56 protein-coding genes and 2 pseudogenes (1 of these 58 running past the window's edge) are annotated in these 57,671 nt (G+C 40.7%); 4 read left to right on the forward strand and 54 right to left on the reverse strand.

Translation table 11 applies throughout. The annotated features are described in order from the left end of the window. Positions 1-78 precede the first annotated feature (78 nt). From FC36_RS09325 to FC36_RS09350, 6 genes are all read right to left on the reverse strand, one after another. Complete coding sequence (locus tag FC36_RS09325; RefSeq protein WP_051527949.1) at positions 79-1,002, reverse strand: YihY/virulence factor BrkB family protein; 924 nt, start codon at positions 1,000-1,002, stop codon at positions 79-81. Between the two features lie 14 nt (positions 1,003-1,016). Beyond that, a complete protein-coding gene (locus tag FC36_RS09330; RefSeq protein WP_025020644.1) occupies positions 1,017-1,535 on the reverse strand; it encodes a LysM peptidoglycan-binding domain-containing protein in 519 nt (172 codons plus the stop codon). A gap of 407 nt (positions 1,536-1,942) precedes the next feature. After that, on the reverse strand, positions 1,943-3,076 hold the full coding sequence (locus tag FC36_RS09335; protein ID WP_025020643.1) for an ATP-grasp domain-containing protein: 1,134 nt from the start codon (positions 3,074-3,076) through the stop codon (positions 1,943-1,945). A 91-nt stretch (positions 3,077-3,167) separates the two neighbouring features. Next, positions 3,168-3,773: an ECF transporter S component gene (locus tag FC36_RS09340; RefSeq protein ID WP_023860438.1), complete on the reverse strand. Its 606-nt coding sequence runs from the start codon at positions 3,771-3,773 to the stop codon at positions 3,168-3,170. An 88-nt stretch (positions 3,774-3,861) separates the two neighbouring features. Further along, complete coding sequence (locus FC36_RS09345) at positions 3,862-4,308, reverse strand: MarR family winged helix-turn-helix transcriptional regulator (protein ID WP_025020642.1); 447 nt, start codon at positions 4,306-4,308, stop codon at positions 3,862-3,864. 131 nt (positions 4,309-4,439) lie between these two features. Then, entirely contained in the window at positions 4,440-4,988 is a 549-nt protein-coding gene (locus FC36_RS09350; protein ID WP_023860436.1) for a TetR/AcrR family transcriptional regulator, read from the reverse strand. 79 nt (positions 4,989-5,067) lie between these two features. On the opposite strand from FC36_RS09350, the gene FC36_RS09355 reads away from it, so the two are divergent. Then, the gene (locus FC36_RS09355; RefSeq protein WP_025020641.1) at positions 5,068-5,484 is read left to right on the forward strand and encodes an acyl-CoA thioesterase; all 417 of its coding nucleotides are present in this window, start codon (positions 5,068-5,070) and stop codon (positions 5,482-5,484) included. Between the two features lie 100 nt (positions 5,485-5,584). Here the strand turns inward: FC36_RS09355 and FC36_RS09360 are convergent, their stop codons facing one another. From FC36_RS09360 to FC36_RS09435, 16 genes are all read right to left on the reverse strand, one after another. Beyond that, positions 5,585-6,313 carry a hypothetical protein gene (locus FC36_RS09360; RefSeq protein WP_156409578.1) on the reverse strand — a complete coding sequence of 243 codons (729 nt, stop codon included), beginning with the start codon at positions 6,311-6,313 and terminating at the stop codon, positions 5,585-5,587. Positions 6,314-6,456: 143 nt separating this feature from the next. Next, the gene (gene rplS / locus FC36_RS09365) at positions 6,457-6,810 is read right to left on the reverse strand and encodes a 50S ribosomal protein L19 (protein WP_023860433.1); all 354 of its coding nucleotides are present in this window, start codon (positions 6,808-6,810) and stop codon (positions 6,457-6,459) included. A 115-nt stretch (positions 6,811-6,925) separates the two neighbouring features. Continuing rightward, positions 6,926-7,663 (reverse strand): tRNA (guanosine(37)-N1)-methyltransferase TrmD, encoded by a 738-nt coding sequence (gene trmD, locus FC36_RS09370; RefSeq protein WP_025020639.1) that lies wholly within the window; start codon positions 7,661-7,663, stop codon positions 6,926-6,928. A 1-nt stretch (position 7,664) separates the two neighbouring features. Beyond that, positions 7,665-8,177 carry a ribosome maturation factor RimM gene (gene rimM, locus FC36_RS09375; protein WP_056986870.1) on the reverse strand — a complete coding sequence of 171 codons (513 nt, stop codon included), beginning with the start codon at positions 8,175-8,177 and terminating at the stop codon, positions 7,665-7,667. Between the two features lie 55 nt (positions 8,178-8,232). Further along, complete coding sequence (locus FC36_RS09380) at positions 8,233-8,478, reverse strand: KH domain-containing protein (RefSeq protein WP_023860430.1); 246 nt, start codon at positions 8,476-8,478, stop codon at positions 8,233-8,235. Positions 8,479-8,498: 20 nt separating this feature from the next. After that, positions 8,499-8,771, reverse strand: a complete 273-nt coding sequence (gene rpsP / locus FC36_RS09385; RefSeq protein WP_023860429.1) for a 30S ribosomal protein S16 — start codon at positions 8,769-8,771, stop codon at positions 8,499-8,501. Positions 8,772-8,912: 141 nt separating this feature from the next. Continuing rightward, positions 8,913-10,343, reverse strand: coding sequence for a signal recognition particle protein (gene ffh, locus FC36_RS09390; RefSeq protein ID WP_025020638.1), 1,431 nt, complete (start codon positions 10,341-10,343; stop codon positions 8,913-8,915). Positions 10,344-10,361: 18 nt separating this feature from the next. Further along, entirely contained in the window at positions 10,362-10,700 is a 339-nt protein-coding gene (locus tag FC36_RS09395) for a putative DNA-binding protein (RefSeq protein WP_056986871.1), read from the reverse strand. A 9-nt stretch (positions 10,701-10,709) separates the two neighbouring features. Further along, positions 10,710-12,089: a signal recognition particle-docking protein FtsY gene (ftsY, locus tag FC36_RS09400; protein WP_025020637.1), complete on the reverse strand. Its 1,380-nt coding sequence runs from the start codon at positions 12,087-12,089 to the stop codon at positions 10,710-10,712. A gap of 3 nt (positions 12,090-12,092) precedes the next feature. Further along, on the reverse strand, positions 12,093-15,647 hold the full coding sequence (gene smc, locus FC36_RS09405; RefSeq protein ID WP_025020636.1) for a chromosome segregation protein SMC: 3,555 nt from the start codon (positions 15,645-15,647) through the stop codon (positions 12,093-12,095). A gap of 21 nt (positions 15,648-15,668) precedes the next feature. Further along, the gene (rnc, locus tag FC36_RS09410; protein ID WP_025020635.1) at positions 15,669-16,358 is read right to left on the reverse strand and encodes a ribonuclease III; all 690 of its coding nucleotides are present in this window, start codon (positions 16,356-16,358) and stop codon (positions 15,669-15,671) included. Between the two features lie 109 nt (positions 16,359-16,467). Continuing rightward, positions 16,468-16,710 (reverse strand): acyl carrier protein, encoded by a 243-nt coding sequence (gene acpP, locus FC36_RS09415; protein WP_023860423.1) that lies wholly within the window; start codon positions 16,708-16,710, stop codon positions 16,468-16,470. A gap of 68 nt (positions 16,711-16,778) precedes the next feature. Further along, entirely contained in the window at positions 16,779-17,810 is a 1,032-nt protein-coding gene (gene plsX / locus FC36_RS09420; RefSeq protein ID WP_023860422.1) for a phosphate acyltransferase PlsX, read from the reverse strand. A 22-nt stretch (positions 17,811-17,832) separates the two neighbouring features. Next, positions 17,833-19,872, reverse strand: coding sequence for an ATP-dependent DNA helicase RecG (recG, locus tag FC36_RS09425; protein ID WP_025020634.1), 2,040 nt, complete (start codon positions 19,870-19,872; stop codon positions 17,833-17,835). A 48-nt stretch (positions 19,873-19,920) separates the two neighbouring features. Further along, a complete protein-coding gene (locus FC36_RS09430; RefSeq protein ID WP_025020633.1) occupies positions 19,921-21,612 on the reverse strand; it encodes a DAK2 domain-containing protein in 1,692 nt (563 codons plus the stop codon). A gap of 22 nt (positions 21,613-21,634) precedes the next feature. After that, entirely contained in the window at positions 21,635-21,997 is a 363-nt protein-coding gene (locus FC36_RS09435; protein WP_023860419.1) for an Asp23/Gls24 family envelope stress response protein, read from the reverse strand. 300 nt (positions 21,998-22,297) lie between these two features. Between FC36_RS09435 and rpmB the strand changes: the two genes are divergently transcribed. Both rpmB and FC36_RS09445 read left to right on the forward strand, forming a co-directional pair. Further along, positions 22,298-22,483, forward strand: coding sequence for a 50S ribosomal protein L28 (gene rpmB / locus FC36_RS09440; RefSeq protein WP_010580492.1), 186 nt, complete (start codon positions 22,298-22,300; stop codon positions 22,481-22,483). Between the two features lie 72 nt (positions 22,484-22,555). Further along, on the forward strand, positions 22,556-23,122 hold the full coding sequence (locus FC36_RS09445) for a M15 family metallopeptidase (RefSeq protein ID WP_025020632.1): 567 nt from the start codon (positions 22,556-22,558) through the stop codon (positions 23,120-23,122). Between the two features lie 57 nt (positions 23,123-23,179). Here the strand turns inward: FC36_RS09445 and FC36_RS12525 are convergent, their stop codons facing one another. The 20 genes from FC36_RS12525 to pyrH form a co-directional block, all read right to left on the reverse strand. Continuing rightward, positions 23,180-23,800, reverse strand: a complete 621-nt coding sequence (locus FC36_RS12525) for a C40 family peptidase (protein WP_025020631.1) — start codon at positions 23,798-23,800, stop codon at positions 23,180-23,182. Positions 23,801-24,040: 240 nt separating this feature from the next. Beyond that, positions 24,041-24,703: a thiamine diphosphokinase gene (locus FC36_RS09455; protein ID WP_025020630.1), complete on the reverse strand. Its 663-nt coding sequence runs from the start codon at positions 24,701-24,703 to the stop codon at positions 24,041-24,043. After that, positions 24,690-25,349, reverse strand: coding sequence for a ribulose-phosphate 3-epimerase (gene rpe, locus FC36_RS09460; protein ID WP_023860415.1), 660 nt, complete (start codon positions 25,347-25,349; stop codon positions 24,690-24,692). The genes FC36_RS09455 and rpe overlap by 14 nt, the downstream gene beginning before the upstream one ends. Before the next feature lie 15 nt (positions 25,350-25,364). Further along, a complete protein-coding gene (gene rsgA, locus FC36_RS09465; RefSeq protein WP_025020629.1) occupies positions 25,365-26,243 on the reverse strand; it encodes a ribosome small subunit-dependent GTPase A in 879 nt (292 codons plus the stop codon). Positions 26,244-26,341: 98 nt separating this feature from the next. Then, a complete protein-coding gene (gene ribF / locus FC36_RS09470) occupies positions 26,342-27,295 on the reverse strand; it encodes a riboflavin biosynthesis protein RibF (RefSeq protein ID WP_025020628.1) in 954 nt (317 codons plus the stop codon). 16 nt (positions 27,296-27,311) lie between these two features. After that, positions 27,312-28,214 carry a tRNA pseudouridine(55) synthase TruB gene (gene truB / locus FC36_RS09475; protein ID WP_056986872.1) on the reverse strand — a complete coding sequence of 301 codons (903 nt, stop codon included), beginning with the start codon at positions 28,212-28,214 and terminating at the stop codon, positions 27,312-27,314. Positions 28,215-28,223: 9 nt separating this feature from the next. Next, positions 28,224-28,892: a hypothetical protein gene (locus FC36_RS09480; RefSeq protein WP_025020627.1), complete on the reverse strand. Its 669-nt coding sequence runs from the start codon at positions 28,890-28,892 to the stop codon at positions 28,224-28,226. Positions 28,893-28,946: 54 nt separating this feature from the next. Next, the gene (rbfA, locus tag FC36_RS09485) at positions 28,947-29,306 is read right to left on the reverse strand and encodes a 30S ribosome-binding factor RbfA (RefSeq protein WP_023860410.1); all 360 of its coding nucleotides are present in this window, start codon (positions 29,304-29,306) and stop codon (positions 28,947-28,949) included. Between the two features lie 48 nt (positions 29,307-29,354). Next, positions 29,355-31,352: a translation initiation factor IF-2 gene (gene infB / locus FC36_RS09490; RefSeq protein WP_272944165.1), complete on the reverse strand. Its 1,998-nt coding sequence runs from the start codon at positions 31,350-31,352 to the stop codon at positions 29,355-29,357. A gap of 86 nt (positions 31,353-31,438) precedes the next feature. Further along, positions 31,439-31,744 (reverse strand): YlxQ-related RNA-binding protein, encoded by a 306-nt coding sequence (locus FC36_RS09495; protein ID WP_025020626.1) that lies wholly within the window; start codon positions 31,742-31,744, stop codon positions 31,439-31,441. Continuing rightward, positions 31,734-32,033 (reverse strand): RNase P modulator RnpM, encoded by a 300-nt coding sequence (gene rnpM, locus FC36_RS09500; RefSeq protein WP_023860407.1) that lies wholly within the window; start codon positions 32,031-32,033, stop codon positions 31,734-31,736. Before rnpM ends, FC36_RS09495 begins: the two co-directional genes overlap by 11 nt. Positions 32,034-32,056: 23 nt before the next feature. Continuing rightward, positions 32,057-33,211 carry a transcription termination factor NusA gene (gene nusA / locus FC36_RS09505; RefSeq protein WP_025020625.1) on the reverse strand — a complete coding sequence of 385 codons (1,155 nt, stop codon included), beginning with the start codon at positions 33,209-33,211 and terminating at the stop codon, positions 32,057-32,059. 16 nt (positions 33,212-33,227) lie between these two features. Continuing rightward, complete coding sequence (gene rimP, locus FC36_RS09510; protein ID WP_025020624.1) at positions 33,228-33,701, reverse strand: ribosome maturation factor RimP; 474 nt, start codon at positions 33,699-33,701, stop codon at positions 33,228-33,230. Positions 33,702-33,886: 185 nt separating this feature from the next. Continuing rightward, positions 33,887-38,242 (reverse strand): PolC-type DNA polymerase III, encoded by a 4,356-nt coding sequence (locus tag FC36_RS09515; RefSeq protein WP_056986874.1) that lies wholly within the window; start codon positions 38,240-38,242, stop codon positions 33,887-33,889. 49 nt (positions 38,243-38,291) lie between these two features. Next, positions 38,292-40,004 carry a proline--tRNA ligase gene (locus FC36_RS09520; RefSeq protein WP_056986876.1) on the reverse strand — a complete coding sequence of 571 codons (1,713 nt, stop codon included), beginning with the start codon at positions 40,002-40,004 and terminating at the stop codon, positions 38,292-38,294. 28 nt (positions 40,005-40,032) lie between these two features. Continuing rightward, a complete protein-coding gene (gene rseP / locus FC36_RS09525) occupies positions 40,033-41,307 on the reverse strand; it encodes an RIP metalloprotease RseP (protein ID WP_025020623.1) in 1,275 nt (424 codons plus the stop codon). 16 nt (positions 41,308-41,323) lie between these two features. Further along, on the reverse strand, positions 41,324-42,118 hold the full coding sequence (locus FC36_RS09530) for a phosphatidate cytidylyltransferase (protein ID WP_025020622.1): 795 nt from the start codon (positions 42,116-42,118) through the stop codon (positions 41,324-41,326). Continuing rightward, on the reverse strand, positions 42,119-42,895 hold the full coding sequence (gene uppS / locus FC36_RS09535) for an undecaprenyl pyrophosphate synthase (protein WP_025020621.1): 777 nt from the start codon (positions 42,893-42,895) through the stop codon (positions 42,119-42,121). A gap of 60 nt (positions 42,896-42,955) precedes the next feature. Continuing rightward, positions 42,956-43,510, reverse strand: coding sequence for a ribosome recycling factor (gene frr, locus FC36_RS09540; protein WP_023859665.1), 555 nt, complete (start codon positions 43,508-43,510; stop codon positions 42,956-42,958). Between the two features lies 1 nt (position 43,511). Then, on the reverse strand, positions 43,512-44,234 hold the full coding sequence (gene pyrH, locus FC36_RS09545) for a UMP kinase (protein WP_023859664.1): 723 nt from the start codon (positions 44,232-44,234) through the stop codon (positions 43,512-43,514). 195 nt (positions 44,235-44,429) lie between these two features. On the opposite strand from pyrH, the gene FC36_RS09550 reads away from it, so the two are divergent. Further along, entirely contained in the window at positions 44,430-46,196 is a 1,767-nt protein-coding gene (locus FC36_RS09550) for a DUF2207 domain-containing protein (protein ID WP_025020620.1), read from the forward strand. 234 nt (positions 46,197-46,430) lie between these two features. Here the strand turns inward: FC36_RS09550 and FC36_RS09555 are convergent, their stop codons facing one another. The 12 genes and pseudogenes from FC36_RS09555 to FC36_RS09605 all read right to left on the reverse strand — a co-directional run. After that, complete coding sequence (locus tag FC36_RS09555) at positions 46,431-47,141, reverse strand: glycosyltransferase family 32 protein (RefSeq protein WP_023859614.1); 711 nt, start codon at positions 47,139-47,141, stop codon at positions 46,431-46,433. Next, entirely contained in the window at positions 47,138-48,223 is a 1,086-nt protein-coding gene (locus tag FC36_RS09560) for a glycosyltransferase (protein WP_023859613.1), read from the reverse strand. The genes FC36_RS09555 and FC36_RS09560 overlap by 4 nt, the downstream gene beginning before the upstream one ends. After that, positions 48,223-49,200, reverse strand: a complete 978-nt coding sequence (locus tag FC36_RS09565) for a glycosyltransferase family 2 protein (protein ID WP_025020618.1) — start codon at positions 49,198-49,200, stop codon at positions 48,223-48,225. Before FC36_RS09565 ends, FC36_RS09560 begins: the two co-directional genes overlap by 1 nt. Further along, complete coding sequence (locus FC36_RS09570; RefSeq protein WP_035190585.1) at positions 49,200-50,189, reverse strand: glycosyltransferase; 990 nt, start codon at positions 50,187-50,189, stop codon at positions 49,200-49,202. The genes FC36_RS09565 and FC36_RS09570 overlap by 1 nt, the downstream gene beginning before the upstream one ends. Before the next feature lie 140 nt (positions 50,190-50,329). Then, entirely contained in the window at positions 50,330-52,465 is a 2,136-nt protein-coding gene (locus FC36_RS12725) for a glycosyltransferase (RefSeq protein ID WP_056986878.1), read from the reverse strand. A gap of 121 nt (positions 52,466-52,586) precedes the next feature. Beyond that, positions 52,587-53,072 (reverse strand): annotated as a pseudogene (gene msrA / locus FC36_RS09580) (peptide-methionine (S)-S-oxide reductase MsrA); the annotation flags it as partial. A gap of 323 nt (positions 53,073-53,395) precedes the next feature. Next, entirely contained in the window at positions 53,396-54,157 is a 762-nt protein-coding gene (locus tag FC36_RS09585) for a polysaccharide deacetylase family protein (RefSeq protein WP_025020288.1), read from the reverse strand. 490 nt (positions 54,158-54,647) lie between these two features. Then, complete coding sequence (locus FC36_RS09590) at positions 54,648-55,679, reverse strand: acyltransferase family protein (protein ID WP_161628289.1); 1,032 nt, start codon at positions 55,677-55,679, stop codon at positions 54,648-54,650. A gap of 23 nt (positions 55,680-55,702) precedes the next feature. Then, positions 55,703-55,963: pseudogene (locus FC36_RS11695) on the reverse strand (type ISP restriction/modification enzyme); the annotation flags it as partial. A gap of 292 nt (positions 55,964-56,255) precedes the next feature. After that, complete coding sequence (gene rpsI / locus FC36_RS09595) at positions 56,256-56,648, reverse strand: 30S ribosomal protein S9 (protein WP_025020289.1); 393 nt, start codon at positions 56,646-56,648, stop codon at positions 56,256-56,258. A gap of 17 nt (positions 56,649-56,665) precedes the next feature. Continuing rightward, the gene (rplM, locus tag FC36_RS09600) at positions 56,666-57,109 is read right to left on the reverse strand and encodes a 50S ribosomal protein L13 (protein ID WP_023859603.1); all 444 of its coding nucleotides are present in this window, start codon (positions 57,107-57,109) and stop codon (positions 56,666-56,668) included. A gap of 166 nt (positions 57,110-57,275) precedes the next feature. Continuing rightward, a protein-coding gene (locus tag FC36_RS09605; protein WP_025020290.1) for an SAM-dependent methyltransferase crosses the window boundary here: on the reverse strand, positions 57,276-57,671 show its 3' end. Its footprint extends 780 nt past the window's final position; only the last 396 of its 1,176 coding nucleotides appear in the window; the start codon falls outside the window, past its right edge; the stop codon is at positions 57,276-57,278.

Below are 57,671 nucleotides of genomic sequence, written 5' to 3' on the forward strand. Positions count from 1 at the left end.
ATGGGGCAATTCATCACCCGAACAAAGTTCGGGAGTCTTCTTGCCCCTGTGATAAATTAGTATAAAGAAAAATCAGCTTCATTTTTCCGAAGCTGATTTTTTAGTGTTCTTAATTTTACGATGCAGGTATGTTTTCCACCGGTGGGTTCGTGTCTTAACTTCACCAAAGCGCCAATACTCAAAAGTTGCATTAACCACGGCGCCAAAAATAATTGCCCAACAAGTAAAATTCAACCAAAACATTAAAACAATAAAGGTTCCAATTGTACCATAACTGAGGACAGAGCGCGCAATATAGGTAATGTAATAGGAAAAAAGTTGTGAAATCAAAAGCCAACTCAAGGTAGCTAAAAATGCTCCTGGTAAGATATTCACAAAATGAATTTTTGCATTTGGTAATAACCGATACAAGATACAAAAAGTAATGAAAATTACTAAGGTTGCCGTTGGCATCCGCAAACGTAAGAAAGTTGCTAACCAATCACTAGGTAAATTAAAAATAGGCGCAACGTTTTCTAAAAAGACTTGTCCAAAAGAAAAAGTCACAAATAAAATGAAAATTAACACCCCAATTAAAATCGTAAATAAAAAGGATAGTAAACGTGTAACAAGTGGACTTTGTTTCCGTCCAACACCATAAGCACGATTAAAAGCAACATTAATGGCATTAATCCCCCGCGAAACGGCCCACAAGGCCACAAGCCCACTCACAGAGGCAATCCCCCCTGATCCTTGGGTAAGAAACGTCTTAATTAATGGAGCAATCGTGCGATAAATCGTTTTAGGTAAAATTGGTTGTATATAAGCCAAAATTGTCGTCGCCGACAAATTAATCATGGGCAAAATATTTCCGACTACGATTAATAACGGTAACATTGCCAGTAAAGTGTAATAAGCAATGACGATGGCAATATTATTGATATCTGAATCAGTAAAACGTTCCACAAAAATTTTGACAAATTTCGTAAATGAGTCTTTAAAGCGCCTAAACGCTACTTTCATAGCCATATCCTCTGTTAGTAGGCGTCCCCAGTTGTAGCACTGGTGTCTGTATCATCTGAAGTGTCGCCGTAATAATTATCATTGCTACTATTGGTACTTGAGTTACGACTTGTTTGTGTGGCATTTTTAGGCAGTTTTAATTTTTGCCCTACACTTACAACCTTACTATCGAGCTTATTTAATTTCATAATTTCTTCCACTGTTAATCCATAGTCTTGAGCAATCGTGGATAAATAATCACCCGATTGTACGGTATAGTAAGTATATTTTGTCTTAGTTTTCTTGAGGGATTTTTGGCTTGTTTCACTAAACGAAGTAGCTTGTTGCCCATACTTCTTCTTCGCAATGGCTCTTTGTTTCTCATATTCTTGCTTTTGGTAAACTGCCACGTTACCTGTCGTTTGAGCGAGACGGTCCTTGACAAAACTTAATTGACTGACAAATACCACCACTACAATGGCAACTAAGATTCCTAGTAGCCATAACCAAACTTTGCTAAGTCTATGTTTTTTATGTTTACTTCTTGTCGACATATTATTATCCTCTCACATACAATCTCAACACATTTATATTTTATCGTCACCCCCTAATAAGCTCGGGGGGGCATAACTCACGACCATACAGTCAGTAGTTCAAGCGTTTCAAGGCAAGCCAGACACTCCTACCTGATGTGGTTACATTTGGGTGTTTGACAAGCACCCTTTATTACCAACAAGTTGAATATCAGTCGGTAATGTTATTTAACTTAATTTTTTGGTTTTTCTATACCTGAGTCTCCCTAGTTCTTGTGAGTTTGTAAGACCCAGTTACGTTTAATAACGAGGGCAATTCATCACTTGAACGAAATTCGGAAGTCTTCTTACCCTATATTAAAATTTCTTCCAATTTTAACCTAAAAGAATAAGTAAGTTTCTTTCTCAGAGATACCTACTTAACATCATTATTTCAAAATTCCGGTATTTTCAATCTGTTGTTGTGCTATTTGCACATTTTCTGCTAAAACTAAAACGTGCCCGATGTTACTAGTCTTGTGCTGCATAACTTCTGGGATACGATACATATCATAAAACCAATTATCCTTTAAAACCCACTGGGTACGGAGAGCATTTTCCATTTCTTTTGTAATAAAGAACAAAACTCCAGGATGCACAATTTCTGGCTGTACCAAAGGGATTTGTGCCAAAGCACGTAAATGTTGCTCAAACATGGTGACATTGACCGTTTTATTGAAAATATAGCCTGCATTACTCAGAGCCGGTGTTAGACGGTTAAAGTAGAGCGTCCCATTTTTAGTTAGATAAAAGGACAATTCAAAACAGCCCACATAACTAATCTTTTGTGCTATTTCTTGGGCTAAACGTTCAATTTCCTGCACGGTATCCGTATCTAATTGGGCCGGCATACTTGCTAAGGCTAAGGTTTGGTCTTCTTTTACCCGACATTCTACCAAAGGAAAAGATGTCACTTTTTGATCTTGAGTTTTTGTCATAATTAAAGAAACTTCACGTTCAAAATCAACATGTGACTCTAAAATATAGGTGCCTTTTTCCACTAATTCAGCACAGTCTGCAATGTCAGTTTGTTTTCGAATCACCCTGATACGTTTGGGGTTAAAATCCTTTTGGATAGGCTTGAGTACACAGGGATAACCAATTGATGGCATAGCTTGATAAATATCATCTAAATTAATAATAGTTGCGTAAGGGGCAATATTGACATTCATTTGTTCGAAAAAGGCACGTTCTAATAGCCGATCCTGTGTCAACTCTAATAATTCTGTATTTTGTGGTACCCGTGTAAAATGACTCAAATAACGAATCACTTGCACATCAATTTCATCAGATTCGTAAGTTACCAAATCACACCGCTGCGCAAAGTCTGCTAATTTTTCTTTATCATTTAACCTGCCCACTAAGGCTACATCTGCGTGGGCCAATACCGGACTGGATTCGTGTCTGCTGTAAGATACGACTTTAAAACCTAAGTGTTGCGCAGCTTGGGCTAACATAACTCCACTTGGGCTATCCCCAATAATTCCAATTGTACTTCCAGGAAATAAGACATTATTTTCCATTTTCCGTGACCTACCTTCGTCTACAACTTTATTTCTTAGCTACTATCATACCATAATTAGTCGCTTCCCCTAACTTTTAAGTCAGAAATTTTTATTTATTTTTTTTACTTTTACGATCTACTAATTTTTTTACCGGTATCACAATTACTGGCGTGATAACAGCCGATAAAAGTGCTTCAGGGATTCCATTAGTCGCTACAACGCCTAGTAAGAGGGGCAATAATTTGTCCGTTGAAACAGCATATAAGGCATGAGATTGGCCCCGGTAGAAGAGATAAATAGCCCCAAGGACTAAAATCGTATTAGTCAACGCCCCTAAAATAGCTGCCAAACTAAAGGAAAGACCTTCAATTTTAAGAAATTTGTTAAAAAATTTCCAGCTGTAAAAGGCCATCACGGCAATCATCATCCTCGGTACAACTGAAATAATCGGGTTTACAAAGACAATCGCTGCTAAAGGGCTCGTAGGTGCCACAAAAGCCCGAATAAAAGTTACCACGCCCCAAAAAAAACCTACCGTCACTCCTGGCCCTAAACCTAAAGTTAAGGCTGCCACAATTACAGTAATCTGAATAATAGTTAAATTCAAAACTCCTAAGGGGATGTAACCCAAAAAAGGAATTGAAGTCTGAACAAGCACAATGGCACAAAAAAGTGCCACCAATACTTGCTTAAATAAATTTTGTTTTTTCTTCATCACTTATACCTCTCGAACGTAATAGCGTTGTCATTGCAACTATACCATAACTTTACCATGCAAAAAAGCCCTGACATAGGGCTTTTGCTTATTTTTGTTCAAGTGTTTCCAAATTTTCCTCACTGATAATTTCAATGGCTTGGCGTAAAACCCGTTGGAAAATCGTAATGTCCGTAGGGTCAACTTGATCTTCTAAGCGTTCTTGAAAACTTTGCCAAAACTCTTGATCATCAGAAATTAAACTGGTGTACTTATTGGTTACCATTAAATGAGCTACCCGGTGGTCTTCTTCATCCACCTTCTTTTCCACCAAACCTATATTAATTAACTTCTTAATGTGATAGTTAGTGTTTGGCGTTGATTGCCCTAAAAGGCGTGAAATTGTCCCAACCGTTGGATCCTTTAATTGATAAATTGCTTCAAGATAGTACATATCAATCGCCCCTAACTTTTCCAATTCTGAAAAAGTACGATTGTGTTCACGTAGACGCATTAATTGTGTTAAATTAAGCATCATCTTCTGTAAAGAACTCATAGCTATCCCTCCATATCCGCATTGAGTCTCATTATAAATCACTTATGTTTTCATTACCTAAGGAGCTATCCTTATTAGAATCAATTTTACACCATATTTATCTTTATGTAAAATTTTTTTAACTCATTTTTTTAATTAAACTTGGCATTGAAAAGGGATTTTACCAAGTCTTCTACCTCTTGAGCTGTCATTTGATAGTTGCTATCAATCCACTCAAATAGTAGTACCAAAAAAGCCCCCGCAATCATCTTAGCAGTTAAAGCCGGTTGTGTAGAACCAGTAATCATAGTGGCCAGTACACATAATTCCGGTGCTTGAGCCAACTCACCTGACTTGGCTGCCTCTTCAAGCCGCGCTGCTACAATATCAATCATCAACCAATAGGCAAAACTGCGCTGGTTATTGATTGAGATGTTGCGAAAAATCTTTTTTTCTCGCAAAATAAGATGAATCACTGAAGTTACTAAATTTGTATTGTCTAACTGTTCAACAAAGTACGTTTCAAATAAAAAGCGAAATAAATCATCCTTATCTTGAAAATAACGGTAAAAAGTCGAACGGTGAATTTGAGCTTCTTGACAAATTTCTTCAATACTGATTTTTTCCAGCGGTTCTTGAAATAAAAGTTGGCGAAAACTTTGCACAATTTGTAGTCTTCTTCTTTCTCTTATTTTAGTCATCTACAATCCTCTTTCTTTTATTTCTAACATCAATAAAATTGCGCTATAATATGATTATCATACTGAAAGGAAACAATTTATGCAAGTCTATCAACACTATATCCAATACTACGAAACTGACCGCATGGGGATTACCCACCATTCCAATTACATTCGTTTCATGGAGGAAGCGCGGGTTTCCTTTTTGAATAAAATCGGCTGGAACTACGCCAAGCTCGAAGCCCAAGGTATTATCTCCCCTGTAGTCGCCGTTAAATGTAAATACCTTAAGCCTTCGACCTTTGCTGACACTTTAAGCATTGATGTGTCGGTCACTAAATTTTCCGGAGTTAAATTAACCTTAGCTTACAAGATGACTAACCAAGACGGAGTGCTTATTTGTAAGGGACAATCAGAACACTGCTTTACCACCATGGATGGTAAAATTTTACGTCTTAATAAAGACCACCCTAAATTTTCCCAAAGCCTTACTGCTTTAATTGTACAAGAAAACTGAGAAAAGACTCAAAGTAAAAAACCACTAAAATCACGCAACTTGAAAAGATGGCGTTAAATTTCAGCGGTTCTTTTTATATTTTTTAAACCTCTTCTTTGACTTAGCCCAAGTATTTCTTGCCTTGGTAGTGGTCAATAACCACCAATCCAAACAGAGAACTAACACTGACAAAACCCGCACCAACCATGACTAACTTTTGTCGTAAAATGTCATTATGCGGATCAAAAAGCGAATAGTTAGTTTTTTGCTTGACCGGACGACAATCAACATCAACTTTTTTGGTCGTTTCCACCACTGTTTCAGGCGGATTAGTAGTCGCATATGCTGAACCTATACTAGCCGTATTCATTGCTACCGACTTTGCCACAACCGGTGTACTTACAACCGCCTTTTCCACCACAGTCTTTTTTTCAGGCACAGCACTCACTAACATCGAAGTTTTTGTTTCTCCTGTCGTTTCAGTTGCATCACTGCCTGTTTCACGTATATCATCAGTTTTTTCAGTCACTGCTTTAGTATCATCGAGCTTAACCGCTGCCTTGACAGTTACTTCAACTGGCTCTCTGTCATCTTCTTGACTATCACGATCAACATCCACAGCCTTCTTCGTTTCTGAACTTACTAACGCTTTGTCATCAGTAGTAACTTCTTCGGTTTCAACTTCCGTAGAACTCACCGACTTAGCGCTATCGTTTAACTTAGTAGCTGAAGCTGTAACTTTAATCACCGGCGCATTGTTAGTGTCACCACTGTCTGCTCGGGCGTTAGTTGCAACAAGCATCCCCGCACTTAAGGCAACAAACATCAGCCCCCATCGTCTGTCTTTCATATATTTTACCTTAGTTTCTTAATAATATCTTACTTATCCATTTTACCAAACTAATGACAACTTGACTAGGTGTTTAATCTGAGAGCCCAAAATCTATACAAAAAAAGCCTAATCCATATAAGATTAGACTTTTCGAGTCTATATTAACGGCGACGTTCTGGGATACGAGCTGCCTTACCGTGCAATGCACGTAAGTAGTAAAGCTTAGCACGACGAACCTTACCGTAACGTACAACTTCAATCTTATCTACACGTGGTGTGTGCAATGGGAAAGTACGTTCCACACCGATACCACTTGACATCTTACGAACAGTGTAAGTTTCTGAGATACCTTCACCACGACGCTTGATAACAACACCTTCGAAAACTTGGATACGTTCACGTGATCCTTCAACGATACGTGCGTGAACACGAACAGTGTCACCAGCGCGGAATTCTGGAATATCGTTACGTAATTGAGCTTGTGTAAGCTTTGCGATTAATGGGTTTACTGACATTAATTTTTCTTCCTTTCACTGATAATCATGTCCAGGTGCAGCGGATTATCGTTTTTATAGCATTAATATGCCAAAGACTAATTTACCATGATTTAGCACTTAAGTAAAGCTTTTTTTAGGATTCTTTGCTTTCAGTTTGAAATTCCCGTAGCCACTTAGCTTCTTGCTTAGATAATTCATAATTTTTCAACATATCAGGTCGGCGTTCAAAAGTCCGCCTTAAAGCCTCTTTATTACGCCATTCAGCAATTTTAGCGTGGTTCCCACTAGTCAAGACCTCAGGAACTTTCATCCCCCTAAAATCAGCCGGACGTGTGTATTGAGGGTATTCTAAGAGACCACTTGAAAAAGAATCACCTGGTGCAGATTCACCATTGCCTAAAACCCCAGGTAACAAGCGAACAGTCGCGTCAACAATGACCATTGCCCCTAATTCACCACCAGTTAAAACGAAATCACCTAGGGAAATTTCATCGGTTACTAGCGTTCTAATTCGCTCATCATACCCTTCGTAATGACCACAAATAAAGGTTAAATGCTCTTCGTTAGCTAAATCCTCGGCCACACTCTGATCGAACTTCTTACCAGCTGGATCTAGCAAGATAACCCGCCCCTTAGTTTGAGCCTTAGCTTGAGTCGCGGCTAAAGCATCAAAGATGGGCTGAGCTTGAAGTAACATCCCGGCTCCCCCACCGTAAGGGGCATCATCAACGTGGTTTTGTTTTTGAGTGGTATAGTCACGGAAGTCTGTAACTTCAATATCTAAGAGTCCTTTTTCTTCGGCTTTACCTACAATCGACTCTCTGAGGGGTTGGAACATGTTAGGGAAAAGACTTAGTATATCAATCCGCATCTTAAATCAGTCCTTCCATCATTTCAACTATAACTTGTTTTTGGTCCAGGTTAATTTCCTTGATGACATCGGCAATTGCCGGCAATAAGATATCATCTTCCCCCCTACGACCTACAACCCAAACGTCATTTGCCCCCGGTGATAAAATTTCTTTGATAGTCCCGTAAACTGTCCCATCTTCTTGGTCAACTACTTCTAAACCGATAATTTGATTGTAATAGTAGTCACCTTCGTCCAATTCTGCTTGTTGGTCCTTGGAAACCTTTAGATCAGCTTGCTTGTATTGTTCTACTAAGTTGATATTTTCTAAGCCTTCAAAAACTAATAGATCCAATCCCTTGTGTTGACGGTGAGACTTCACCTTGACTTCCACGGGTGCCTGCTTTCCCTGGACGATGTAAAGAATTTGTCCTGGTGCGAAACGTTGGTCATTAAAGTCAGTCGTAGACTTCACCCGCACTTCACCCCGGATACCATGTGTATTAACAATTTTTCCGACTTGATAAAATTCCATGTTTTCCTCCTTGATTCTAAGAAAAAAAGCCTCAAAGCTAGGCTTGGAGGCTTTTTTATTCCACAATGTTTAGGCGCATCCGAGCCGGTTGACTCAAATGGACACCGTAGACAATGGTCCGAATCGAGGAAACGACCCGACCATTTTTTCCAATTACCCGCCCCATATCAGCGGGGGCAACTGTTACATTGAAATTCAGAAAATGTGCATCTTCAACCACAGCAACTTGTACCACATCGGGTTCGGTCACTAATGGCCTAATGATGGTTAGAATTAACTCCGTCACATCTGCTGGTGTCATATGTTTCAACTACCTTTTAATTACTTGGAAAATTTTGCTTCGTGGAACTTCTTCATTACGCCATTCTTTGAAAGAATGTTACGAACTGTGTCTGATGGTTGTGCACCGTTGTTCAACCAGTTCATGATTTCTTCTTCCTTAAGCGTAACTGTTTCAGGTTGTGTTAATGGGTTGTATGTCCCAACAGTTTCGATGAAACGACCATCACGTGGTGAACGTGAGTCAGCAACAACGATACGGTAGAAAGGAGCTTTCTTAGAACCCATACGCTTTAAACGAATTTTAACTGCCATAAATTTTTGCACCTCCTATTATCTTCTCAACGTTTATTAATATACCAGTAAATCAATCTGGTGTAAAGGAAAAATTCTTGACAGTCTCAAAAAAATTTCTTTTCCTCCAATAAAAGCCCATTTTATCGGCTTTTTACTATTTTATTTTTTCCGCCGTCTTCTTAATTTATCTAATTTACGTTTTTTGTTTTTGCGCATCATACGGTTCATGGACATCTTAGCTAACTTACCAGTCATTCCGTTACCCAAGAGACCTTCCATACCGGCAAAGTTACCTTTAGACATCTTTTGCATCATGTCTTGCATTTGCTTAAATTGCTTAATCATGCGGTTAACTTCTTGAATCGGCCGCCCAGATCCCGCTGCAATCCGTCGCCGGCGACTTGGGTTTAAAAGGTCAGGATTTTCTCTTTCCGCAGGAGTCATGGAGTAGACCACGGCCTTAGTTCTTTCAATATCTTTGGGATCAACATTAACATTCTTTAAGGCTGGGTTGTTAGCCATTCCAGGAATCATCTTCATGATATCTTCCAATGGTCCCATTTTTTGAACCTGTTCTAATTGGTCGATAAAATCATTGAAGTCAAAGGTGTTAGCCCGCATTTTTTCAGCCATTTCCTCAGCCTTTTGTTGATCGAAGTCACGCTGCGCCTTTTCAATCAAGGTCAACATGTCCCCCATCCCTAGGATTCTTGAAGCCATTCGGTCAGGGTAGAAAACATCTAAATCGGTCGACTTTTCCCCTTCCCCTATGAACTTGATTGGCTTACCCGTTACCGTTCGGACAGAAAGGGCCGCCCCACCACGGGTATCCCCATCTAACTTAGTTAAGACAACCCCCGTAACATCTAATTGGTCATTGAAACCTTGGGCCACTTCCACGGCGTTTTGTCCCGTCATGGCATCAATTGTTAAGAGAATTTCGTTAGGTTGAGCTAATTCCTTAATGTTTTTTAACTCATCCATCAATTTCTCATCAATTTGCAGACGCCCAGCCGTATCAATGATGATATAGTCGTTTTTCTTTTCTCGTCCTAGAGCTAAACCTCGGCGTACAATTTCAACAGGGTCAACGTCGGTCCCCATTTCAAAAACCGGCACGTCAATACTTTCCCCCACTACCTTTAATTGATCAACGGCAGCAGGTCGGTAAACATCAGCAGCAATCATTAACGGCCGTGCATTTTCTTCATTTTTGAGTTTGAGGGCTAATTTACCGGCTGTAGTTGTTTTCCCGGCCCCTTGGAGCCCAACCATCATGATAATGGTAGGAATCTTAGGAGACTTGTTCAATGGGGTCGCTTCATCCCCCATCACCTTAATTAATTCTTCATTTACAATGGAAACAATTTGTTGGGCCGGAGTTAAACTCTCGAGCACTTCCGATCCCACCGCACGTGTCCGCACAGTCTTTACAAAGTCTTTAACAACCTTAAAGTTAACGTCTGCTTCTAATAAAGCCAGGCGAATTTCGCGCATAACTTCTTTGACGTCAGATTCTGTAATTTTACCTTTTTTTCTCAGTTTGCTAATCGCATTTTGGAGACGTTCTGTTAAACCTTCAAATGCCATATTACAACACCATCTTTCCTATTCTTCCAGTCGAGCTAACTGCTCAATCATTGCCAAGAGTCTTCCATCTTGAGAATAATTTTCCCGCACGTAATTTTCGAGTTCATCGGTTTGCTTGCTTTGAGCTTGAAAACGCTGAAAAAGTTGAAGCTTAGTTTCATACTCCTCCAAAATTTTTTCCGTACGCCGAATATTATCATAAACTGCTTGCCGAGAAACTTCATAGTTTTCAGCAATCTCACCCAAGGAATAATCATCCCGATAATAAAGGGCAATATAGTTCATTTGTTTTTCAGTCAAAAGCGGTTCATAAAACTCAAACAAAGCATTAATCCGATTGGTTTTTTCCAAAGCCATATGCCACCTCTACTTAGGAGTAACCAAGCCTTGGAAAAGACCATAGACGTATTCTTCCGGATTAAAGTCCCGTAAGTCGTCCATACCTTCGCCTAAACCCACTAACTTCACTGGCAGATGCAATTCATTACGAATGGCTAAAACAATCCCTCCACGTGCGGTTCCATCAAGTTTAGTCAAGGCAATCCCCGATACCTTGGTAACTTGACTAAATTCCTTGGCTTGGTTGAGGGCATTTTGCCCGGTTGTGGCATCCAAAGCCAAAATAACTTCATGTGGCGCTTCCGGAATTTCACGGATAATCACTCTTTGAATTTTTTCTAATTCCTTCATCAAGTTAACCTTGTTTTGCAAACGACCGGCTGTATCGACGAATAAAATATCGTAATCTTCTGCCTTTGCTTTTTTAACGGCTTCAAAGACCACAGCTGCGGGATCACTTTTTTCTGGTTTAGCCACAACTTCAACATTGGTGCGCTTTCCCCATTCAACTAATTGTTGAATAGCCCCGGCTCTAAAAGTATCCGCCGCTGCTAATAAAACCTTCTTACCTTGACTTTGGTAACGGTGGGCTAATTTCCCAATCGTAGTGGTTTTTCCTACCCCATTAACCCCAACAAAGAGGACAACGGTTGGTCCTTGCGTGGCAAAATGAAGTTGGTTGTCCTCTCCTTGACCTTCAGCTTCATACATGTCCACCAATTTTTCAATGATGGCATCTGAAATATCAGATTTCTTCTTGGCATTGCGGAGCTTAACTTCTTGCCGAAGTTCTTCCGAAATTTGCATAGCCGTTTCAAAACCCACATCGGCCTCGATTAAGGTTTCTTCTAATTCTTCAAAGAAATCTTCATCCACCCGCCGGAAATTGGCTAAAAGGGCGTTAATCTTAGCCCCAAAGCCGGTCCGTGATTTTTCTAAACCTTTGGTATAACGCTTGGTTTCTTCATTTTCTGAACTAACAGTTTCTGCTTGAGCTAAGCTTTGACTTTCGCTGAGGCTTTCACTTTCGCTGGCGCTAACACTCAGGCTAACTGATTCACTCAAGCTCGTACTAGTTGATGCGCTTAGACTGGTTGCTAAACTTGTACTTTCACTCAAACTTTGACTGGTCATTGCCAAGCTTAAGCTTTCGGATTCTGCTTGGCTTTGACTAACACTAGTACTTTCACTTGCCGCTAAACTCAGGCTAACACTAATACTGGCACTTTGAGCCATACTTTGATTGACGCTGGAACTTAAACTTGCTTGATCAGAGCTCCCAACGGTTGTGGACGCTTGGCTATCAACTTGACTACTCGCAACTTCTGAAGTTGACTGACTTTCACTTTGACTGTCTTCAGGATCCTTGGCCCCGAAGGCTTTTCTTAATTTATCAAAAAGTCCCATATTCTAATTCCTTTCTTCTTGATCATCTTTGACCGCCACAGAGACGACGGACGAAACTCCTGATTCTTGCATGGTAACCCCGTATAAAACGTCAGCATTCATCATCGTTCCCTTACGGTGAGTAATCACGATAAATTGGGTCTTACTATCGAAGTTTTGCAGATATTGGGCATAACGTTGCACATTGGCATCATCCAAAGCCGCTTCCGCTTCATCCAAGATAACAAATGGTACCGGGTGAACCTTTAAAATGGCAAAGAGCAAGGCCATAGCCGTTAAGGCTTTTTCCCCACCAGACAAGAGACTTAAAGTTTGGAACTTCTTGCCCGGCGGTTGGGCCATAATTTCAATTCCCGTCGTCAAAGGATCATCGGGATCGGTTAACTTCAGTTTGGCATATCCGCCACCAAACATTTGCGGGAAGACATTTTCAAAAGAAGCCGAGATAGCATTAAAAGTCGCTAAGAAGCGCTTCTTCACTTCGGCATCCATTTCATCCATACTTTGAATCAATTGTTCCTTGGCATTCAAGAGGTCATCTTGTTGCTTGGTTAAGAATTCGTAACGTTCATTGATCCGGTCAAATTCTTTAATAGCCCCTAAGTTAACCTCACCCAGATCTTCTAAACCTAGTTTCAAAAGCCGTATTTGCTGGTTAACGTAAGCTAAATCCCGATTTAAATCGGAATCTTGGCTAGCAGCTTCGTAAGTCATGGCATAGCTATTGGCCAATTCATCCAGGTCATTTTTCAACAGGCCTTGAATTTGACTCTTACGCACCGCCAAGTTAGCCTGTTCATCTAAGGCCGCTCTTTGAAGGTCACCTAAACGGTTGACTTGCAGTTGCGCCTTAACTTGTTCATCTTTACCACCGGTTCTTGCTTCTTTCAGTTTAGCAATTGTGGCCTGTAAATCAGCTTGCTTGGCTTCCAATTCATCTAACTGTACTTGCAATTTTCCCTCGGTTGGACCGGGACTAACTTTTTCTAAGTTGGCCACTTCAGTCTGGTTAGCGGCCAGGGTGGTTTCGAGTTGTAGTTTTTGCTTACTCAAATCAGCCAAACGTTGACTTTGACTAGTCAAGCGTTCCTTAACGACCGCTAACTTTTGTTCAATTTCCCCTTGCTTCTTTAAAGCACCTTCATAAGAAACACTGCTTGCTTGTAAATTAGCTTGTAATTGGTTAGCTTCTTGACTAAGTTCTGCCTTAGCTTGCTTAGTTTGAGCCAATTGGGCTTCCAGGTCATGCAATTTGGCTTCGTAGTCATTCAAAAAGTCGTCACTTAAATTGTTGTTAGCCAGCAATTTGGCTCTTTGTTCTGCTTGATATTTCAGCCGTACACTAGCTAATTGATGTTCTTGTTGAGCTTGGGTTAATTTTTGACTCAAATCAACTACCGTCAAGGTGGCTTGCTTGCTTTGGGCTTGTTGAACTTCTAATTCCTGACGCGTTTTTTGCCCCATGTTTTGCATTGTGGCTAATTTTTCTTGCATCAAGCCCACATCTTTTTGTAGCTTTTCCAACTGATTTCGTTGTTCCAAAAGCCCCATCCCAGCTTGCTTATTTTGTCCTCCGGTCATGGCTCCCCCACTAGCTAAGAGATCACCTTGAAGAGTTACAATCTTCACGCTGTGGTTGAGTTTTTGGGCTAAAATCGTCGCAGCATCTAAGTTTTCCGCAATCACAGTAGCCCCCAAAAGATACGATGCCACGACAGGATTAGGTATCTTAATTTGGACTAAATCGCTAGCCACCCCAATAATGCCAGGTGTCGTTGCCACGACTTCCAGTTGATGAGCTGACAAACGCTTAGGCTTTAAGGCATCGCATGGTAAAAACGTGGCTCGCCCTAATTTTTGCTTACGCAAGTAATTAATAGCTTGTTTGGCGGCTTGAGTGTCCGTTACCACCACGTTTTGAAGTTGGGCTCCCAAGGCTGTTTCCAAAGCAAGGCTATAAGTCTGGTCTGCTTGTAATAATTGAGCCACAGGTCCAATAATGCCGACCAACTTCTTTTGAGCCTGCATGATATTTTTGACTCCCTGGTAGTAACCTTGATGACTCAAAGCCACCCGTTTAAGAGTTTCTTCTCTAGTTTGAGCTTGCTTTAAAACATCATTAGCTTGATAGTAGCGCTTTTCTTGTTCTTCCAAACGCCGTTGGAGAACTTGCGTCGCTTCTAAGCTCGCCTTTTCTTTTGCCTTGGCTTGAGCATGTTGGCCCTCAATTTCAGCTAAGTTGGTCTGCGCTTGAGCTTCCTTTTGTGCTTCGGCTTGATAAAGCGCATCAATTTCTTTAAGGGCTGCCTGATCAGCCACTAAATCATCTGATTGCTTGGCTTGTTCGCGCTTGAGGTATTCTAGCTGGCTAACCAAGTTAGCTTCAGTTTGCATTACTTGCAATGTTTTTTGTCGGTTAACCTCTTCTTGGCGACGTAAGTCTGTCGGCGAAACCACTGCTTGGGCTTTGAGATTCGTCAATTTCCTTTGCAAATCACTAGCCTGAGCTTCGAGATCTGTCACCGTGGCTTGAACTCGGGTGATTTCCGCCGTTATATCCCTGACTTGCGCCTGCAAATTGGTTTCTTGTTGACTTAATTCCGCCAATTTTTCCTGCTTGTAAGCCTGGTCTTGTTGACTTATCTTTTGTTGACCATAAAGGCGTTCCATCTGATTGGTCACTTCGAGAAGCTGATTTTGTTTTTGATCCAAACTTTCTTCGAGCTTACTTTGCTGAGTTTGCAGGTCCTGCATGGCTTTATTAGCCTTTTGACTTTGGATTTCATAATCCGCCACTAATTTTTGATTGGCTTCAACTTGCACCAAAACATCTTGGTGCTTAGCTTGATTACTTTCGATATTTAACACTAACCGACTCAAATTAAAGTGATCGTAACGTTTCTTTTGATCTAAGTAATCCCGTGCAATTGAAGCTTGTTCTTCCAAAGGTTGTCTTTGTTGATAAAGTTCGGTGATGATATCAGCCACCCGTTGAAGATGATCGGAAGTTTCGTCCAATTGCTTTTGGGCATGTTGCTTTTCTTTTTTGTATTTCAAGACCCCTGCCACTTCTTCGACTAAGCCTCGACGGTCCTGAGGTTTACTGTTAAAAATTTCTTCCACCCGGCCTTGGGAAATAATCGAAAATGATTCACGCCCAATCCCCGTATCCATGAACAGTTCAGTAATATCGCGCATCCGTACAGTTTTATTATTGAGGAGGTATTCTCCGCTACCGTCCCGGTAGAGACGGCGAATAATTTCAATACTCTCGGGTTGTTTGGCTAAAAAGCCATCACTATTATCTAATTCAATACGAACTTCAGCCCGGTTTAAAGGCGAGCGCTTGCTGGACCCGGCAAAAATCACGTCGGCCATACGTCCACCCCGTAAACTTTTAGCGGAGTGTTCCCCAAGAACAAATCGTAAAGCTTCCACGACGTTACTTTTCCCCGATCCATTAGGCCCCACAATCCCGGTCATTCCCGGCTGAAATTCAATCCGTGTCTTTTGTGCAAAAGACTTAAAACCGGTGATGGTCAATGCTGTTAATTTCACTAAATTTCCGCCTTTCCCAGCTTAACGTAATTGTTTTAAGGCTTGGTGGGCAGCCGCTTGTTCTGCAGCCTTTTTCGAGTGTCCTTGCCCCTGACCAACAGCTTGACCATTAACTACGACTTGCATGGTATAAATTCGATCGTTATCCGGGCCAACGGCGTCTAGCACTTCATAAACAATTTTGGCATCGCCATCTTTTTGAACCAATTCTTGTAATTCACTCTTGTGGTCTAAGAGGTGGTCAAACCAACCTTGGTCTAACTTAGAAAAGACCACACGACTGATAAAATCCACCACGACCTCTTTACCTAAATCTTGGTATAAAGCCCCGATAAAACTTTCAAAAATATCACATAAGAGTGATGGGCGCTTGCGGGCATTGGCCTTTTCTTCCCCATTTCCCAAACGAATGTATTCATCGAAGTGACACTCTAAGGCTAATTTAGAAAAACTATCCTCACAGACCATGGCCGCTCTAAGCCGAGTTAATTTCCCTTCTGGTAAATTAGGGTAACGTTTGAAGAGGTATTCTGACACACACAATTGCATGACCGCATCCCCTAAAAATTCAATTCTTTCGTAGTAACGCAGGTTTTCTTTTGGGTGCTCATTAACATAGGAAGCATGGGTAAATGCTTCATCATAGTAATCATAATTTTTTATCTTGATGTTAAATTCTTCACGTAACATCTTAGCTAATCCGATAATCAAGGTCTAAACCTCCCATTTTAAAATTTTATACTCTTTAATTATAACAAAGAGCCGCCCCGTATGCCACGAGGCGACCCGACTTTTCGGTTAAAAAACCAATTTATTGTCTTTATTTTTGGTTAGCAACGATAAATTTTACCGCATCGCCAACAGTGTGTAATTGTTCCGCATCTTCATCAGAAATTTCGGCACCAAATACATCTTCTAATTCAAGTACAAATTCAACAATATCAATTGAATCTGCATCTAAATCGTTTTGAAAGTTTAATTCGTTAGTCACCTTGTCAGCACTAACTTCGAAGCGTTCTTCGATAATTTCTGCGATTTTTGCAAAAACTTCTTGTTCAGTCATTTTCTATAACCTTCTTTCGGATACTTTCCAGTGTACCAAGGTATTGTAGCGCTTTTTTATGCGATTGTCTAGTCCTTGGATATGGCTTTTCCATCTTCCTTAAGCTCTTCTAAATAAGCGGTAAATTTCGGTACTACTTGGCCATCAATCATAGTCTTGATTTGCTTTAAAGTGTAGTAAACTGTCAAACCGTCGGAATCCCCATGGGCTTTCACAACTGGTGCCTTGGCCCCTAAAAGTACTGCTCCCCCGTATTGAGATTGGTCCATCTTACCCTTCAATTCACTAAAGACACCCTTTAACATAAGCGCCCCTAATTTCCCAGCAAAACCAGCCTCCATAATAGAATCTTTCAAAAGGTGTAAAGTAGCCGAAGCTGTGCCTTCAATCGACTTCAAAACGGCATTCCCGGTGAAACCATCAGCCACTAAGACGTCACAAGCCCCCGTTAGAAGGTCACGAGATTCGACGTTTCCGACAAAATTCAAGCTTTTGTCAGCTGCGATTAATTGGTGAGCTTCTAAAGTTAACTTGCTTCCCTTGTGGGGTTCGGTCCCATTATTTAAAAGACCAATCCGGGGATTCTTCAAGCCACGTACGTTTTCGGCATAGTATTTGCCTAAAAGAGCATATTGGTAAAGGTGTTCTGGCTTACTGTCAGCATTAGCTCCGGAGTCTAAAAGATTGAAAGTGCCATCCCCAATTCCAGCCTTCAAAATTGGCAAAGTAGAGAGTAAACCAGGCCGGCTCACGCCCTTGACCCGACCAACAATTAAGAGCCCTGCTGTTAAAAGAGCCCCGGTATTTCCACAAGAGAAAAGTGCGTCGGCTTGACCTTGCTTGACTGCTTGGGCTGCTTGAACTAAAGAAGAGTCCTTCTTACGACGAATGGCTCGGACTGGTTCGTCATTCATATCAATGACTTCAGTCGTATGGATAATTTCAATACGCTCTGTGTTGCTAACCAAAGCCTTTAACTGGTCTTGATCCCCGTATAAAAGGAATTCGACATCTTTAAATTCATCTCGGGCCTTTAAGACCCCGTCAACGACCGATTGAGGCGCGTTGTCGCCCCCCATAGCATCAATTGCAATTTTCATTTTTTATTACCTATTCTTTCTTTTAATCAAAATTTTCTTCTAGCGTACCACTTTCACGCAAATATTGCCACAGACCTTGATTTTCGGAATTTGTCGTAAAATCCGACTGTTCCAATAAGTCATGGGCTTCAATTTGGGCAATCTGGAGAATCTTGAAATCCTGGATGGGATCGCCAACCGCAAAATCCGGAATTCCGGCTTGTTTAGAACCAAGAATATCCCCTGGCCCCCGTAATTCCAAGTCTTTTTGGGCAATGACAAAACCATCCTGAGTTTGAACCATAGTTTCCATCCGCGCCCGACCATAGTCACTCTTCGGGTCAGCTAACAAGAGACAATACGAGGCCTTTTGCCCCCGACCAACCCGCCCGCGTAATTGGTGAAGCTGAGCAAGACCGAAACGGTCAGCATCTAAAATCAGCATCACCGTTGCATTTGGCACGTCAACCCCAACTTCAATCACGGTTGTCGAAACCAAAAGATCAAACTTGCCGTCCTTAAAATCTTGCATGGTTTGATCTTTTTCCTCAGCAGTCATTCGGCCGTGTAAAAGTCCCACTTGATAACGACCCGCATAATATTCCCGAAGTTTTTCATAAGTTTCCTGAGCATTTTGTAAATCCATCATTTCTGACTCTTCAATCAGAGGCGAGACCACATAAGCTTGGCTGTGAGTGGCCAGTTGCTGGTTAATAAACTGTAAAGCTTCATTTAGTTGGGATTTCTTAAGCCACATGGTCTTAATGGGTTGACGGCCTGCTGGTAAGGTATCAATAATCGAAACGTCCATCTCACCATAAGCTGTAATCGCTAAAGTCCGTGGAATTGGTGTCGCCGTCATGGCCAAAACATCAGGATTCTCACCTTTTTCCCGTAAAATCTGGCGTTGTCTTACCCCGAAACGGTGCTGTTCATCGGTCACCACCAAGCCTAATTTATGAAAGTTAATATCATCTTGGATTAAGGCTTGAGTTCCAACCACAACATCAATATCACCTTGAGCTAAAGCTGCCAGACTAGTTTGACGTGCTTTTTTGGTTTTTAAAGTTGAGGAGGTCATAAGAGCAATATTAACGCCCACCTTCTCAAAAAGAGCCTGAAGTTTTTCTGCATGTTGCTGGGCCAAAATTTCGGTGGGTACCATCATGGCCCCTTGATAGCCAGCAGTCACCGTTGCATAGAGCGCCAGGGCAGCAACGACTGTTTTCCCGGAACCAACATCGCCTTGCAAAAGTCGATTCATATGAAGGGGCCGGTGCAGGTCATGACAAATTTCATTAACTACCTTTTTTTGCGCCGTGGTCAACTCAAAAGGCAGGGTTTGGCTAAAAGCTTTGATTTTTTGGCTATCATAATTTAAAACCAAACCCGCTTCTTTTTTATTCACTTTCTTCAAATACTGGAGACGTAATTGAAATAAGAAAAATTCCTCAAAAATCGCCGATCGTCGCGCTAATTGTTCAGCCTTTTGGCTAGCCGGAAAGTGCATATCGTGAATCATCTGACGGCGACTTTCTAAGCGAAATTTCTGACGCAAACTAGTGGGGAGAATATCCACCAAACAGTCTTGATAAAGGTTAAAAGCTTGTTCTACGATTTTCTTGATGGTCAAAGCTTTAATATCCTTATTAGCCCGGTAAATTCCCGCAAAATCTTGGCTAGTTTGCCCTAAAATTTTCATGCCTGATAATTGTTGACGCTTAGCGTTATACTTGCCATAAATGATAATCTCTTGACCATTTTCCACCTTATCACGTAAGTAAGGTTGGTTAAAAAAAGTTACCAAAATTATATCATGCTCTACTAAAAAACGAAAATTTAGCCGATTTTTACTTCGTCCAAAGCGTGCAAAGGTTGGCTGGGAAGCTACGATGCCTTTTAACGTCACCTTCTGGCCATCAGCAACCTCAGCTAACTCCTTGACTGCCATATCATCATAGCGAAAAGGATAGTAAGTCAAGAGCTCTTCAATAGTATTAATTCCCAATTTATTTAAGGCCGTCACCTTACTAGGACCTACGCCTTTTAATACAGAAACTGAATCCTGGAGACTTTTTGTCATGACTTTTCCTCCTAACATAAAAACCGTGGTCTGGCCACGGTTTTTACTTTATTCAACGGCCACAAGGTATGGGTAAACCGGTTGGTCCCCTTGGTGGATTTCAACTTCTAAATCTTCATCGATTGCTAAAATAGCGTCTTCTATTTCAGCTGCTTCCGCTTGGGTTCCATCTTCACCGACAATAATAGTCACAATTTCACTATCATCGTTCAACATGGCTTTAACCATGTCAATGGCCGCTTGCTTACGATCTGGATTCGTAACTTTAATTTTGCCGTCAATAATCCCCATATAATCATCTTTTTTGATTTCTTGACCATCAATGGTAGTATCACGCACCGCAATCGTAACTTGTCCAGAAACCACATCGGCCATTTCTTCCGTCATAGTTTCCTTATTTTCTTCTAAATCAGCATCCTTATCAAAGCCTAACATAGCTGTCATCCCCTGAAGCACGGTCCGCGTTTCGACCACAGCCACATCAACTTCGCTGACTTCAGCAGCTTGGTTAGCTGCCATGAAGATGTTCTTATTGTTTGGTAAAACCAAAACCTTCTTAGCGCCAGTTTCTTGGATAGCATCAACAATATCCTGAGTAGAGGGATTCATAGTTTGGCCCCCACTCAAGACCTTAGTTACTCCTAAGCTCGTAAAGAGTTCCGCCATTCCGGCCCCAGAAGACACTGCAATCACACCATAGTCACCAGTTAATTCCTTGTTGACTTTTGGCTCTTTCTTGGCTTCTTCTTTGTCATGTTCCAAGATAGTTTCGTGCTGTAAGCGCATGTTATCAACTTTTACCTTGATTAGCGAACCATAACTTTGCCCCAATTCCATGACCGTTCCTGGGTGTTCCGTGTGCACGTGCACCTTGACGATTTCATCATCGGCAATCACCAAGAGTGAATCCCCAATTTCAGCTAAAGCGTTGTGGAATGCTTCATAATTAAATTCATCGTGAGTTACCAAACGTCCGGCGCCTAAACGTACCATAATTTCCGTACAGTAACCAAAGACAATATCTTCCGTGTTTAGCTGGCCTTGCACACTTTGGTGGTGTTGAGCATTAACCATTTCATCCATTTCAGCCATAGTTGGCGTATGTTGGTCGTCTTCAGACACATTACCAGTCAACGCATCGGCGAAGCCTTGATAGACAAAAGTTAAACCTTGACCACCAGAGTCGACAACTCCGACTTCTTTTAAGACCGGTAATAAGTCCGGCGTAGTTTGTAAAGCTTCATCCGCTGCTTGAGCCGCTGCAACCATAACTTCGACAACCGAGCCACCTTCTTTAGCGACTTTTAAGGCTTCTTCGGCAGCCTTGCGAGAAACTGTCAAAATAGTCCCTTCGGTTGGCTTCATCACGGCCTTGTAAGCTGCTTTAACCCCAGCAGATAGGGCGTGAGCTAAATCAGTAGCATCTAATTCACTTTTACCAACAACGTCTTTACTGAAACCGCGGAAAATTTGGGATAAGATAACCCCCGAGTTTCCACGCGCCCCCATCAAAAGCCCTTTGGCTAAGGAGTTAGCTAAAGTTTCAATGCTGGTTGCTGAGTCTTGGTTAACGTATTTTTCCCCACTAGCCAAGGTTAAACTCATGTTGGTCCCGGTATCACCATCCGGTACCGGGAAAACATTTAACGAGTTAATAAATTCTGCGTTCCGGCTTAATTTACGGGAACTTACGCTCACCATTTGTCGGAATTCTTTTTCGGTGATTTTTACAATCTCCACCATATTCCCTCCTAAGAAATAATTAATCTTCAATCACTCTAACGCCTTGCACAATTACGTTAACGGAGTCGGCTTTAACTCCTAACATCGATTGCAAGTTGTACTTCACGCGTTCTTGAACATTATGGCAAACTTCGGAGATCTTTGTTCCGTAGCTGGCAATAATGTAAACATCGATGGCTACGCCTTCATCTGCTTGGCGTACCACCACTCCTTTAGCGTAGTTGTCTCTTTTCAAAATTTCATTTAAGTTATCACGAATTTGGTTCTTGCTGGCCATACCGACAATTCCAAAAATTTCTGTGGCAGCTCCACCAACAACAGTAGCGATAACATCATTGTTAATATCAATTTGACCGTATTGGTTATTAATTTTGACAGCCATAATCCTGCCTCCTTAACTTCTTGGCGATAATCAATATCCTATTTTATCATATCCGCCCTTAAAATTAAACCTTTTCGGCTTTAGCCCGCCCTTTTCTTGCGTTTTCATTCATTTTCAGAAAAATAATTTCTGGAATTCTGACCGCTCCAAGCCCTGGCAGACACACTTTTTAGCTGACAAGTATTTTTTCTTTACAGGTTTAGCTTGCAATTATTGGCCATCTATGATAATTTTAATTAGTAATTGTAAAAACCTAATCTAGGTTTTATGAGCTAATTTTATCAAGGAGGACATTAAATCATGGCAAAAGATTTCATTACTGGCCGTAAGACTACTTTTGGTAAGAAGCGTTCTCACGCCTTAAACCAAACTAACCGTAGCTGGAAGCCAAACTTGCAAAAGGTTCGCATCTTAGTTGATGGTAAGCCAAAACGTGTTTGGGTTTCTGCACGTGCCTTAAAATCAGGTAAAGTTACACGCGTTTAATTTAACGTGATTGAAACTATAGAGGGAAGTTTTGGCTTCGCTCTTTTTTTGTACATTCAGGGAGGATTTTATATGACTTTAACATCTGCACAAACGGGCTTTACTAAATTACAAGCTCTTGATGACCAAATTATCGTCGACTTGCGCTATGCCACCCCCAACAATTTCACCAAGCAAGTTGTCTATGATTTCACTACGGGAATTGCACGCACCGGGACCGCCGAAAAACTAGCGCATGCCAGCCACCTGTTGCAAACACAAGGCTATCGCATTAAAGTCTGGGATGCTTACCGCCCGGTAAGCGCGCAAGAAAAACTTTTTGAAGTTTATCCCGATCCGACTTTTGTCTTGCCTCCTAATCCGAATATGAGTCACCAAAAAGGGGTAACTTTTGATGTAACTTTAACAGACCTAGCCGGCCAAGAAGTGGAAATGCCCACCGCCTTCGATGATTTTTCCCAACAAGCTAAGCGCGCCTCTTTTGAAACTTGGACGCCGGTGGCCCAAAAACACTACCTCATTCTTGACCAAGCCATGCAGAAAGCTGGCTTTGTCGGCTATGAAAATGAATGGTGGGATTATCGTGACAGCCAAATGGATGACTACCAACCACTGGCAGCTGATCCTAATAAATTTTAAATAAAAAATTAACTACTAAAAAAAGCGCCAGGCATATTTGCTTGACGCTTTTAGTAGCTAGTTGACACGCACGGCGAAACTTGGGTAGTAGTAAGCCATACTTTGAATAGAAACTGTTTGACCATAAGTTGGAGCAGAAATATATTGACCATTTCCTAAGTAAATCGCTACATGATAAGGTGAATCTCCCCAAAATAAAAGATCACCTGGTTGAGCCTGGTCCACTGAGATTCGGGTTCCAGCGTATTGTTGTTGATAAGTTGTTCGCCCGATGTTTTTACCAAAGTGGCTAAAGACATATTGAGTGAAACCGGAACAGTCAAAACCTGCCGGCGTACTACCGCCCCACTGATAAGGAGTTCCGATAAAATTTTGAGCATAGGCTAAAAGACTCGCTGTATCCATGCTAGTTGCTGGTGCAGAAGATACGGCCGCAACTTGAGGAACCGTAGTATTCGTAGTTGCAACCGTCGGCGTTACTTGGTTTGACACTTGTTCTGTTACTGTGGCAGTTTGCGCTGTTACTTGGCTACCACTTGGATTTTGATAGTTCACATTTGAACTTGATGTTTGACTAGGCGCTTGGGCTAAGTTTGCACTGGCCGTAGCTTGGGCGCCAATGAATAAAGCCGCTGCACTGGTTGAAGTTACAAAAATTTTCTTGGCTATTTGCTTCACAATTTTTCTCTCCTAGTTACTTTTTTGCATTTTTCTAAATGCCCTTTTATTTTAACTAAGTTCTATTGCAAGAAAACTGCATCTTTATTACCTATTCATAACAAAAATATTATACATTTGATAAACTTATCATGATGTTAACCTTTGTTGATAATACTTAAAAAACGCAAGGAAAACTTAAAATAAATTAAAAAAGGTAGCTCACTTTACTTGTGTGTGGCTACCTTTTAACTTTATTTTTTAATCTTTACTTTGAATCACGGCGATCATCCCACTTTCAAAAGCAAAATGGGCTGTTTGATCTAAAAATTCATTACTAGCCAGACTCACTGGATAAGCAAAATCTACAACTTGCAAGGGATACTTAACCTTCCCTAGAGTCAAAGCCTTAACCGGTGTTAAGAGAAAGAAACCCAGATACTTTTTGTCAGCTTCCTTGGTAATCGTATAACTCCCAGGTTGATAGAAAGTTACCGTATTTTGACAATCAATTAACCTAACCTTAGGCATCAAGTCCGCTAATCCCGGTCGTGTTGCCATAAAAATATTAGCTAGGAGATGATCTAAACGCCCGCCAGTGGCACCATAAATCACCACCTCATCCAAATCTGGATAAAGTTCATAAGCCCGTTTTAAAATTAATTCCGTATCAGTATAATCTTTTTCGGGCTTAAAACGTTGCAACTTTGTCTGGCTAAACCGACTGACCAAGGCCACTTCTTCAGCTGTCGAGGAATCAAAGTCTCCTAAGGCCGCCGCCATTTGACAACCAAGTTGCGCTAAGCGCACCGCCCCGTAATCTGCCCCGAGCCAAATAGCCTTAGGATTGGCCTGGATACGAGTAATAAAATCTTGCGGGAGATTTTCTTTAGGACCTCCGACTAAAATATTAATCTGCTTCAACTTGAGCCGCTCCTTCACGCAACGCTTGTAAACGCGCTCCCGGATTTTCAGCACCAAAGACATAAGACCCCGCTACTGCCACGGTTGCCCCAGCCTTTTTAGCTAATTTAATAGTTTGGTCATTAATCCCACCATCTACTTCAATTTCAAAATCTAAGCCATGAGCTTGCTTATAAATCGCTAACTGATTAATCTTCGCTAAGGTTTCTTCTAAGAAGGCTTGACCCCCAAAACCAGGATCTACGGTCATAATCAAGACCTGATCTACCAACCCTAAAACCGGCTCAATTACACTAACAGGGGTTGCTGGATTAATCACGACTTCAGCCTTCATCCCCAGTTGTTTAATCATGGTTAAGGTTCGATGTAAGTGCGGACAGGCCTCATAGTGAACTCCTACCAAATCCGCTCCAGCTTTTTGCAAGTCAACCAGCATGCTTTCAGGATTATCCACCATCAAATGGCAATCAAAAATTTGGTCCGAGTGGGGACGCAAAGCCTTAACGACATTAACCCCAAAGGTCAAATTATTCACAAAATGACCGTCCATAATATCAATGTGAATATATTCGGCACTGGCAACCTTTTTAATATCATCTGCTAAAGCCGCAAAATCGGCACTTAAAATTGAGGGCGCTAATTTCATAAAATCACCTTTTTCTTAACGATATTTAGGTTTTTGGTTAGCAAGTAACTCATTTAATTGGCAATAGTTATCATAGCGACTTTGCAAGATTTCCCCTGCGGCAACTGCCTCTTTAACCGCACACTTAGGCTCTTTGAGATGCAAACACCCCCGGTACTTGCAGTTCACCTGATACTGCCGGAACTCTGGGTAGAGAGTGGGTAAATCCGTCACCGTTACATCCAACAGTTCAAAGGATGAAAATCCTGGTGTATCGGCTAGTAAACTTTCGCGAATAGGAATCAAAGTTACTTTGCGTGTGGTGTGGCGTCCCCGGCTCAGGGCCTTGGAGATTTCGCCGGTTTCTAATTGTAAGTCTGGTTCAATCGCATTTAAGAGCGTTGATTTCCCGGCTCCCGTTTGGCCCATAAAAACCACCACCTCATCCTTGAGGTTAGCCATTAAGCTAGCTACCACCTGGTCTTGATTGGACATGTAAGTGTGATAATATCGGTCATAATAAGTTGCTAATTCTGTAAATTCGCTAGCTTCATCCTCTGATAATAAATCACACTTGGAGAAGTATATAACAGGACGAATACCATGATTTTCTAGCATCAATAACTGCCGATCTAAAAGATTAGCCGCAAAATCAGGTTCCTTAACCGCGGTTACCACCACGGCCGTATCGATATTGGCCACTGGTGGTCGCACCAGCTGATTTTTTCGAGGGTAAATCTTTAACAAATAGCCCTGATCGACCTTTTCTGCTTTAAGTTCCACCAGATCACCGACTAGCGGGGTTTGTCCTTTTTTGCGGAAATTCCCGCGGGCCCGTGTCCGGTACTCAACCCCATCTTCTCCCATCACATCATAGTAGCCACTTAATGACTGGCGAATTTGTCCTTTTACCAAGTTAACCATAACCTACCTTTTTTTAAATTTAATCCCTTACATTATAACATAAAAAAACTGCCAGACTGAAAAAGTTTAATCTAGCAGTTTTTATTAATTTAACTCATTTTTTCATCAAGGCGCGCAAAGTAGGCCTTGATTTCTTGGCGATCCGTATCAAGTTGGTTTTGGAGTTCATCAATTCCGTTAAACTTAATCATCCCGCGTGTTTGGCTATACCAGTAAATCGTTACTTCTTGTCCATAAACATCTTGGGCAAAATCAAAGACATTGACTTCCACCGTCAAAGCCAAATCATCTCCGAAAGTATCATTATGCCCAACCGAAGCCATACCATTGTAGAGCTTGCCATCAATCTTAACCTTCACGGCATAGACGCCTTCTTGAGGCAAACGTTGGTCCATGGAAGTTTGGACATTAAGTGTCGGGTAACCAAGCGTTCGGCCCCGAGCAAAGCCGTGCACTACGGGACCATAAGTGCGATAAATGTAGCCCAAAAGTCGGTTAGCATCTTCCACCTTACCTTGGTCCAAGTCTTGACGAATCGTGGTCGAACTAATCTTACGACTGGCATTTTCGTCGAGATGCGCCACCTGGTAAATCGCAAAACGTCCGTGAGCAAATTGTGGTAAGTTGGTCATATTTGCCAGCTGTTTAGGACCGTAAGTGTAATCTTCGCCAGCCACTACAGCGACAACCTTTAAGCCCACCAAGTATTGATCCACAAAGGCTTGCGGAGTTAAGGTCTGCATGGCCTCATTGAACTCTGCGATATAAACAACATCCAAACCCAAGTTTTCAAAGCGTTGAATCTTTTGGCGGCGATTGGTCAAGTAATGAATCGGCCCTAAATCTTCAAAAGCACTGCGTGGTAAGCGGTCAAAAGTCAAAACCCCCACCTGAGCGCCTATTTTGTGCGCGACTTCCTTAGCCTTGGCGATGACACGCTGATGACCACGATGAACCCCATCAAAAAATCCTAAAGCTAAGACTAGCTGATCTGCTATTATTTCGTTTGGTCCTGGCGGGCCACTTAATTCATATACCTGCACGCGCTTTTCCACTTCCTTACGTTAAATCAATCATTTGTTCCGGTTTAAAACAGTTTCTAACCTTATCATATTTGTACACGGCGCGCAACTTTTGCTCATAAAACAGCAAGGCCTGAGCGCTAGCGAGGCCCAGATTACCTGGTAAAAAGCCCCCATTTTTAACAATTTGCCATTGCGAGTCAGTTAAGTTAACTTGAGGCACGTCATGAAAGGCGTGTTCTGGCGCAAACAGGGTTGCCTCTAATTGCGCTTCATCCATTTCCGCTAATTGGGCTAAGCTCACCGCTTGACCTATCACAAAGCCTCCACTCTTGAGGCGGGTCAAGTCTGACATGACAGCTGGTAAACCGAGCTTTTGCCCTAAATCAACTGCCAAGGTTCGTACATAGGTTCCCTTACCACATCCCACTTCAAAGCGGAACTTTTGATAACCGGTCTCTGGGTCAAAAGTACTCTTGCCTTGCATCTTAAAGTAATCTACATGAATTTGGCGCTTGGGCCGGTCCACACTTTCACCATTGCGTGCATAGTCATAAAGACGACGCCCATTAACTTTGACCGCAGAATACATGGGCGGAATTTGAATAATATCTCCGACTAAAGTTTCCATGGCAGCTTGAATTTCTTGGTCACTCAATGCTTGACTCAAAGGTTGGCTGGCTACGACAGCCCCATCTAAATCTTCGGTTTCCGTTGCAAAACCTAAGGTAATTTCGCCATGATAAATCTTGCCAGATTCCATGAGGTAGTTAACGACCTTGGTCGCCTTCCCAATACAAATGGGTAAAACCCCATCTACATTAGGGTCTAGAGTCCCAGAGTGACCGACCTTACGGGTTTTAAAAATTTTACGGCATTTGAAAACCGCATCATGACTGGTCATCCCCCGGTCCTTGTAAAGTGGTAAAATTCCATCCATGGTCATCACCTACTTTACACGTGCAATGAAGCAAATTCGATTCAAATCGTCATCTTCACTCCCTAAGGCATTCACATGGTTGATGAACGGACCACCCACGGCAAAGACTTCAGTTTGGGCTACTAATTGACCCGCCACATCTAAACCAAAGTAGCTTTGAGCTAAAGCAGCCATCGCCTCTAAAAAGGCCGCGTTATTTGCATAGTATTGACCATTTTCACCAGGTTCAAAGACCTCACTCGTGAAATTCAAATCATTTAAAACCGCTTCTAGCATTGGCGCTCCGGCCACTAAGACCAGGTAAGTCCCGGTTTTTTCAGAATGATATTCCACTAAACGTAACGTATGTTGAGGATCTTGATTACCCATATCACAAATGAATTCGGCCGCTTCCTGAACCACTTGCAAATCATTGATAATAGTATTGTGTAGGAGTTTGGTTAGTTGGGCCGTACTTGTCATATAGCGAGGTTCATCTAATTCATCCACTAAAGTCAAGGCTCTTTCATTCAAGACTTTACGGGCATGGTTGAACTGTTCCAAAGTTTTTTCAGTGGCATGTAATTGTACCAATGGTTTTTCAAAGTCTTGGGCCTGGCTATTAAAAAAACAACCATGAGCGTATTGCCCATCAAAAGTATATTTCAAGCGGTCATTTGCAAAAAAGTTTTCAGTCATAAATCCTCCAATTAAATAAAAAAGGAGCATTCCTTTAAAATGCCCCTTCAAGTTTTAAAAACGGTCTTCTTGATGTAATTTGCTTAATAACTCATCAATGCGATCCCCATAACGTACAGATTCATCTTGGGCAAAAGTTAATTCCGGTGTTACGTAAATACTTAAACGCTTGCCAAGTTCGCCTCGAATCAAGCCCTTGGCCTTGTCCAAACCAGCTTGAGTCTTTTGATGATCAGACGCTAAGTCAGATAAGATACTGTAGTAAACCTTGGCTTGTTGTAAGTCGCCAGTTACATCTACCCCGGTAATCGTTACTCCGGCCACTCGTGGGTCACGGACCCGTTTGAGTAAAATATCATTTACTTCGCGTTGAATTTCTTGTGATAAACGGTCAGCACGATAATTTTGAGCCATGCTTCCACCCCGCTTTCTATTTTATTTTAATTTAATTTATATTTCAGCCTAGTCAACAGGAACTTCTTCCATGACATAAGCTTCGATTTGGTCACCGACTTTAATGTCGTTGTATTTTTCAATCATTAAACCACATTCGTAGCCAGACTTAACTTGCTTTACATCATCTTTGAATCGCTTGAGGGAAGCTAAGTTACCTTCATAAATTACGATTCCGTCACGAATAATACGGACACCAGAATCTCGTTGAATGTAACCATCAGTGACGTAACCTCCACCGATAGTTCCAAGCTTAGATACCTTATAAGTTTCACGAATTTCAACTTGACCAGTAACTTTTTCTTCGTAAACTGGTTCTAGCATACCCTTCATAGCCGTTTCAATTTCATCAATCGCCTTGTAAATTACGTTGTGTAAACGAATATCCACTTGATCCGCTTCGGCTTGTGATTTAGCTTGTGGAGTAGGACGTACGTTAAAACCAACGATAATGGCGTTCGAAGCTTCTGCCAAAGTCACATCACTTTCGTTGATGGCCCCTACAGCTTGGTGAATGATGTTGACGCGAACGCCTTCAACTTCAATCTTCTTGAAGGATTGAGCAATGGCTTCAACAGAACCTTGCACATCGGCCTTGATAATCACGGCGACTTCTTTCATTTCACCTTGTTTCAAGGTATCAAATAAGTTATCCAATGTCACATGACTAGTTTGACTTCTTTCCTTCATCAAGGCACGCTTAGCCCGTTCTTCACCGGCTGCCCGCGCGGTCTTTTCATCTTCCATGACTAAGAAACGGTCCCCAGAAACCGGTACGTCATTTAAACCAGTAATTTCGACTGGTGTTGCCGGACCAGCAACTTCGATCTCATTGCCACGTGCATCGCTCATAGTCCGCACCCGACCAAAGGTGTTACCCACAACAATTGGGTCCCCAACCTTCATCGTACCATATTGGACTAAGACCGTTGCGACAGAACCTTTACCCTTATCCAGACGCGCTTCAATAACTGTCCCGGCCGCTCTTTGGTCTGGGTTGGCCGTCAATTCTAGAATTTCAGCTTGTAATAAAATCATGTCCAATAATTCATCGATATTCTTACCAAACTTAGCAGAAATTTCAACGAAGATGGTGTCCCCACCCCAAGCTTCTGGAATCAACTCGTATTCCGATAATTGTTCCATCACATGGTTAGGGTTAGCCCCTGGCTTATCAATCTTGTTAACCGCCACGATAATTGGTACCCCCGCTGACTTGGCGTGGTTAATAGCTTCAATGGTTTGAGGCATCACCCCATCATCAGCAGCAACTACTAAAATCGTAATATCGGTGATGTTTGCCCCGCGCGCCCGCATTTCCGTAAAGGCCGCGTGACCTGGTGTATCCAAGAAAGTAATGGTCTTGTCATTGTGTCGAACTTGGTAAGCCCCAATGTGTTGAGTAATCCCCCCGGCTTCACCATCGGTGATGTGAGAGTTACGCAACTTATCCAAAAGCGTCGTCTTACCATGGTCAACGTGACCCATAATTGTCACAACTGGTGGCCGTGGTTGTAAGTTGTCTTCACTTTGAGCTTCTTCTTCAAAGAATTTGTCAATATCAGCGACGTCAACTTCAACTTTTTCTTCGGCTCCAATCCCATAATCAGCGGCCAATAGTTCAATTGTGTCCTTATCAAGCGATTGGTTTTGGTTCACCATTACCCCCATCATGAAGAGTTTCTTAATGATTTCAGCTGGTTCACGGTGAATTTTCTTGGCAATATCTGCCACGTTCATCCCCACCGTGTAAACTAGGACTTCTGGCAACGGCTTGTTCTTACGTTGTGGAAGTGGCTTAGTATTTTGGTTACGCTTGTTATTACGGTTATTCTTCTTATTGAAGCGTCCCTTGCCACCCTTGTTGTTGCCGCCAAAGCGGTTATTGTTGTTATTATTGCGGTTACCACCGTTATTACGCTTGTTATTGTTGTTGCGGTTATTGCTACTGTTACGATTCCCGCCGTTATTACTTGAACGTCCTTGATTATTATTTCTTTTTTCCATCTTACTACCTGCGCCTTTCATATTTTAACTCACCAGGCAAAAGACGACCTCTCCTTAACATAAAAGCTTTTATGCCTCTGAGCAACTTAGTCCAAAAGACTGCGCATCTTTTTGGCAAAGCCAATGTCGCATACGGCTAATACCGTCCGCTTTTGTCCAATTGCTATGCTAAGTTCTGTTTGGGTGAAGCTTTCTTTGTCCAAAACAACGTGAAAGCTTGTACACTTATCAGCCATCCTTTTTTGAATATCTTTGCCACTATCGTTAGCAACAAAGACTAAGTGAGCCTTATTGTTTCTTACTTCGTTGAGGACTAGTTCTGAACCAGTCGTAATCTTACCCGCTCGACGAGCAAGCCCTAATAAATTTAAAACTTTTTGTTTATTTTCCATTTCCGAATAATTCCCGTCGTGCGACTTGGTGATCAACATAAGCCACTAACTCTTCATAGAAATCATCACTCAATTTTAATCCAAACGCCTTATCGAAAGTCTTTTCAGACCGCGCTTTTTCGGCTGTTGCTACATCAAGATGAATGTAAGCCCCCCGACCAGCCTTCTTACCAGTTGGATCGATTGAAACCTCATTTTCCTTGTTCTTCACAATCCGCACGAGCTCTTTTTTAGGTTGCATTTCACCCGTTACGATATCTTTACGCATTGGAACCTTACGTTGTGCCATCTTAACAACCTCCCTTAAAAAGCTTATTCTTCAACAATAGGCATATCTGCATCATCTGCAAGTGCTACCTCTTCAGTAACTACATCTACATTTTCACTGTTTTCACTAAGATTTTCAAGTGATTCGGCTTGATTTTGTAAAGCTTCCATGTCAGATTCAGATTTGATATCAATCTTGAAACCTGTTAAACGTGCCGCTAAACGAACATTTTGCCCACGCTTCCCAATCGCTAATGATAATTGGTTGTCAGGCACAACTACTGTACATGCCCGTTCATTTTCAGAATCAAAAATCACATTTAAAACTTCGGCCGGGTTCAAAGCGTTGGTAATGAAGTTGGCATTGTCTTCATCCCACTGCACGATATCCATGTTTTCGCCTTTAAGTTCATTAACGATACTTTGTACACGTTCCCCCCGAGGACCGACACAAGTTCCGACAGGGTCGATACTATCGTTGTTAGACCGCACCGCAACCTTTGCCCGGTCACCAGCTTCGCGTGCGATGGACATAATTTCCACCGTACCATCATAGATTTCAGGAATTTCTTGTTCAAATAAACGCTTAAGCAAATCAGGGTGTGAACGACTTACATAAACTTGCGGACCCTTAGTTTCATTCTTAACTTCATAAATGTAAACCTTAATGCGATCGTGAGGCTTATATTCTTCCCCAGCAATTTGGTCTTGACGTGACAAAACAGCTTCAACTTTTCCTAAGTTTACATAGATGAAGTTACGGTCTTGTCGTTCTACTTCCCCCATCACAATTTCTTCAGCATATTGACTGTATTCATTGTAAATATTGTTTCTTTCTTCTTCCCGCACTCGTTGCATAATAACTTGCTTAGCTGTTTGCGCAGCAATCCGACCGAAGTCACGTGGCGTAACTTCTAATTTAATAGTGTCTCCAACTTCGTAAGCCCTATTAAGTTCTAGGGCATCATCTAAGGCGATTTCTAGTTGGGAATCAAAAACTGTCCGCACTACTTCTTTAACGGCGTAAACGTGAATATCACCACGTACACGATCGAATTCAACTTCAACATTTTGCGCTTGACCGTAGTTACGGTTGTAGGCCTTAATCAAAGCTTGTTCTAAAGCTTCAATAATAATTTCTTTGTCAACGCCTTTTTCAGCTTGTAAGTTATCAAGCGCGTTTAATAATTCCTTACTCATGTTTATTCTCCTTAATTTAAAATTTAATTGCTAAGCGGGCTTTGGCGATTTGCTTACGAGGGATTTCAATAGCTTTTCTTCTCGTTTTATCCATATATTCCAAAGTTAAGCTATCCTCTTTTAAAGCCACTAAGTCACCTTCATAAATCTTGGCTCCGTTAAGCTGTTGGTATAAAGAAACATTAATGTACTTGCCCACAGCTCTTTGGTAGTCACTTTCTTTTTTTAGGGGCCGTTCTGCTCCAGGAGAGGAGACTTCCAAATAGTAAGCTTGTGGAATTGGATCTGGATCACAAGCATCCAAAATTTCACTTAGTTCATCACTGATTAAAGCACATTCATCAATGGTAATTCCTTGTGGTTTATCAATAAAAACCCGTAAATACCAGCTTTTACCTTCTTTCACAAACTCTAAATCCACTAATTCAAACTGATGTTTTTCTAAAAGTGGCGCCACCATTTGGGTCACAGTTTCAACAACACTGCTCACATGTCTACCTCCTTTATTTTCACTCGGCTTTCCAACAAAAAGAGTGAGCATCACTGCTCACTCTCACCGAGTATTAACATTACATAGTATAACACCACTACTGTTATTTTTCAACGTTTTTAATCCGTAAAAAGAAAATCAAGTTAACTTTTCATAAAAGTGGAAAACTACTAAGAAAACCAGAACTAAAAAATATCATCAAACAAACTCAATTGATTTTCATCTGGTAAGTTATCTAAGACATGATTGCGCGACATAAATTCAATCAACGTGTTCGAAACTTTTCCACGGTTAGAAAGATCTTCTTTGGATAAGAAGGCTTGTTCTTCGCGAGCCGCCACAATTTGTTTAGCCACATTCAATCCTAAACCGGGAATGGCTGTAAATGGCGCCAATAACTTATTATCTTCAATTAACCAGTCAGTGGCATCGGAACGCTCTAAATTCACCATTTCAAATTCAAAGCCCCGTTCCAACATTTCGTTAGCCAGTTCTAGAACCGTTAAAAGATTTTTATCTTTGGCAGTCGCATCATTACCCTGGTCATTAATTTCCTTCATCCGTGCCTTAACGGCTTCTTTTCCATGTGCCATGGCTTCAACATCAAAGTCGTCGGCCCGTACAGAGAAATAAGCAGAATAGTAAACCAAAGGGAAATAGACTTTGAAATAGGCAATTCGTAAGGCCATCAAAACATAAGCCGCAGCGTGAGCTTTCGGGAACATGTACTTGATTTTAAGACAAGCTCCAATGTACCATTCCGGCACGTTAGCTTCCCGCATTTGAGCTTGCCAATCATCAGGAATTCCCTTCCCTTTCCGCACACTTTCCATAATCTTGAAGGCGATATCGGATTCAACCCCCATGTGAATTAAATCCATCATAATGTCATCCCGACAACCAATAACTTCTGGCATAGTAACCGTTCCATTTTGAATTAATTCTTCGGCATTACCTAACCAAACGTCGGTTCCATGCGAAAGTCCGGAAATCTTTAGTAATTCCGCAAAAGTTTTCGGTTTGGTTTCTTCTAACATTCCACGCACAAAACGCGTCCCAAATTCTGGTACCCCTAAGGTCCCAGTCTTAGACTGAATTTGTTCCGGTGTAACTCCCAAAATTTCCGTACCAGAAAAGAGTGCCATCACCCCTGGATCATCTGTCGGAATGGTTTTAGGCTCAATTCCAGATAAATCTTGTAGCATCCGAATCATGGTGGGATCATCGTGTCCTAAAATATCCAGTTTTAAAATATTGTCGTGGATAGAGTGGAAATCAAAGTGCGTCGTTCGCCAAGTAGCAGTTACATCGTCAGCAGGATATTGAATTGGAGTAAAGTCATAAATATCCATGTAGTCTGGCACAACTAAGATACCTGCGGGGTGCTGCCCGGTAGTTCGCTTAACCCCAGTAGCGCCCATCGCCAAACGGTCCACTTCCGCCGCTCGAATGTGTAAATCATGATCACGTTCATAAGCCTTAACATAGCCATAAGCCGTCTTTTCAGCTACCGTACCAATCGTACCTGCCCGATACACATTGTTTTCCCCAAACAAGACCTTAGTATAATTGTGAGCAATCGGTTGGTAGTCCCCTGAAAAGTTCAAATCAATATCGGGAACCTTATTCCCCTTGAAACCTAAGAAAGTTTCGAAAGGAATATCTTGACCATCTTTAACTAAAGGGGTTTGACATTCGGGACAGTTCTTATCTGGCAAGTCATACCCCGAACCATACTCACCTTTTTCATAAAAGAAAGAATACTTACAATTTGGACAACGATAATGCGGTGGCAAAGGATTAACCTCAGTAATTCCTGTCAAGGTTGCTACTAAACTGGAACCCACCGATCCCCGAGAACCAACCAAGTAGCCATCTTTGTTGGATTTATGCACCAATTTTTGTGAAATCAGGTAAATTACTGAGAAACCATTTCCAATAACCGATTTTAATTCCTTATCAATCCGAGCTTGCACTAGGTCTGGTAATGGATTACCATACCATTCTTCCGCTTTATTCATTGTTAAATTGCGAATGTCATCTTCGGCCCCTTCCATCTTCGGTGTGTATAATTTATCTTTCACTGGTGAAATTTCTTCACACCAATCAACAACAATTTGGGGATTATCTATGACGATTTCATGTGCTAACTCCTCACCCAAATAGCCAAATTCGGTCATCATTTCATCCGTCGTTCTAAAGTGCGCATCTGGCAATTGCGGGAGACGATTTAAAATATTAGCTCCACCTTGGGAAGATACCAAAATCTCCCGGTAAATTGCATCTTCAGGATTCAAATAATGGACATCGCCAGCAGCAACTACCGGTTTACCCATTTCTTTACCAAGCTTGACAATATTACCAATAATTTCTTGCATTTGTTGGTCACTGTTAATCGTACCTGCATTCCAGTAATCGGCATAAAGCGCACTGGGGTGAACCTCCAAATAATCATAAAATTCTGCTACACGGCGGGCGTGTTCATAACCTTGACGAGCCATGGCATCAAAGACTTCTCCCACAGCCCGACCTTCACCATCACCAGTCCCTATAACTAGCCCTTCGCGATATTCTTCTAGAACTGAACGCGGAATTCTAGGCACTTGATAGAAATACTTAGTCATGGCTAGGGAAGCCAACTTAAAAAGATTCTTTAAACCGGCTTGAGTCTTAGCAATAATTGTGGCATTAAAAGGATGTTCTTTTTGATAAGAATCGTCCCGCTTACTATGGGCATTCAATTCGTCATGAAACTCCACGTGTAAGTTTTCCCGAGCATCTTTTAGCATCCGGTAGTAAATTTGACCAGTAACTTCCGCGTCATAGATGGCCCGGTGGTGACTTTCATTGACTAATTTGAACTTCTTAGTTAAGTTAGCCAAACCATAACGTTTCATATCAGGATAGAGAGCCCAAGCTAAAGTCAAGGTATCAATCAAAGGCTCAGTAATTCTTTCGATTCCGTAACTGCTGTAGGCGGTATTGATATAATCAATATCAAAGACCGCATTATGAGCAACCATAATCGTGCCCTGGCAAAATTCTTTAAAGAGCCGTAAAACTTCTTCTTCACTCTTGGAACCGCGTACCATTTCGTTGGTAATGTGGGTCAATTCTGTTGTCTGAGGTGATAATGGAAATCCCGGATCAATAAATTCTTCGAATTCCGCAATTACTTCGCCATCTTTCATCTTGACGGCCGCCACTTCAATTAATTTCCCGTAAGCCGCTGATAAACTCGTGGTTTCTGTATCGAAAACCACATAAGTCGCATCCTTTAAGGACACGTGGTCTTCATTGTAGGCAATCGGCGTCCCGTCTTCGACTACGCTGGCTTCCAAACCATACAAAATTTTAACACCATTTTTCTTACCAGCACTATGCGCTTCAGGGAAAGCCTGCAGATTACCATGGTCAGTTACAGCAATAGCTTTATGGCCCCACTTGGCAGCTTGAGCAACATATTCGGAAATCGAATTAGTCGCGTCCATAGTTGACATAGTCGTGTGGAGGTGTAATTCGGCCCGTTTTTCACCTTCTGGTGCCAGGTCCTTACGACTAGGGTGACCAACTTCATTAATATCGTAGGCCGTTACTGCCAAATCACGTAAAAATTCATCCTCTTTAACAGGCCCCCGAACTTTAACCCAGATACCTTTTTTCACAGTTTCAAAGATAGCGGCTTCTTCATCATTGTTAGAAAACTTCTTCACTACAAAAGATGACGTATAGTCCGTTACCTTCATGGTTAAAAGCTTCCGCCCAGTCTTAAAGGTCCGCACTTCCACATCAAAAACATACCCTTCCAAGAAGACATTTTTTTCTTCTTCGGTAATGGTATTCATTTGACGAATTTCGGCATTCTCATTAATTGGCTTTCCCAAAACCAAAGGCCCATCTGGCACCGACACACTATCAGCCTGTTTGGCCCGGGTTGCTTCTTTTTGTTTGATTGCTTCCAAAGCTTTTTGAGCTAATTGAGCATCGTTTTCAGCCCTTTTCTTCTTATATTCCGTAATCTTTTCTTGCGTCTTGGAATTATCAACGATGGTTTGAATATTAAACTTTGGGAAACCCATCCGTTGATAAGAGGCTTCAATCGGACCTAAAGCCGTTTTTTTGAGAAAATTTTGCACAATTTCATTATCCGCCAGCAACATGACCCGGTCGCCTTCTAAATAAGGAACTTGATTTTCTGCTAAAGAAATCAACATTGGCGATGAAACCCCACTAGTTTTAACTACCCATTGCCAATAGTCACCTAAATTTTGATTAGTTATTACCGGTTGACGACTAGTAAAAGCAATTTCGGTTTTAGCAATTTGTCCAAACGCCGCTCTTAATTGATGGCTAAAGGTTACAAAGGTCTGGTAAGGCATGATATCAGGAACATCTAAGAGAAATGTCCACCGCTTCGATTTGGTGTGTACAATTACTTCTTGGATCTGGATTTGCGCAAAATAATCCGTTAGTTCACTTTCCGGCTGCCAATCTATTTGTTCCATGAGATGCTGAAACAATTCATGCTTATCAATGGCCATAATTTTCCCCTTTCCTTAAGAAAAACCCCAAGCGAGTTGGGGTTTAAATTTAATCTTCTTGGTTTTGTAATAAAATTTGAATGGAGTTCAAAACTTCATCTTGCATAACTTCAATGGTTTCACCAGTTTTACGAAGTTTGATTTCAACGATTCCTTCACTAGCTTTCTTACCAACTGTCACACGAACAGGTAACCCAATCAAGTCAGAGTCAGCAAATTTAACCCCAGGGCGTTCTTGACGATCGTCTACCAAGACACTGTAACCAGCAGCCTCTAAGTTTTGAGTCAAGGCTTCTGCTAATTCAACTTGTTCTTGCTTTTTAGCATTGATTGGCACCACGTGAATGTCAAATGGCGCAATATTCTTAGGCCAAATCATCCCGTTTTCATCACAGTGCTGTTCCACAATTGCGGATAAGAGACGGGAAACCCCAATCCCATAACACCCCATAATAATTGACTTTTGGCGACCATTTTCATCTAAAACCTTACCATCCAAACTATCTGTATAACGGGTCCCTAACTTAAAGATGTGACCAATTTCAATCCCACGAGTAAATCGCAAATGACCTTCACCATCAGGAGAGAGTTCCCCTTCTTCAACAGTCCGCAGGTCTAAGAATTCATCAACACGATAATCACGATTTAAATTAGCATTCTTAAAGTGGAAACCATCTTCATTAGCGCCCACAACCGCATTTTCCAAACCTTCAACATCTAAATCCGCTAAAACTTTAATATCTTCCGCTAAGCCAATAGGACCTAGAGAACCAAAGTTGGCACCTAAAAGTTTGACTACTTCTTCTTCAGTAGCTGGGCGTAAATCACTAGCATCTAAAGCGTTAGTTAATTTCACTTCGTTAACTTGGTCATTACCGACCATCAAAACCACAACTGGTTGATCGTCAGCCATAAAGACCAAGGTCTTAATAGCTTTCTTGACGTCTAACTTCAAAAATGTCACAACTTCATCAATTGTCTTCACATCAGGAGTCGCTACTTTTTCTAAATTTTGGAGTGATTCGTGAGTTGTCTTACCTTGGCGCAAATTCTTAGCCATTTCCAAGTTAGCAGCATAATCACTTTCGTCTGAGTAAACTACTGTGTCTTCCCCGATAGGAGCAATAGCCATGAATTCCTTGGAATCGCTCCCCCCCATAGCACCGGCATCCCCGATAATAGAACGATAGTTTAAACCAACTCGATCAAAAATATTTTGGTAGGCTTGGTCCATATCTCGGTAGGATTGGTCTAAGGATTCATCATCCGCGTGGAAGGAGTAAGCATCTTTCATTAAGAATTCCCGCCCCCGTAATAAACCGAAACGAGGACGATTTTCATCACGGTACTTCATTTGAATTTGGTAAAGGGTTAAAGGTAATTTCTTGTAAGACTTAACCGCATCACGAACGATTGTGGTCATTGTTTCTTCATGAGTTGGTCCTAAGATAAAGTCACGATCATGGCGATCTTTTAACTTAAATAAGTTAGGACCGTATGATTCATAACGGCCAGATTCTTGCCACAATTCCGCTGGCAAGACTGCGGGCGCCAACATTTCGACCGCATCAATCTTTTCCATTTCTTCACGAATAATATTTTCAATCTTTAATAAAACTTTGTTAGCCAAAGGCAAGTAAGCGTACATCCCGGCAGAAACCTGTTTGATGTAGCCTGCACGCAACATTAATTGGTGGCTAATTGCTTCCGCATCGGAAGGCACTTCCTTTAAGGTTGGAATTAACATTTTTGATTGTTTCACAATAATTCTCCTTTTTTAAACCGCTCAATTAAAAGAAGAAGCGGTGTAAATCATTTAAAGTTACTAGAACCATTAAAATCAAGAGGAAAGCGACCCCAACCAAGGTAATCGTTAATTCCGCCTTTTCTTCTAATGGTTTACGTCGAATGGCCTCGACAATATTCAAGACTAGTTTACCACCATCTAAAGCTGGAATCGGTAGTAAATTCATAATTCCCAAGTTAACCGATAAAAGCGCCAAAAGTGAAACTACACTGGTTAAACCATAATGAGCGGCTTGCGAGGTAAAAGAATACATAGCTACCGGCCCACCAAGGTCATTTAAGCTAAACCCTTGCGTAAACATAGCCCCTAAAGCGCTAAATACAGCTGTAATAGTTGCCCACGTTGCAGTAAAACCGTAAGCAATCATAGCACTCACAGAAGAATTCAACTTTTGTTTGGATTGAATTCCAATAATCACGGATTTTTGGCCCGAGACCTCTTTGGTCTTCGGTGTTACCTGAAACTTTTGTAAGTGTCCCTGACGCTTAACCGTCACTGTTAATTCCTGATTAGCACTTTGGGATATTTTTTGTGTTAACTGACGCCAATTTTTAATCTTGGTTTGGTTGATTTGAACAATTCGGTCACCCTTCTTTAACCCTGCTACATAGGCTGGTGAGTCCTTTTGCACCGTGGCTAAAGTAGTGGTGGTCGTCACTACTCCCCCTTGAAGGAAGGCAACGACTGCAAATGCAACAATCGCTAATAAAAAGTTATTAAACGGCCCTGCAAAATTCGTTAGCATCCGCCGGGGTAAAGTTGCTTCTTGAAATTGGACATCTCGTGGCGCAATCTGTAAAGGTGTGCCGTCTTTTTCAACAATTAAAGCATCATGATCCACGACGTAACGCTTTAACTCATCTTCTTGACCATTTTCATAACCTTCCAGCCACAAACCATCGGTTAAATCCCAGTCGGTCAATTCCAAAGGAATTCCGTTCAAAAGGGTAACTTTTTGACTGGTATTAATCTGGGTCACTTGTCCCTCAGAATTTAACTGCAAAGTTAAAGGCATTCCCTTTTGAAGTTCTTCTTCATCATCTTGGTTACCAGCCATACGGACATACCCCCCTAAGGGCAAAATCCGAATGGTGTAGGTTGTTTCGTTTTTCCGATAGGAAAAAATTTTGGGACCCATCCCAATTGCAAATTCTCGGACCATAATTCCTGCCCGCTTGGCCATCACATAATGGCCTAATTCATGGACAAAAACCAAAATTCCGAAAACAACTATAAAGGCAATAATGGTAATAACCATCAACTCATCCTTTCTCTTAGAACAAACCTGCAAAGTGCATTAATGGTAAGACAATCAAAGAAGAGTCGAACCGATCAAAAATTCCCCCGTGTCCCGGTAAGATATTACCCGAGTCCTTGACTCCATAATAACGTTTCAAGGCTGATTCAACTAAATCCCCTAATTGTCCCCCAATTGAGAAAATAAGAGTTAAACCTAACATGGAAACAAAGCTGTAACCTTGCTGTACAGCCGGGAACAAATGAAGGTAGATAGCCAATAAGACCACGGCACTCACCGTTCCTCCAATGGAACCCTCCCAGGTCTTGTTAGGACTAACATTAGGTGCTAATTTGTTTTTCCCGATTTGCCGGCCAATCAAGTAAGCCCCACTATCAGTAATCCAGACGATAAATAAGGCGTATAAAACCATGGCTAAACTTTCTGAACGAGCATCCATCATGTAGGAAAAACCTTTTCCTAGGTAAAGCACTCCTAAAGTCAAAGCACCAGCATCATCAAAAGAAAAACGGTTCTTTGAAAATACAGTATACACCAAGAGACACAAGATTAAAAAGTAAAAGACTCCACTGGTTGAAAATGTGTCTGGCAAAAAATCTAGGACCGAACTTGGTAATAACATGACTAAAACCGCTAGAAAGGAAATAATCGCTTCCGGTGAGATTAGCAAGCGTTTTTTCATCCGTAAAACTTCAGACATAGCCACTAAACCCATCAAAATTACCAAAGCGTTAAACCAAGCACCACCGAGCAATAATAATGGAATAAAAATTAACGCTGCAATAATAATCGTAATTACTCTTTGTTTCATTTACTCTTCCTCTTCTTTCAAACCACCAAAGCGCCGGTTACGGGCTTGGTAACTTTTAATAGCTTCTTGTAAGGCGACTTGATCAAAATCCGGCCACAGTATGTCCATAAAGACCATTTCACTGTAAGCTAATTGCCATAACAAGAAGTTTGAAATTCTTTCTTCCCCACTGGTCCGAATTAATAAATCTGGATCAGTATAGGGGGCTAAGTCAGCCGTCATCATATGTTGAGACAAAAGTTCCTCGCTAACTTCTTGTGCTGCTAGTTGGCCCTCATTAGCCATTTGAACCAAATTCGTCACCGCCGTAACGATTTCGGCCCGCCCCCCGTAATTTAGAGCAAAATTCAAGACCATCCCCGTACAATGCTTGGTTTGTTCAATGGCATCCAAGACCGCTTTTTGGGTCGATGCGGGGAGCTGTTCAGTATAACCCATGACCTTCACACGGACGTTATTTTCAATCAATTCCGGAACAAACTTGTTGAAAAATTTTTCCGGCAAATCCATCAGGTACTTAACTTCTCCTTCGGGCCGTTTCCAGTTTTCCGTTGAAAAAGCATAGAGGGTTAAAACTTTAACCCCTAAATCACTAGCAGCCTTGGTAATGGTTTTGACCGTTTCCATCCCCTGTTTATGTCCTGCCACGCGTGGCATGTGTCGTTTTTTGGCCCAGCGACCATTACCATCCATGATAATAGCGATGTGGGCAGGAATATTTTGCATATCAAGCTGAGTTTCTGGAACAGTACCGTTTTTAAAAATTTTGGTAAACAATTTTTTCACCCCTTTGTATAAGTAAGAAAACGGGGCAAGTTACTTTGCCCCGTTTTGTTATTAGCCTTGGAGAATTTCTTTTTCTTTATCAGCTGTAATGGCATCGATGTTTTTCACGGAAGCATCAGTTAACTTTTGAGCTTGGTCTTCCAAGTCACGCAAGTCATCTTCAGTTAAGTCACCGTTCTTTTGGGCCTTCTTCAAAGCATCCATCATATCCCGACGAATGTTACGCACCGCAACCTTCGCCTTTTCAGAAGTTGCCTTAACTTCCTTTGCTAATTCCTTCCGGCGTTCTTCTGTTAATTGTGGAATTACCAAACGGATGGCAGAACCATCATTAGCTGGGGTTAAACCCAAGTCAGAAGCCAATAAAGCATGTTCGACGTCTTTCAAAGATGATTTATCGTAAGGCGTAATCAATAAAACCCGAGCTTCAGGCACTGAAATTTGTGCCATTTGGTTCAAAGGTGTAGGGGCGCCATAGTAATCAACCATGACCCGATTTAACAAACTGGCATTGGCCCGGCCGGCCCGAATGTTACCTAACTCACGTTGTAAAGCTTCTTCAGCTTTAACCATTTTTGCTTGATTTTTTTCTAAAATAGCGTCCATATTATTTCCCTTCTACTGTTGTACCAACATTTTGACCTTCAACAACCTTCTTGATGTTGCCTCGTTCATTCATGTTAAAGACAACTAAAGGAATATCGTTATCCATGGAAAGTGAAGAAGCGGTAGTATCCATCACTTTCAGGCCCTTGTTGATAATTTCCATGTGTGTTAATTTTTCAAATTTTTGCGCTTCAGCATCATGCTTAGGATCAGCAGAGTAGACCCCGTCAACCCCATTTTTCGCCATCAAGATAACATCAGCATTAATTTCTGACGCACGTAAAGCAGCCGTCGTATCAGTTGAGAAGTAAGGCGAACCTGTCCCCGCTGCAAAAATCACAATCCGCCCTTTTTCCAAGTGACGAACAGCTTTTCTTCTGATATATGGTTCAGCAATTTGACGCATTTCAATCGCAGTTTGCACACGCGTTGGTACCCCAACTTTTTCCAAATTATCTTGTAAAGCCAAGGCATTCATGACCGTACCTAACATCCCGATGTAGTCTGCTTGGGCACGTTCCATTCCCATTTGAGCCCCAGCTTCACCACGCCACATGTTACCACCACCAACGACAATCGCAATTTCAACGCCTAAATCGTGAACTTCTTTGATTTCTTCAGCCACTTTCCGAATTTCCGGCGGATTAATCCCATGACCTTGAGCACCTGCTAAAGCTTCTCCACTCAATTTCATCACAACGCGTTTGTATTTTACGTCAGCCATATTATCCTCCTAATTTTATCTTTTTAGCTTATTTTATGATTAATTTTAAAAATAACGCAAAGTCCATTTGAACATATTTTACCATAAAACTCTAACCTTGAATATGGTTAATTTTGCCTCAAGAAATCGGCTAACTATATCTTTTTTGCTTTAAATTTGAGATAATAGACTTGAAAAAAATAAGGAGGAATTAATATGACTAAATTTTTTCAAAAGTTATGCTTTTTTAGTCTAATCCTCGCTAGTGGTTTACTCTTTCGTGTAACAACCATCGCCGCTAGCGGTAATTATACCATTACAAATTATGATGTAACGGCTAATATTCAAAAGGACGGTTCTGCTGATATCAGCCAAGCCGTTACTTATACTTTCAAAAACGGACAAACCAATGCGGTTTACCTCAACCAACCAATCATGGACGGGGCAACCACCACCATTCCAAGTGTGGTGGTCCAACAAGATGGTAAATCCTATCAACTAAGTCAAAGAGATGATGGCAGTAACGACACCTACAGTGTCATTAACAATGAAAATGGTTTACGCATTAAGGTCTATCATCAAATTTCTGATGCCACTGCCACTTTTTACTATACTTACCACCTCTCCCAAGGCATTACTAACTACACAGATACCGCTGCTTTAAATTGGCAGGTTATTGGCGACCAATGGAACACACCTTTAAATAATGTTCACATTCGCTTAAAGTTTGCTGATGGTAAAATTTCACCATTACAAGCCTGGGCTAACTCAGACGCTAAAACCAAGGTTACAGTTAACCAACCTAAAGGCCGAGTAACCATTGCCGCTAAGCAATTACCAGCGAAAACGAGTTTAGAATTTCTAACCACCTTCCCAACCAGTGCAACTGTCAATAACACTTTAGTTTCCAAACAAAACTATCAAAATCAGGCAAAAAATACCGTTCAAAGTTGGAAAGACCAGGCACAAGCTAAAGCACATCAAAAAGCCCAAGCTAACTTCTTCCAGCCTTTAATTACCCTTTTAATTGGTTTAGTCTTCGCTTTTGCTTGGCTCATCTTCTTATGGCGCCACCCCGAAAGTCGTCAACCGTGGCCCGAAGCCAATCCCCCACACTCATATGACTTGCCCGCCTTGCCACCTTTCATCGCCCAAGCCGTTTACTCGGACAACGTACCCGATAATAACGCTTTAGGGGCTTACCTTTTAGAATTAGCCATCAAGAAAAAAATTGCGATTCAACCAGTCGATCGCAAAAAAGATGACTACCAATTAACCCTCTTAGATGAAAGTTTGACCAATACAGACGTCGTAACAGATTTACTCTTTAACGTTGTGGGTGATGGTCAAAAAGTTACCTTAGAGCAACTACGTAAATACGGGGCTTCCAGACGAGGCGAAAAACAAATGTCTTATGTCTTTGAAGAATGGCAAGCCGGTGTACTTACTGCTGCTAAAGCTCACAAATATGTCAATTCTAAGAGTGCCCGGACTTTAGCTTGGAATTCAATCTTGGCTTTGGTTTCCGTTACCTTTTTGGTTGCGGCTATTTTCTTAGGCAATAGTCAAACCTTCTTACTTACGAGTCTCGCTATTTTAGCCCTTCTTGTACAAGCTGGCGTCTTTGCCTACTACTACCGCCACCATTCACCATACACACCACGCGGGGTTGAAGCTATCACGCACTTACGCGCTTTCCGTCACACCTTACGTGATTTAGACAAAATTGACATGAAAAAGCATGGTGATATCGATTACTGGGCTGAAGTACTACCATATTCTATCGCCTTTGGTTACAACAAACGGACCATCAAAGCTTTCAAAGCCAACTTTTCTGAAGAAGAATTGGCTAACCATTTAGGCGCTTCCTACCAAGCTTTCTTCACAGCTCCCGTTGGGTTTGGGGATCGTTTTACCGCTAGCTTCTCCAAAGCTGTCGATGCCTACAATGCCAATAAAAAGCGCCAAGAAACTCGCTACTAGACACATAACTATCTTTTCTAAAAATAGTAAAAACCTTAAGAAATCAACGTTTTAGGAAACATAATTTCTTAAGGTTTTTTTGGTTGCTCATAAAATTCTGTGTTTAGCATTTTCAAATAATTCTGAATATTTCTAATATTCTGGGTGCAGACTCACTTCTAGCGCGCTAACTTCAGATATTAGATTAGAATTAAGATGAAATAGTAATTTAATAAATCGATTACCCACAGACTTTTATTTGCGTAAATTTTTTAAAACCCAGCGTCGGAGCTTCATAACGCGCGCTTGCCCTAGCCAAGATATCAGGCGTCGCCGACGTTGTTGTTGCTTCGTCCCCCAGCTCGCCAAGTAGTGGTGAATGGAAATCGTTTCTGACGTCAGAAGATTTTCCACCTCATCGCCTGGCGCAATCGGATCAAGATAAGTAGCTGGTAAGATTCGTACCTTCTCTGTTTGCTTATTTTGAATCTGATAAGATTCGATAGCCATCGTATTTAAGTTAGGACAGGCCAAAGTTTCCTTTTGCTGAGGGTCAAAAACTAGCCCGTCATAGGCTGCTAACATAGCCTTAACTACTGGACTATGTTTTTTAGCTCCATAACCAAGACCTGTATTGATTTTTTGAATATCTTGTTGCATGCCCGCGTAAAAATCATTTTCTAACAAAAAATCTAGGTTACGCAATAATTCCACGTCTGTATCCAAGTATATTCCACCCTGCTCATAAATCACCTGTAGGCGCGCATAGTCTGATACAAAGGCCCATTGCCCTTGATCATATGCTTGCGCCATGAAAGGGTGCGCATGCACATCAAAGTTACTTTCATTCCACTCAGTAATTTCATAATCTGGACAGGCCTTTTTCCAAGTAACAATATTTTTTTTAACATGGCGGGGGAGTGGCTTGCCCCCAAACCAGCAATAGTGAATATGTTTGGGAATCATTTTACTTTTCCTCCACTTATTTTTTGATACTGCGCCTGATAGGCCAAAATAAATTTGGTATAACTAAACTCTTGAGCATAGGCTTTGGCCCCACAAACCGCCATTTTTTCCCGATCAACTTGCATCATAGTTAAGATTTTTTGGGCCAGGTCCTGGCTATCTTCACTACGAAAACTCAAACCTTCTACGCCAGCATGAACAATTTCCAAATTGCTAGGAATATCCGAGACAATCAGGGTTTTTTCACTAGCAAAAACTTCTAGCGGTGTTAGAGGAAAGCCCTCAAAACGTGAAGCCAGCACCACGAATTCTAACTCCTGCAAAATTGCGGGCACAACGGTTTGATTACCCAAAAATAAAACTTGCTGGGTCAGGCCTAAATCAGCTACCAACTTTTCAAGTTCTGCGCGCTTTTCTCCGTCACCGACAATCACACCTAAAACCTCCGAGTGTACTTGGCTAACCTCTTGAAGTGCACGAATAAAAATATCCATCCCCTTTTGTTCCGTTAAACGCCCGATACTACCGATTAAGTAACGGCCGCTTGCTTTGGCAGTTAATAGAGCTTGAGGTACGGTACCGCTTACGACTGGCTTTTCAATCGAATTATGAATCACAGTAATTTTTTCAGGAGCAATATGGTAAACTTCTTCCAAATTTTGTGCTACCGTCTTACCACAAGCCACAATAGTTGCTTTTTCGAGGGCAAATGCCATCATTTTTTGGCTATCTAAAAAAACATTATGAGCGGTATAAAGGTGCTTTAAATTCCGAAACTGCATTTGCAGCAGACGTCCATACACCGCACCTAAACGGTGATGACTGTGCACGATATCAATTTTTTCTTCTTTAACTACGCGACGCAAAGTCATCAACGTCCGCAAAATATTGGCAGGACTTTTAACCACCGTATCAGGAATTTCAAAGTGCTTGACCCCTTGAGCAGCTAGTAAAGGCACATAAAAACCTCCACAGGAGGCTACAAAATGACGGTCAGACTGATCATCTTTGCAAATTTGGTAAATGACCTTTTCGGCCCCCCCCTGTCCCATGGTTCTTGATAAATGTAAAATATTTGCCATTATTTTCTCCTCAACATGACTAATAAAAATTGCAGGCTCTTCTTAAATTTTTGAAAGGTATCTTCCTGATACCATACTAAGTAAGTTCCAAAGTAACGCCGACACAACTTTTTAAGTTGAATAAACGCTACTTTGGAAGGATAATTGCGACGATACAAGGGATAGAGCGCCAAGCGAAATAGTTTGGCTTGCAGTTGCTTGACTTGCTTGGTCGTTAAATTGGACTCCTGCTGGCGCAAGATATCCTGAATTGCTTGCGCGTAACGCAATTCGCCAGCTGCTGTATACAACCAATCAGGATTTTCACTGATAGTAACACTATTTTCGTTATAGTAATATCCATATAAAGCCAGTGGCACCTCTTTAATAACTAAATTTGCTTGACTGGCCACCACCTGGTAAATAAAGTTGGCATCTTCATAAAGTGTTAAGTCTTCATTAAAAATGTAGCCTTTGAGTACTGAAGCCGAAAAAAACTTATTCCACACTGAACCAAAAATTTCACGATCATTAAAGTTCATTTGGGTAAAAAGAGTTGCTCGATCCCAATCTTTAACAATCACATGTTCATTATCTTTATTTAGAAAGGCGCCGACCTCATTCGCTTTAATCACCTGCGCATGTACAACAGTCACCTGGTGGCTAGCTTGATGGACTTGCTGCACGATTTCTAATAAACGCGGATGTACCAGGTCATCAATATCACAAAAACCAATAATATCACCACTTGCTTGCTGCAAACCTACATTGCGCCCGTGTGAAACGCCGTGATTACCAATTCGGAATAGTTTCAGCTTTAAAGATCCCCGCTCTGCTTCCAAGATCTGAACAGAAGCATCCGTAGAGCCGTCATCGACCATGATTAATTCAAAATTTTGGTAAGTTTGAGCCTTAAAAGTAGCTAAAAATCGAGCCATAAATGCCTGACCATTATGAAAAGGTACAATAATTGAAATTTTAACTTCTTGTTTTTCCATTAGTAATTCGGACCCACTCTCATTCCTGTCTTACCTAAAATCCCATCCTTCCAAGCCTTAATAATCAAAGGTCCGTCATTTTTGAGACTCCGGTTGCGGGCTGAACGGATTAATAGACGTGGCCCAATCATAAATTGACTCAAGTGGCGGACCGCCCAAGTTTGACCATACTTTTTATTAAAAAGAATATTATTACGCACCTGGTAGTAGTCCTTCCAATTATAGAAATACTTGCCACTCGGGAACTGTTGTTCTAAGGTCGATAGTTGCCGGTGTAACTTGGCAGCCGTCACATATAAAATTTGACTATGTGCTTGTAGTCTTTGGGCGTAATCTGAATCATCATATAACAAAAAATAACTTGCATCCGGCAAACCTACCTGCTTCACTAAATCCATGGCAATTAAAGGACCTTCAAAGGTCATATCTTCCACGACATAAGTTTCCTTAGTAAAAGGGCTAAAGACTCGTTGTTTTTGTGTTTCAGTGATGTATTGCCCTAATTTACCCAATTCAAATTTCACAATCGCACTATCGCGATAATTAGCATCATCCCGACAAGGAATGGTTACATCGACTTGTCCAGGTAGCATCGGCGCCAATAATTTTTCTAAACAGTCAGTCTCAGGTAAAACATCATCATCCATAACCCAAACATAATCATACTTTTCCGATAAGCTGGTGGCCAGTTCGATAGCCTTAGCAAAGCCTCCAGAGCCCCCCGCATTGAACTCATTTTGATAAAAGTACTGATAACCCCTTGCGTCATGATTCATATAGAGTTGCGATTTTTTAACATCTTCTTTTAAGAATCCCTGGGCTTTCAAAGCCGGGATAGTCTCATCGGTACTACAATTATCTAAAATCAAAATTCCCGCCGGCTGATGACTTTGTTGCATTAACGCTGCTAAAGTCTTGAGCAAGGTTGCCTGGCGATTATAGGTCACCAAGACCACCAAAACTTGGACGGCATCCTTTTTATCATACATATTTTCTTCCTCAAATTTATCGTTATTATTTCTTAATATCATACCACGGAGTTTACTTTGATAAAAAACCTTAGGAAATCATCGCTTTTAGAACCTGATTTCTTAAGGTTTTTGACTTGTAAAATTTTTTCCGTCTTAATTTAGCATTCCATTTTAGCGACCAAATGCTGGTAATGTTTGTATAAATCAAAGAAATTTCCCCGAGGATTATCGGAGAGCCATGGCTTTTCTCGCCCACAAAAATGCAAGAAAACCGTTTCTTTAATTACCCGATCTAAATTCCAGTAGCCCTTACTTTGTAATTCATACTGGGTAAAGTAGCGAGTATCAAAATTATAAATTTCTTCCGCCACTTGGAAAATTTTATGGCCGTACAAAGCATTTAGAACATCCTGGTCCGGCAAAAATAACCTGTAATCATTATGACGAATATAGTCTAAAATATCTTGGCGTTTAACTTCCTGACGAATCTTCTTTAAATTCATCAATAACGTTCCAGAGTTATAATAAGTCTTTGCCTGATAATTTTCTAGGCGCACCTTATTAGCAATATCCACCAAACCATTTTCATTAACGTGACTCGCTGCCGCATACAAATAATCATTAATTTCTAAATCATAAAGTGGGGAAATATCATTGGTTACTAAAATATCGGCGTCTAAATACAAAATTTTGTCCAATGTCTCTGGTAAATATTCATGTGCTAATAAACGATAGTAAATAGTTTCCGGATAGCGATCAGTTGTTGGTGCATCTTCAAAGGCTCTCTCCCCAATAATAATTGGGTGATAGTTAATTTCGAGTTGATTACAAAATTTCTGAATCTCCACCGTTTTAGCAAGCTTTTGCTTTTGCAAAACATAGACATCTAACTCCGGATTATCTGAATTTTGATACAAGGAATAAAGTGTCACCTTAAACTGTTCGACATAACCATCATCAATCGAAAAGAGAATATTCATCGGTTCCTTCATTCCCAAGGATAATTCTGATCTACTCGGCGTTATCTGTTCGTCATGCATATTATGACTGCTATTACGTTTAGTTAAATACTTAAAAACCCGCTTGGGTAAGTAAGTCAGAGCCTTCGGAAAAGACTTCTCCCCACCATAACTAGCTAAGCGAAAATTATTATGCGCAATGAGCTCACCATAGTATTTTTCCAACTCTTGCCCGAAGTGAGTCGCAGAAATTTCGAAACATTTAGCTTGATAAGCGTCAGCCGTCATTGTTGGTGTTTGACTCACCGCCGTTAAAATTGCCTCCGCTAAATCCCCTTCGTCAGCATAGAGATAGCCAAACATAGGATCAGAAATCACATCATCCAAATATGCATTACTTTGAGCAATAACTGGTGTCTGGGACGCAATAGCTTCTAAATAAGTTAGCCCTTGAGTTTCACTAGTGGAAGCCGAAATGAAGAAGTTCGCCGCTTGGTAGTAGAGCACTGTTTGATCTGAAGGTACCATCCCAGTAAAAACTACATTTTCTTCAATCCCATTTTCTCTCACTAAATCCTCTAGGCGTTTGCGATATGGACCATCTCCAACCACAACCAGTTTAATTTTCGGATTAACTGCTAAAGCTTGAGGTAAAGCCTGAATCACCGCTTGAATGTTTTTCTCGTAGGAAATCCGCGACAAACTCAAGAGCATAATCTCATCATTAGCTATTCCGAGTTCTTGACGTTTAGCCTGAATCTCAGTTGCTGCAAATCGGGTTTGAAACTTCTCCAACTCAATCCCGGTTGAAATCACTCGCATCGGCGGTTTCACTTGATAACCTTGTAAAATATTTTTGACGATACCACTAGGACAAATCACCCCGTCAACGTCACTCAAAAATCCGCGTACAATATATTTAACCATACTAGGCCGAATTAAAAGCCCATTAGCAATGTAACGCGTGTAATCTTCATATTGCGTGTGATATGTGTGAACCACGGGAATTTTTAATTTATTAGCGATTGAAATCCCCATTAAGCCCAAAGAAAATTCAGTTTGGGTATGGATAATATCTAAATTATGTTCGCGAGCAATTTCTAAAGCTTCACTGGCTCCAGCAAAAGCTATTCGCCGATCGGTGAAAGCAAAGAAGGGAATACTTGGCAGTCTTACGATATCTTCATCTTCTTCAACGTCTACCCCCTTATCGGTGGTGGTGAAAATAATTACTTTATGCCCAAGCTTTTCAAGCTCTTCTTTGGCTGTACGAATACTAGTCGCCACCCCAGATACTTGTGGAAAGTATGTATCTGTAAAAAGTCCAATATTCAAAACATAAGCCTCCCATTTTAAATTCTTCTATCCATTATACCACGCTTTACTTAAAGCTAAGTTAATTTTTAGCAAAAGAAAAAGCCCCCAAAAATGAGAGCTACTTCTAATCTTTTTAACGTAACGGTACTTTCGCCAAGTTCAAATCAATGTGGCAGTAACCATAAGGATTCTTAATTAAGTAATCTTGATGATAATCTTCGGCTACAATGAAATTTTGCAAAGGTTCTAATTGCACCGCTAATTTTCTTCCGTCATGCTTAGCACTTACTCCATCCATCATTGCTTGAGCAATAGGGGCATCAGTTTGATCAACATAATAAATTCCAGTCCGATACTGACGCCCACGATCATTTCCTTGACGATTAACAGAAAATGGATCGATAATACGGAAATAATGCTGCAAAATTTCCTTAAGACTGATAATTTCAGGATTATATTTAAGATGAATAGTTTCCGCATGGTCCGTTAAAGCAACTAACTGGTAGTTAGTCTTAGTTGAAATTCCATTAGCATACCCCACTTCAGTCTCGATAATCCCAGACAGTTGACGGAAATAACCTTCTACTCCCCAAAAGCAACCAGCTGCTAAATAAATTTCTTTCATTAAGATTCATCCTTTCGCAAAAACATTGTACACGTCATAATTTAAATATACGCTTCCAGCCTCCAGCAGTCAAAATTTTTGCTTTAGAATCTCTTGGTGTATTCTGAAGTGCTAATACCATTTAGCTAATCATATCCAACGATCAATTTTTGTAACTTATCAATCCTCTGGGGATCCTACCAACTCAAACTATCCCCTAATTTCTCTATTCGTTCCTACTTAGTCTTGAGTTTGCGATTACATATCTCATAACTATCCCCTAAACAAATAAACAGGCACTGAAAATTGCATTACCTGCTAATGCTTTTTCAGCGTCTGTTTGATTATTTATATGCAACTGATTCAATAAATGAATCTAATGTCATTTGTGCAGGAATTCGAACTCGCTTCAAGTCATAAAGTCCATCAGAAGCTTTAGCCCAACCTGGCTGAGTAGTTAATGCTACCTTGTAGCCCGCATTTTTAGCAGCAACTTTTGAATAATCATTATAACGACCGGCAGGATAACAGTAGGATCGACTGTTGATACCAAAATCTTTTTGCAAAGTTCTCTTAGAATCTACCGCCTCATTATCTTGTTGTTCTGGTGTTAGTGTTCGCAAATCTACGTGCCTAACTGTATGGCTTTCAAAAGAAATAAGTTTGGTCTTTTGCATTTTTTTAATCTGGTCAGTTGTCAACATACCATTAGTATTAATTGAAGAAGTAATCATGTTAACGGTGGCTTTTAATTTGTACTTCTTCAAAATTGGTAAAGCCACCGTATAGTTATTAGCATAACCGTCATCAAAAGTAATCCAAACAATCTTTTTATCCTTTGGAACTTCATTTTTTGTTAGGACTCGAATAGCCTGTTTAGGTGTTAGAGTATAGTAATCGTTTTTATGAAGCCAAGCCATTTCCTCTTCTAATTGCTCCTTTGGAACACATAACCCGTTTCCTGGAACATTATCAATACTGTGATACATTAGAATTGGAAAGCTCGCCTCACCCTGCGCCTTAACCCAAGTTACTTTTTTTGCTTGAACAGTAGAAAAGGTCCCTAAACCAATAATCAATGTGATTAGACAAAGTAATTTTTTCATAATCAACCTCCACATAGTACGGGTTAATTATATAGTATCTCTTCATAAAATTTCCACACTATTTTTACATAATTCTTAAGTTTTATAGTGAGAATGGCAAAGTTCATATTAATTTAATTAAGGATATAATTTAAAAATATACAAAAAAACACACCATGGTGTGAACCATGAAGTGCTTTTAAACGTTGATATAACAGTATATATTAACGTTTTGAGAATTGTGAAGCCTTCCGAGCTTTCTTAAGACCTGGCTCTAAAAAATTTTATTTCATTTAAACTCAAATCACTTTAATATCAAGGCTTTTCATAACTTTACAATTCAAAAATTTTCATACAGTTTCAACTGATTTCATTTAAATAGGGTGAATTATTACCAAATTACCAACAAATTTAGCCGAAAAACACCAAAATTCACCCTATAATAAATATCTACTTTCATTGAATAATAGGTACATTAATTTGTGCCTATTTTTTTCAAATCAATTTTACTTCATACTCTGATTACCCTATGAACTAAGTACCAGTATACAACTGCCACATAATAACTGATAAGAATCACAAATATACCAAACAATAACTGCTTATTTAATCCATTGGGTGCTATTAACCACATAGTTGAGAAGACCGCCATATGCACTAAGTACCATTCATATGAATACTTACAAAAATCCTTCCATAGCTTTTTAGTAGCATTACCAAAAAGCCTATATAATAACAGTGCTACAGCCATGTAACCAAATGAAGCAAATATATCATTAAATGCTTTAAATGAAGGTATCTTAATCGCAATTAAGCCATCCATACCAAGCCCAATTATTGCGATTATAAACAACTGTAAAGTACTAAGTTCTAACTTCTTCCCCGATTTTAAAAGACGTGCAATCTCCATCCCTAAACAAAACTCCCAAATAAATTGAATACAGGAACTATTAAATATTCGTTCACTACTTAAGCCGGTAGCTACAATAAAAAACGAATAGCACATACTAATAATAAACGCACCAGTTATAAAGTATTTACCACTTACCTTCTCACGAAGCTTACAAAGTGGTATGAAAAGCAAATAAAGTTGAAATAATGTTGAGATATACCAAAGTTGAGCTCCAAGACTCTCTTCATATCTCGGAATAAACATCTTATAAAGAAAGATATGACTCAGCAAGGCTTGAACTCTGTCTTGTTCATAGTACATCCAAGGCAGAAAGAAAGATATTATCACAATAATAATGTATGGAACATAAATTTTCCACAATCTTCTTTTTACAAATTCCAAAAAACTTGTTTTATGTTTTAAATAGCTTAGATATAATCCAAACCCCGAAGCAAAAAGAAACATATGAGCCCCTGTTCCACCCAAGGAAGATGCTGTTACAACCAGCCCATTTATTCCCTCTATATAACTTTGAACCATGTGCATTACCACTATTGTAAAAATAGAGAATGCTTTTAGAAAATCTAAGCTCTGGACATGTCCATTATCATCCAGACTAAAAATAGTCTTTGGGCTACTTTTATTTGACAAAAACAAAATTCCCCTTTCAGAACTTATTCAATAACCTCAAGTTTAGGCAAACTATTAACTAAATCAACAGTTTGAACAGAAACATTAATAATCCGTAACAAAAGATTGAAAATGTACTTAGGATCATTACTAAAATCATTAGGATTATCTGTAATACCAGACTTTTTATCAGTCTTAATCTGGTATTGTTCCATAATCCATTCAATCGCAGACTTGACATTAATAACATATTAATAGGCTTTTTCAGGTATATTTTCTATTGTTATATCGTCATTATACACAATAGCAGGTATCATTAGAAACAATTTCTGAAGCATTAACTCATAGCGACCGTTCAGTTACTCAAGTCTATGTCAATTCAGCTAATAACGTTGCTATGCTTATGGGAGAAATTGCCTTTCGTAGCCTTGAAATTTAATATACTTTTGAATTAATAACATTAAATTTTCCGTATAAAAAACCAGTTTCCTATTTTCATATCACCCTCTATAGAATGTTATTGAATACAAATTCTCAAAAAAACACCCCATGGGGTGAACCATGAAGTGTTCCAAAATACTGATATGACAGTATATATTAACGTTTTGAGAATTGTGAAGCTTTACGAGCCTTCTTAAGACCTGGCTTCTTACGTTCTTTCATACGTGCATCACGTGTGAGTAAGCCAGCTGACTTCAATACTGGACGGAAGTCTGGGTCTACTTGTAATAAAGCACGTGCAATCCCGTGACGAGTTGCACCGGCTTGACCTGAGAAACCACCACCATTAACGTTAACTAAAACATCGTATGCACCTTTAGTTTCAGTAACGCTGAATGGTTGTACCATAACTTCACGTAAGTTTGCAAATGGAATGTATTCTTCTGCTGGTTTGCCGTTCATAACGATCTTACCTGTACCAGGTACCAAACGTACCCGCGCAACAGAGTTCTTACGACGACCTGTACCCATGTATTGTACTTGAGCCAATTTCGTTTCCTCCTAGATTAGATTAAGTTTGTAATGTCTAAAACTTCTGGTTTTTGTGCTGCGTTGTTGTGTTCTGCACCACGGTAAACGTGTAACTTCTTAGCTTGTTGACGGCCAAGAGTACCCTTAGGAAGCATGCCCTTAACGGATAAGGCAATTAACTTTTCAGGATCCTTTTCACGGTAGTCACCAGCAGTCCGGGCTTTCAATCCACCTGGGTGATTTGAGTGGTGGTAGTAAACTTTATCTGAAGCTTTCTTACCTGTCAAAGCAACCTTTTCAGCGTTGATTACGATTACGTAGTCACCTGTGTCTACGTTTGGTGTGAAAGTTGGCTTGTTCTTACCGCGTAATACGGAAGCAACAACAGTAGATAAACGTCCCAAAGGAACATCTGTCGCATCAACGACATACCATTTACGTTCTACTTCGCCTGGTTTTGCAATATATGTTGTACGCACGTTTAATTTCCTCCATTATTATGTGTATGCATGTTTGACAAACAATAAGTTTAACGGGGCTCACTGTGGGGCAAACAATACCAGTTACTATATTATATAAAAATCGTTCATTAGTCAATCATAAAAAACAGATTTGTAGAGAATTTTTTTACGGTCTAAATACCTCTTAACCTAACATGTAATCCCGTGTCATTGGTAAGTTTTGACCACTAGCACCTTTAGTCAAGAGATATTGGATACAGTCAATATTTCCTGATTCAAAGGAAGCCGCACAAGCTTGTAAGTATAAGTCCCACATGCGAATGAAGCGTTGGTCATGACTTTTTTCAACTTCAGGGAGCGCTTGCTTAAAGTTGCGGTCCCAAATTTCCAAAGTTTTTTGATAGTGACGACGTAAGGTTTCCATATCAGCAACTTGTAAACCAGAATCTACGATCCGGCCCAAAATTTCAGTCATCCCAGGGATGTAACCACCAGGGAAAATGTATTTATTAATCCAACCGTTGTAGGCACCACCCTGTTGCCGGGTAATTCCGTGAATTAAAGCCACCCCATCGTCAGC

This window comes from Ligilactobacillus equi DSM 15833 = JCM 10991 (genome assembly GCF_001435735.1).
GTDB lineage: Bacteria > Bacillota > Bacilli > Lactobacillales > Lactobacillaceae > Ligilactobacillus > Ligilactobacillus equi.

What these genes read in the sequence shown, in the direction of transcription:
- FC36_RS09325 (WP_051527949.1), bottom strand. Translation starts at nt 1,002, where the DNA reads ATGAAAGTAGCGTTTAGGCGCTTTAAAGACTCATTTACGAAATTTGTC.
- FC36_RS09330 (WP_025020644.1), bottom strand. Translation starts at nt 1,535, where the DNA reads ATGTCGACAAGAAGTAAACATAAAAAACATAGACTTAGCAAAGTTTGG.
- FC36_RS09335 (WP_025020643.1), bottom strand. Translation starts at nt 3,076, where the DNA reads ATGGAAAATAATGTCTTATTTCCTGGAAGTACAATTGGAATTATTGGG.
- FC36_RS09340 (WP_023860438.1), bottom strand. Translation starts at nt 3,773, where the DNA reads ATGAAGAAAAAACAAAATTTATTTAAGCAAGTATTGGTGGCACTTTTT.
- FC36_RS09345 (WP_025020642.1), bottom strand. Translation starts at nt 4,308, where the DNA reads ATGAGTTCTTTACAGAAGATGATGCTTAATTTAACACAATTAATGCGT.
- FC36_RS09350 (WP_023860436.1), bottom strand. Translation starts at nt 4,988, where the DNA reads ATGACTAAAATAAGAGAAAGAAGAAGACTACAAATTGTGCAAAGTTTT.
- FC36_RS09355 (WP_025020641.1), top strand. Translation starts at nt 5,068, where the DNA reads ATGCAAGTCTATCAACACTATATCCAATACTACGAAACTGACCGCATG.
- FC36_RS09360 (WP_156409578.1), bottom strand. Translation starts at nt 6,313, where the DNA reads ATGAAAGACAGACGATGGGGGCTGATGTTTGTTGCCTTAAGTGCGGGG.
- rplS (WP_023860433.1), bottom strand. Translation starts at nt 6,810, where the DNA reads ATGTCAGTAAACCCATTAATCGCAAAGCTTACACAAGCTCAATTACGT.
- trmD (WP_025020639.1), bottom strand. Translation starts at nt 7,663, where the DNA reads ATGCGGATTGATATACTAAGTCTTTTCCCTAACATGTTCCAACCCCTC.
- rimM (WP_056986870.1), bottom strand. Translation starts at nt 8,177, where the DNA reads ATGGAATTTTATCAAGTCGGAAAAATTGTTAATACACATGGTATCCGG.
- FC36_RS09380 (WP_023860430.1), bottom strand. Translation starts at nt 8,478, where the DNA reads ATGACACCAGCAGATGTGACGGAGTTAATTCTAACCATCATTAGGCCA.
- rpsP (WP_023860429.1), bottom strand. Translation starts at nt 8,771, where the DNA reads ATGGCAGTTAAAATTCGTTTAAAGCGTATGGGTTCTAAGAAAGCTCCT.
- ffh (WP_025020638.1), bottom strand. Translation starts at nt 10,343, where the DNA reads ATGGCATTTGAAGGTTTAACAGAACGTCTCCAAAATGCGATTAGCAAA.
- FC36_RS09395 (WP_056986871.1), bottom strand. Translation starts at nt 10,700, where the DNA reads ATGGCTTTGGAAAAAACCAATCGGATTAATGCTTTGTTTGAGTTTTAT.
- ftsY (WP_025020637.1), bottom strand. Translation starts at nt 12,089, where the DNA reads ATGGGACTTTTTGATAAATTAAGAAAAGCCTTCGGGGCCAAGGATCCT.
- acpP (WP_023860423.1), bottom strand. Translation starts at nt 16,710, where the DNA reads ATGACTGAACAAGAAGTTTTTGCAAAAATCGCAGAAATTATCGAAGAA.
- plsX (WP_023860422.1), bottom strand. Translation starts at nt 17,810, where the DNA reads ATGAAAATTGCAATTGATGCTATGGGGGGCGACAACGCGCCTCAATCG.
- recG (WP_025020634.1), bottom strand. Translation starts at nt 19,872, where the DNA reads ATGACAAAAAGTCTCCAGGATTCAGTTTCTGTATTAAAAGGCGTAGGT.
- FC36_RS09435 (WP_023860419.1), bottom strand. Translation starts at nt 21,997, where the DNA reads ATGGCTGTCAAAATTAATAACCAATACGGTCAAATTGATATTAACAAT.
- rpmB (WP_010580492.1), top strand. Translation starts at nt 22,298, where the DNA reads ATGGCAAAAGATTTCATTACTGGCCGTAAGACTACTTTTGGTAAGAAG.
- FC36_RS09445 (WP_025020632.1), top strand. Translation starts at nt 22,556, where the DNA reads ATGACTTTAACATCTGCACAAACGGGCTTTACTAAATTACAAGCTCTT.
- rpe (WP_023860415.1), bottom strand. Translation starts at nt 25,349, where the DNA reads ATGAAATTAGCGCCCTCAATTTTAAGTGCCGATTTTGCGGCTTTAGCA.
- truB (WP_056986872.1), bottom strand. Translation starts at nt 28,214, where the DNA reads ATGGATGGAATTTTACCACTTTACAAGGACCGGGGGATGACCAGTCAT.
- FC36_RS09480 (WP_025020627.1), bottom strand. Translation starts at nt 28,892, where the DNA reads ATGACTGAAAACTTTTTTGCAAATGACCGCTTGAAATATACTTTTGAT.
- rbfA (WP_023860410.1), bottom strand. Translation starts at nt 29,306, where the DNA reads ATGGCTCAAAATTATCGTGCTGACCGTTTATCACAAGAAATTCAACGC.
- infB (WP_272944165.1), bottom strand. Translation starts at nt 31,352, where the DNA reads ATGGAAAAAAGAAATAATAATCAAGGACGTTCAAGTAATAACGGCGGG.
- FC36_RS09495 (WP_025020626.1), bottom strand. Translation starts at nt 31,744, where the DNA reads ATGGAAAATAAACAAAAAGTTTTAAATTTATTAGGGCTTGCTCGTCGA.
- rnpM (WP_023860407.1), bottom strand. Translation starts at nt 32,033, where the DNA reads ATGGCACAACGTAAGGTTCCAATGCGTAAAGATATCGTAACGGGTGAA.
- nusA (WP_025020625.1), bottom strand. Translation starts at nt 33,211, where the DNA reads ATGAGTAAGGAATTATTAAACGCGCTTGATAACTTACAAGCTGAAAAA.
- FC36_RS09515 (WP_056986874.1), bottom strand. Translation starts at nt 38,242, where the DNA reads ATGGCCATTGATAAGCATGAATTGTTTCAGCATCTCATGGAACAAATA.
- rseP (WP_025020623.1), bottom strand. Translation starts at nt 41,307, where the DNA reads ATGGTTATTACCATTATTGCCTTTATAGTTGTTTTCGGAATTTTGGTT.
- FC36_RS09530 (WP_025020622.1), bottom strand. Translation starts at nt 42,118, where the DNA reads ATGAAACAAAGAGTAATTACGATTATTATTGCAGCGTTAATTTTTATT.
- frr (WP_023859665.1), bottom strand. Translation starts at nt 43,510, where the DNA reads ATGGACGCTATTTTAGAAAAAAATCAAGCAAAAATGGTTAAAGCTGAA.
- pyrH (WP_023859664.1), bottom strand. Translation starts at nt 44,234, where the DNA reads ATGGCTGACGTAAAATACAAACGCGTTGTGATGAAATTGAGTGGAGAA.
- FC36_RS09550 (WP_025020620.1), top strand. Translation starts at nt 44,430, where the DNA reads ATGACTAAATTTTTTCAAAAGTTATGCTTTTTTAGTCTAATCCTCGCT.
- FC36_RS09555 (WP_023859614.1), bottom strand. Translation starts at nt 47,141, where the DNA reads ATGATTCCCAAACATATTCACTATTGCTGGTTTGGGGGCAAGCCACTC.
- FC36_RS09560 (WP_023859613.1), bottom strand. Translation starts at nt 48,223, where the DNA reads ATGGCAAATATTTTACATTTATCAAGAACCATGGGACAGGGGGGGGCC.
- FC36_RS09565 (WP_025020618.1), bottom strand. Translation starts at nt 49,200, where the DNA reads ATGGAAAAACAAGAAGTTAAAATTTCAATTATTGTACCTTTTCATAAT.
- FC36_RS09570 (WP_035190585.1), bottom strand. Translation starts at nt 50,189, where the DNA reads ATGTATGATAAAAAGGATGCCGTCCAAGTTTTGGTGGTCTTGGTGACC.
- FC36_RS09585 (WP_025020288.1), bottom strand. Translation starts at nt 54,157, where the DNA reads ATGAAAAAATTACTTTGTCTAATCACATTGATTATTGGTTTAGGGACC.